General features: G+C 67.4%; 39 protein-coding genes, 2 tRNA genes and 1 pseudogene. 21 read left to right on the top strand and 21 right to left on the bottom strand.

Going from position 1 to position 42,125, the window contains the following annotated elements; translation table 11 throughout:
- Together H7290_RS11850 and H7290_RS11845 are read right to left on the bottom strand one after the other, a co-directional pair.
- A pseudogene (locus H7290_RS11850) lies at positions 1–328 on the bottom strand (phosphoenolpyruvate carboxykinase); the annotation flags it as partial.
- Between the two features lie 235 nt (positions 329–563).
- Positions 564–2,450 (bottom strand): hypothetical protein, encoded by a 1,887-nt coding sequence (locus H7290_RS11845; protein WP_290514221.1) that lies wholly within the window; start codon positions 2,448–2,450, stop codon positions 564–566.
- Positions 2,451–2,593: 143 nt separating this feature from the next.
- On the opposite strand from H7290_RS11845, the gene H7290_RS11840 reads away from it, so the two are divergent.
- Positions 2,594–2,666, top strand: a tRNA-Arg gene (locus H7290_RS11840).
- A gap of 109 nt (positions 2,667–2,775) precedes the next feature.
- Here the strand turns inward: H7290_RS11840 and H7290_RS11835 are convergent.
- Complete coding sequence (locus H7290_RS11835) at positions 2,776–3,279, bottom strand: hypothetical protein (RefSeq protein WP_290514220.1); 504 nt, start codon at positions 3,277–3,279, stop codon at positions 2,776–2,778.
- 44 nt (positions 3,280–3,323) lie between these two features.
- Entirely contained in the window at positions 3,324–5,726 is a 2,403-nt protein-coding gene (locus H7290_RS11830) for an ATP-dependent DNA ligase (RefSeq protein WP_290514219.1), read from the bottom strand.
- A gap of 207 nt (positions 5,727–5,933) precedes the next feature.
- Between H7290_RS11830 and H7290_RS11825 the strand changes: the two genes are divergently transcribed.
- The gene (locus H7290_RS11825) at positions 5,934–6,734 is read left to right on the top strand and encodes a sigma-70 family RNA polymerase sigma factor (RefSeq protein WP_290514218.1); all 801 of its coding nucleotides are present in this window, start codon (positions 5,934–5,936) and stop codon (positions 6,732–6,734) included.
- A gap of 42 nt (positions 6,735–6,776) precedes the next feature.
- On the opposite strand, the gene H7290_RS11820 is transcribed toward H7290_RS11825, so the two are convergent.
- Positions 6,777–7,394, bottom strand: coding sequence for a hypothetical protein (locus H7290_RS11820; protein ID WP_290514217.1), 618 nt, complete (start codon positions 7,392–7,394; stop codon positions 6,777–6,779).
- Positions 7,395–7,485: 91 nt separating this feature from the next.
- On the opposite strand from H7290_RS11820, the gene H7290_RS11815 reads away from it, so the two are divergent.
- The gene (locus H7290_RS11815; RefSeq protein ID WP_290514216.1) at positions 7,486–8,205 is read left to right on the top strand and encodes a GAF and ANTAR domain-containing protein; all 720 of its coding nucleotides are present in this window, start codon (positions 7,486–7,488) and stop codon (positions 8,203–8,205) included.
- Here the strand turns inward: H7290_RS11815 and H7290_RS11810 are convergent.
- Both H7290_RS11810 and H7290_RS11805 read right to left on the bottom strand, forming a co-directional pair.
- Complete coding sequence (locus tag H7290_RS11810) at positions 8,202–9,086, bottom strand: Ku protein (protein ID WP_290514215.1); 885 nt, start codon at positions 9,084–9,086, stop codon at positions 8,202–8,204. The genes H7290_RS11815 and H7290_RS11810 overlap by 4 nt on opposite strands.
- 96 nt (positions 9,087–9,182) lie before the next feature.
- Positions 9,183–9,932 (bottom strand): CatB-related O-acetyltransferase, encoded by a 750-nt coding sequence (locus H7290_RS11805; protein WP_290514214.1) that lies wholly within the window; start codon positions 9,930–9,932, stop codon positions 9,183–9,185.
- An 87-nt stretch (positions 9,933–10,019) separates the two neighbouring features.
- Between H7290_RS11805 and H7290_RS11800 the strand changes: the two genes are divergently transcribed.
- Positions 10,020–10,613, top strand: a complete 594-nt coding sequence (locus H7290_RS11800) for a hypothetical protein (RefSeq protein WP_290514213.1) — start codon at positions 10,020–10,022, stop codon at positions 10,611–10,613.
- A 16-nt stretch (positions 10,614–10,629) separates the two neighbouring features.
- Positions 10,630–11,250, top strand: coding sequence for a Pr6Pr family membrane protein (locus tag H7290_RS11795; protein ID WP_290514212.1), 621 nt, complete (start codon positions 10,630–10,632; stop codon positions 11,248–11,250).
- A gap of 7 nt (positions 11,251–11,257) precedes the next feature.
- Here H7290_RS11795 and H7290_RS11790 read toward each other — a convergent pair whose 3' ends face one another.
- Complete coding sequence (locus H7290_RS11790) at positions 11,258–12,691, bottom strand: NAD-dependent succinate-semialdehyde dehydrogenase (protein WP_290514211.1); 1,434 nt, start codon at positions 12,689–12,691, stop codon at positions 11,258–11,260.
- The gene (gene gabT, locus H7290_RS11785; RefSeq protein WP_290514210.1) at positions 12,688–14,037 is read right to left on the bottom strand and encodes a 4-aminobutyrate--2-oxoglutarate transaminase; all 1,350 of its coding nucleotides are present in this window, start codon (positions 14,035–14,037) and stop codon (positions 12,688–12,690) included. Before gabT ends, H7290_RS11790 begins: the two co-directional genes overlap by 4 nt.
- Before the next feature lie 70 nt (positions 14,038–14,107).
- Between gabT and H7290_RS11780 the strand changes: the two genes are divergently transcribed.
- The gene (locus H7290_RS11780; RefSeq protein ID WP_290514209.1) at positions 14,108–15,001 is read left to right on the top strand and encodes a LysR family transcriptional regulator; all 894 of its coding nucleotides are present in this window, start codon (positions 14,108–14,110) and stop codon (positions 14,999–15,001) included.
- Here the strand turns inward: H7290_RS11780 and H7290_RS11775 are convergent.
- Complete coding sequence (locus tag H7290_RS11775; protein ID WP_290514208.1) at positions 14,971–15,327, bottom strand: DUF3817 domain-containing protein; 357 nt, start codon at positions 15,325–15,327, stop codon at positions 14,971–14,973. The genes H7290_RS11780 and H7290_RS11775 overlap by 31 nt on opposite strands.
- Positions 15,328–15,382: 55 nt before the next feature.
- On the opposite strand from H7290_RS11775, the gene H7290_RS11770 reads away from it, so the two are divergent.
- Positions 15,383–16,027: an amino acid-binding protein gene (locus H7290_RS11770; protein WP_290514207.1), complete on the top strand. Its 645-nt coding sequence runs from the start codon at positions 15,383–15,385 to the stop codon at positions 16,025–16,027.
- A 6-nt stretch (positions 16,028–16,033) separates the two neighbouring features.
- Here H7290_RS11770 and H7290_RS11765 read toward each other — a convergent pair whose 3' ends face one another.
- The gene (locus tag H7290_RS11765) at positions 16,034–16,915 is read right to left on the bottom strand and encodes an SDR family oxidoreductase (RefSeq protein WP_290514206.1); all 882 of its coding nucleotides are present in this window, start codon (positions 16,913–16,915) and stop codon (positions 16,034–16,036) included.
- A 113-nt stretch (positions 16,916–17,028) separates the two neighbouring features.
- Between H7290_RS11765 and H7290_RS11760 the strand changes: the two genes are divergently transcribed.
- A complete protein-coding gene (locus tag H7290_RS11760) occupies positions 17,029–17,934 on the top strand; it encodes a 1,4-dihydroxy-2-naphthoyl-CoA synthase (RefSeq protein ID WP_290514205.1) in 906 nt (301 codons plus the stop codon).
- Positions 17,935–18,026: 92 nt separating this feature from the next.
- Here the strand turns inward: H7290_RS11760 and H7290_RS11755 are convergent, their stop codons facing one another.
- Positions 18,027–18,626 (bottom strand): maleylpyruvate isomerase family mycothiol-dependent enzyme, encoded by a 600-nt coding sequence (locus H7290_RS11755; protein WP_290514204.1) that lies wholly within the window; start codon positions 18,624–18,626, stop codon positions 18,027–18,029.
- A 149-nt stretch (positions 18,627–18,775) separates the two neighbouring features.
- Here H7290_RS11755 and H7290_RS11750 point away from each other — a divergent pair, with 149 nt between their 5' ends.
- Complete coding sequence (locus H7290_RS11750) at positions 18,776–20,392, top strand: Re/Si-specific NAD(P)(+) transhydrogenase subunit alpha (protein WP_290514203.1); 1,617 nt, start codon at positions 18,776–18,778, stop codon at positions 20,390–20,392.
- 5 nt (positions 20,393–20,397) lie between these two features.
- Positions 20,398–21,801, top strand: coding sequence for a Re/Si-specific NAD(P)(+) transhydrogenase subunit beta (pntB, locus tag H7290_RS11745; RefSeq protein ID WP_290514202.1), 1,404 nt, complete (start codon positions 20,398–20,400; stop codon positions 21,799–21,801).
- Positions 21,802–22,027: 226 nt separating this feature from the next.
- On the opposite strand, the gene upp is transcribed toward pntB, so the two are convergent.
- Positions 22,028–22,666 carry a uracil phosphoribosyltransferase gene (gene upp / locus H7290_RS11740; protein ID WP_290514201.1) on the bottom strand — a complete coding sequence of 213 codons (639 nt, stop codon included), beginning with the start codon at positions 22,664–22,666 and terminating at the stop codon, positions 22,028–22,030.
- 90 nt (positions 22,667–22,756) lie between these two features.
- On the opposite strand from upp, the gene H7290_RS11735 reads away from it, so the two are divergent.
- The 5 genes from H7290_RS11735 to H7290_RS11715 all read left to right on the top strand — a co-directional run bounded on the left by H7290_RS11735 (position 22,757) and on the right by H7290_RS11715 (position 26,699).
- The gene (locus H7290_RS11735) at positions 22,757–23,224 is read left to right on the top strand and encodes a tRNA adenosine deaminase-associated protein (RefSeq protein WP_290514200.1); all 468 of its coding nucleotides are present in this window, start codon (positions 22,757–22,759) and stop codon (positions 23,222–23,224) included.
- A complete protein-coding gene (tadA, locus tag H7290_RS11730; RefSeq protein ID WP_290514199.1) occupies positions 23,221–23,670 on the top strand; it encodes a tRNA adenosine(34) deaminase TadA in 450 nt (149 codons plus the stop codon). The genes H7290_RS11735 and tadA overlap by 4 nt, the downstream gene beginning before the upstream one ends.
- A gap of 177 nt (positions 23,671–23,847) precedes the next feature.
- Positions 23,848–24,873, top strand: a complete 1,026-nt coding sequence (locus tag H7290_RS11725; protein ID WP_290514198.1) for an NADPH:quinone reductase — start codon at positions 23,848–23,850, stop codon at positions 24,871–24,873.
- An 87-nt stretch (positions 24,874–24,960) separates the two neighbouring features.
- The gene (locus tag H7290_RS11720; protein WP_290514222.1) at positions 24,961–26,094 is read left to right on the top strand and encodes an LLM class flavin-dependent oxidoreductase; all 1,134 of its coding nucleotides are present in this window, start codon (positions 24,961–24,963) and stop codon (positions 26,092–26,094) included.
- Entirely contained in the window at positions 26,091–26,699 is a 609-nt protein-coding gene (locus H7290_RS11715) for a CE1759 family FMN reductase (RefSeq protein WP_290514197.1), read from the top strand. The genes H7290_RS11720 and H7290_RS11715 overlap by 4 nt, the downstream gene beginning before the upstream one ends.
- Before the next feature lie 13 nt (positions 26,700–26,712).
- On the opposite strand, the gene H7290_RS11710 is transcribed toward H7290_RS11715, so the two are convergent.
- The 8 genes from H7290_RS11710 to H7290_RS11675 are packed head-to-tail and all read right to left on the bottom strand — an operon-like array spanning position 26,713 to position 35,479.
- Complete coding sequence (locus tag H7290_RS11710; RefSeq protein WP_290514196.1) at positions 26,713–27,369, bottom strand: nucleoside/nucleotide kinase family protein; 657 nt, start codon at positions 27,367–27,369, stop codon at positions 26,713–26,715.
- Positions 27,370–27,373: 4 nt separating this feature from the next.
- Positions 27,374–28,489 carry a dipeptidase gene (locus tag H7290_RS11705; protein WP_290514195.1) on the bottom strand — a complete coding sequence of 372 codons (1,116 nt, stop codon included), beginning with the start codon at positions 28,487–28,489 and terminating at the stop codon, positions 27,374–27,376.
- Positions 28,482–29,135: an SIS domain-containing protein gene (locus tag H7290_RS11700; protein WP_290514194.1), complete on the bottom strand. Its 654-nt coding sequence runs from the start codon at positions 29,133–29,135 to the stop codon at positions 28,482–28,484. The genes H7290_RS11705 and H7290_RS11700 overlap by 8 nt, the downstream gene beginning before the upstream one ends.
- Positions 29,132–30,094 (bottom strand): LD-carboxypeptidase, encoded by a 963-nt coding sequence (locus tag H7290_RS11695; RefSeq protein ID WP_290514193.1) that lies wholly within the window; start codon positions 30,092–30,094, stop codon positions 29,132–29,134. Before H7290_RS11695 ends, H7290_RS11700 begins: the two co-directional genes overlap by 4 nt.
- Positions 30,091–31,743 carry an ABC transporter ATP-binding protein gene (locus tag H7290_RS11690; protein ID WP_290514192.1) on the bottom strand — a complete coding sequence of 551 codons (1,653 nt, stop codon included), beginning with the start codon at positions 31,741–31,743 and terminating at the stop codon, positions 30,091–30,093. The genes H7290_RS11695 and H7290_RS11690 overlap by 4 nt, the downstream gene beginning before the upstream one ends.
- Complete coding sequence (locus H7290_RS11685) at positions 31,743–32,639, bottom strand: ABC transporter permease (protein WP_290514191.1); 897 nt, start codon at positions 32,637–32,639, stop codon at positions 31,743–31,745. The genes H7290_RS11690 and H7290_RS11685 overlap by 1 nt, the downstream gene beginning before the upstream one ends.
- Positions 32,636–33,655: an ABC transporter permease gene (locus H7290_RS11680; protein WP_290514190.1), complete on the bottom strand. Its 1,020-nt coding sequence runs from the start codon at positions 33,653–33,655 to the stop codon at positions 32,636–32,638. Before H7290_RS11680 ends, H7290_RS11685 begins: the two co-directional genes overlap by 4 nt.
- A 3-nt stretch (positions 33,656–33,658) precedes the next feature.
- Positions 33,659–35,479, bottom strand: coding sequence for an ABC transporter substrate-binding protein (locus tag H7290_RS11675; RefSeq protein ID WP_290514189.1), 1,821 nt, complete (start codon positions 35,477–35,479; stop codon positions 33,659–33,661).
- 215 nt (positions 35,480–35,694) lie between these two features.
- Between H7290_RS11675 and H7290_RS11670 the strand changes: the two genes are divergently transcribed.
- The 6 genes from H7290_RS11670 to H7290_RS11645 form a co-directional block, all read left to right on the top strand.
- Positions 35,695–37,038: a M20/M25/M40 family metallo-hydrolase gene (locus H7290_RS11670; protein WP_290514188.1), complete on the top strand. Its 1,344-nt coding sequence runs from the start codon at positions 35,695–35,697 to the stop codon at positions 37,036–37,038.
- 3 nt (positions 37,039–37,041) lie between these two features.
- Positions 37,042–37,848, top strand: coding sequence for a serine hydrolase (locus tag H7290_RS11665; RefSeq protein ID WP_290514187.1), 807 nt, complete (start codon positions 37,042–37,044; stop codon positions 37,846–37,848).
- 94 nt (positions 37,849–37,942) lie between these two features.
- Positions 37,943–38,032 (top strand) — tRNA-Ser (locus H7290_RS11660).
- Between the two features lie 929 nt (positions 38,033–38,961).
- Positions 38,962–39,270, top strand: a complete 309-nt coding sequence (locus tag H7290_RS11655; RefSeq protein ID WP_290514186.1) for a cupredoxin domain-containing protein — start codon at positions 38,962–38,964, stop codon at positions 39,268–39,270.
- Between the two features lie 814 nt (positions 39,271–40,084).
- The gene (locus H7290_RS11650) at positions 40,085–40,624 is read left to right on the top strand and encodes a GNAT family N-acetyltransferase (RefSeq protein WP_290514185.1); all 540 of its coding nucleotides are present in this window, start codon (positions 40,085–40,087) and stop codon (positions 40,622–40,624) included.
- Positions 40,625–40,971: 347 nt separating this feature from the next.
- A partial coding sequence (locus tag H7290_RS11645; protein WP_290514184.1) for an aconitase family protein occupies positions 40,972–42,125 on the top strand: 1,154 nt, incomplete at its 3' end.

Here is a 42,125-nt window from a genome sequence, read left to right as displayed (position 1 = left end):
TGAGCTCTTTCATCTCCGACGGCTCCATCCAGTTGTTCGTCGGGCCGCTGTCGGCCTCGTCGACACTGCAGATGAAGGTGCGGTCCTCGACCCGGGCGACGTCGCTGGGGTCGGACGCGCACCAGAACGAGTTGGGCTTCTTCTGCTCGTCGAGGCGCACGAAGGTGCCGGACGCGACGAGGTCGTCGGTCAGGGAGACCCACTCCTCGGGCGTGCCCTCGACCCAGTGGATTCGAGCTGGTTTCGTGAGGGCGGCTACCTCGTCGACCCAGGCCTGGAGGTTGGCGTGGGACGTTCGGTAGGTGGAGCTGACGGTCTCAGAGGTCATGTGTGAACTTTTCCTTCTCGCGCATCGCGGCCAAGCGCAAACTGGCTCGCACTCCCTGGGCGGTGGCACCCCGGGTAGCTGATGTGTGATGTTCCGCCACCGACGGGCGATGGCGATTGGAGCGACTTTACGCTCAACTACCCCTTCATGGGTACGCCAACCGGGTGAACATAGTCACACCTTTGTCGGGAGGACTTGCCCACGTGGTCACACTCCCTCCCGACCCGCGATGTCTCTACCTGATGTAGGCGAGTCTCAGCAGGAAGCTGCCGGAGGTGACTGCTGGCGTCGCGGTGGTGCGATTCCACACGTGCGGTCCGGAGCCCGAGAAGAAGGACTGCGAGCTCCGCACGCTGTCGTTGCGCGGCTGCGACTTCAGCACTGCGATCACCTGGGACACCGTGAGCGGGGTGGTGTCGTAGAACCCCTCCCCGTCCCCCTCGCTCGGCGAGATCGTGAAGTCCGCCTCACCGCCGCTGGAGCTCTCGAGTCCTCCGTCGAAGCTCACCTGACCGGTTCCGACTGCGCCGGTCGCCACGCGAATGTCGGCGCGCTTCAGCACCGGAGTGGCTACCGATCCGACTGTTGGTGTCAGGTGGACCTGGACCCGGAACGGCTTGCCCTTCCTGGCGGTGACCTTGGAGTTGATCTTCGCCTTGACCCACTGACCGTTCTTGCGGATGTCGACCTGCGAGATGCGCAGCCCCTTGTAGTCCGGGCGCAACGTGGAGCTGATCGTCACGGAGTTGATGGTGACCTTCCGGTCCGATCCGAGCTGCAGGAACTCCACGTCGCTGGCCACGTCGAATGGTGCCTGATCCGCGAAGAACGAGTCGGTCGAGATCAGCTGCGTCCGGGAGTACGTCGCCGGAGCGCCGCCCTGCGGCGTGTAGCCGATCTTCCACGTCATGAGAGCCTCGCCGCCCGCGCTGTACTGATCGAGGTCCGCGATGACGTCGTTGACGACCTGGTTGCCGACGGCAGTACCGAGTGCCGCTGGCACGGACACGTGGGTGGTGGCCGACGACGTGGTCGCACCGACGGTCGTCCGGGAGGTGACCCTCGTCGTCGCCGGGAACTGGCCGATGACGCCCATGACGCCGCTGAGTCGATCCTGCGTGATCTGCCCGACCGGGGTCATGTCGATGTTGGCGATCTTGTACGAGCCGGAGGCGCTGTCCTCCTGGATCTGGACGGCTTTGGCGGCGTGGAACGTCTCGGTGGAGGAGCCGCTGAAGTCGTCAGGGTGGCCAAAGGCGAACACCTTCTCGCCGTTGTCACCGCAGATCGCGGTGATGGTGCCGACGGATCCCATGGTCACATCGCCGTAGGACCACGCCGTGGCGATGTTTCCGCCGGGAACGATGGCCTCGGCCGCGTCGAGAGGCGCGGCTGCCTTTGCCGCAGTCGCGAATCTCACCTCCTTGCCTCCGGTCTTCTTGGCAAGAGTGCGGGACTTGGCGGCCATCGCGGTCGCGGTCGCAGCAGCTCGACGGGAGCCCACCGAGACGCGAGGCAGGGTCAGCGGGTGGATCGTGGAGTAGTCAGCCGCGCTGTCGGACGGAGTGGTGCTGGCCTTTGCCAATGACGAGCGCATCGAGGTTGGTACCTCGGCGCTGGTGGCCTGCGTGGTGACGGCCGACGGCTTGTCGACGTTGATGATGTCGGCCGCGGGCGTGACACCGGCAAGGTTGCTCGGCGCGCCGCTGAAGCCGTACGAGACCGAGCCGATCAGGTTGTCGTCGTTGTCATAGACCGGCGATCCGGACATGCCAGCCCAGATACCGGCGTCGACGCTGCCGTCGGGCTTCGTGACACGGCTGCCGGTCATGCGGAACAGCAGGATGTCCTTGCCGCGTCCTGCGCCGCCCACGAGCGTGTCGACGTAGGTGCCGGCGAAGGCCTCCGGGGTGATGCCGTGCGTCGTCGTGCGGCCATGGACCACCTGCCCGAAGTCGCTGTCGTCAAACCCGCCCGTCCAGATCGGCGTACCCGCGCACAGTGTCGTATTCACATCTCCCGGGGCGGCGTGCGCGACGCTCGTGGTGCCGGCAACACCCCCGATCGCCAAGGCGATGACTGAGGTGATGCTGGCAGCTGTGCGCAGCGGGCGTGGCGACATGGGGTTCCTCCCCGCTTGGTGACAGGTTGTGGCTTGCTTACAGTAAGGGGCAGGGGAAGATCCGGCGGGCAATCGGCCGAACCGTAGCCGGATTTTTACTCGGCCGTTGCTCGCGCTAGAATCATCGAGGTCCTTCGGGGCGTGCGCCCGTAGCTCAACGGATAGAGCATCTGACTACGGATCAGAAGGTTAGGGGTTCGAATCCCTTCGGGCGCGCAAACAGAAGCCCCTCACCCGCGAAGACGCAGGTGAGGGGCTTTTTTGTTGGTCGCCATCTATTGCCAGATCACGGTTCAGTCACGCGCGTGAGCGAACCGTGGGGGTGTCACGCCTTCGGTGCAGAGTCCGGTGCGTCGAAGCCGTCGGTCGGCGGTACTGACGCCGGTGCCGCTGCCGGTGCCGGTGCCGGTGTCGGCGGAGGTGTCGGTGTCGGCCTGGTCGCCTGCGGGAACGGAGCCGGGGGCGGCGGCGGGGTGCTCGACTTGCCACGCACCGCAGCGAACGCAGCGGCACCGATGCCGGTGATGGCACCGAGGATCGCGACCTTCTTCAGACGCGACCGCTTGGGCTTGACCTTCTCGGGCAGGCGCTCGCTCACCGACTCGGGCAGACGCTCGAAGAGCTCGTCGCGGATCTCGAGCAGCTGGTCCTTGTCGGGCAGCGCCGCGCGCAGCTGATCCTTGTCGGGAATGGCGGCGAGCAGCTGGTCGCGGACGCCGGGCGCGCGATCGGCGACCTGCTTGCTCAGCTCTGCGGTCTGGGTGGTGAGGTCGTCGAGGCGTTCCTCGAGCTGGTTGCGGAGGTTCTTCTTCTTCTTGAAGCTGGGCATGGGGTTCTCCTCGTGATGTGTAGTGGTGCGATGTCGTGCTGCGGTCACTCCAGGACGACCTCCCGTGGAGCATTGTCGGCCCGGATGCCTCGCCAGCTGGGCTGGCGCAGGTGCCCACTCTTGGTCCACTCCGCGAACGACACCTCAGCGACGATGCGGGGGGTGACCCACCGCGCGTCACGGGCGACGTCGCGCGGCACGTCGATGAAGGGGCTCGTCTTGCGGGCAGAGCTCGAGAGGCGGCGCTGGAGGTCATCCAGCGTGCTTTCCCCGAATCCCGTGCCCACCCGTCCAACGTACCGAAGTCCACCATCTATGGGGATGCCGAGCAGCAACGAGCCGATGCGACCGCCGCGAGAGCCCTTGCCCGGACGCCAACCCGCAATGACGACCTCCTGCATCCGGTGGTGCTTGATCTTGGTCCACGACGCCGATCGTTTGCCACCGCGGTAGCGACTCTCGCGTCGCTTCGCGAGCACACCTTCGAGGCCGAGCTTCTTGCTCGACCCGACCGCGTTCTGCAGCGAGCCGTCGAACGCCTTCGGTACTTGGACGACGCCGCCATTGACGCCGAGGTCGAGCAGCGCCGCACGGCGTTCGTCGTAGGTGTCGTTGAGCCGTGAGTCGCCGTCAGCCCGCAGGAGGTCGAACACCATGAACGCGACAGGTGCGTGCCGGCGAGCAGCGTCGACCTCGGCTGCCTTCGTCAGGCCCATGCGACCCTGCAGCAACCCGAAGTCGGGTGCTCCGGCGGCGTTGAGCGCCACGATCTCGCCATCGAGCACGGTGTCGGTGAGGTTGAGGCTGGCCAATGCTTCGACGACCTCCGGATAGCCGGGGGTGACGTCGTGACCGTTGCGGGTGAACAGGCCGACGTCCACGTCTTCCACGACGGCGATGGCACGGATGCCGTCCCACTTCATCTCGAAGGCCCAGTCGTCCTGGTCGTCGATGTCTGCCTCCGAGCCGAGGCGAGCGAGCATCGGAGTCACGAATCCACTCTTCATCGACCGGGGTCTGGTCGATTTGGGTCGTTTCGGGCTTGAGGCAGGCTTGTCGGCCGGGGCCATCAGGTGGATCAGCCAGTTCTTGCCGGTCTTGATGAGGGCGTACCTCCGCGGCCCGTCAAGGCCGCCGCCCGGACGACCGGTGAGGGTCACGATGACCTCGCCCGGCCGCCACTTCTCGAGGTCGTACGTCCCGGAGTCCCAGATCGTGACCTTGCCGCCGCCGTACTGGCCCTTGGTGATCGTGCCCTCGAAGGTGCCGTAGTCCAGCGGATGGTCCTCGGTCTGCACGGCAAGGTGGTTGGTCGTCGGGCTCGTGGGGACGCCCTTGGGCAGCGCCCACGACACGAGCACACCATCGTTCTCGAGCCGGAAGTCCCAGTGCAGGCTGCTGGCGTGGTGCTCCTGGATGACGAAGGTCCGGCCCTGTCCGTCTCCGACGTCGGGCGACCCGTTCGGTACGGGCTCCGGCGTCCTGCCCGCGTCACGCATCGATCGATACCTGGTCAGCTTGTCGGTCGTGGCCGTTGCCGCCGCCGTGGCCGTCGCCGTGCCCAGTGCGGCCAGGGGGTCCTTGCGGCGGACCATGCGCGAGATGACCTCGTCCATCGTGAGGTGGTGCAGGTCGGTGTCATTGAGTTCGCGCCACGTGCGCGGCACGGCGACCCGTGGCACGGCCGTGCCGCGGAGCGAGTAGGGCGCGATGGTGGTCTTGTTGCCATTGTTCTGGCTCCAGTCGACCAGGACCTTGCCTCCCCGGATGCTCTTCTTCATCGAGCTCACGACGAGGTCAGGCAGCTCTGACTCCAAGGCGCGGGCCAGCTCCTTGGCGAAGCCGTTGACGTAGTCGGAGTCGTGCGTGCCGTCCAGGCCGGCATAGAGGTGGATGCCCTTGCTGCCGCTGGTCACCGGATGGGTCTCGAGGCCCAGCTCCCGCAGGAGATTCTTCGCGTGCTTGGCGACGGCGACGCACTCGGGAAGGCCGACGCCGGGGCCCGGGTCGAGGTCGAGCACCAGGCGGTCGGGATGCTGCCGCTCACCCTGGCGATTGACCCGCCACTGGGGCACGTGGAGCTCGAGCGCGGCGACCTGCCCGGCCCAGGCAAGTGCCGCAGCATCGTCGAACACGGGGTAGGTGTTGGCGTGGTCCGAGTGGTCGATCTCGACGCGCCTGATCCAGCTCGGTGCAGAGTCCGGGAGGTTCTTCTCGAAGAAGACGTTGCCCGGCCTGCCGGCGTCGCCCACCCCGTCGACCCATCGCTTCCGCGTGACGATGCGATCCCGCACGTGGGGGATGAGGTGGGGGGCGATCTGCACGTAGTACGCGATGACGTCGGCCTTGGTGGTGTGCGACTCGGGGTACAAGACCTTGTCGGGGTTTGTGAGGCGTAGTCGGTGGCCTCCGACCGACACGGTCTGGATCTCTTGCGTGCGGGCCATGGGACGTCCTCTCGCCGCTGGTCTTACCCGGGTACGGCCGGACGAAACATGCGGGAGGCGCTCCGGGCAGTCCGCACGACGCGATCAGGCTCGGGCCGTTGGTCCTCAATCGTGAGTTGGGGTTGCGGTGGGAATTGAACCCATGCCAAAATACTGAAGCCGGTTGAGCAGTAGCCGCGCACGGATCGAGACCCGAAGAAGGTCATCGTGAACAGCGCTACTGCATTCTCCGCTCCTGCTACCGGCCGCCAGGCCGCTCGTCATGAAGACGACGACACGCACGAACTGATCGAAGCCGCTGGCCGGGCCAGTGGCGTCGAACAGACCATGCTCGAGGAAGAAGTGGTCCGCCGTCACCTGGGCCTCGCACGCAACCTCGCTTCCCGCTACGCCGGGCGAGGCGCTGAGCGCGACGACCTGATCCAGGTCGCCAGCTTCGCCCTTGTCAAGGCCATCCGAGGGTTCCGGCATGACCGCGGCGAGTTCGTTCCGTTCGCGACCGTGACGATCCTCGGCGAGATCAAGAAGTACTTTCGGGACCAGTGCTGGGGCGTCCGCCCCCCGCGACGCATCCAGCAGCTTCAGGCTGACATTTCCAAGGCCACGGAGCGGTTCCTGCAGACCGACTCCCGTCCGCCCGAGGTGGCGGACATCGCGGCCGAGCTCGGCGCGGACATCGTGGACGTGCGGGAGGCGATGGCGGCACGCGGCTGCTTCTCGCCCTCGTCGCTCGACCAACCGGTGCGTGACGGTGGGCAGCCCCTCGGCGAGACCATCGCCTTCGACGAGTCGGCTTTTGCCTTCATCGAGGAGTGGGCCACGGTGGGGCCGCTCTGCAGCGCACTCGACGACGAGGAGCGGCTGTTGCTGCGCCTGCGATTCGTGGAGGACAAGACGCAGCAGGAGATTGCCCTCATCGTCGGGGTGAGCCAGATGCAGGTGTCGCGCCGTTTGGCCCGGCTGCTCGAGCAGCTGCGGTCGAGGGCGATGCTGACAGAGGCCGCGTAGTCACGCGGATCTCATTCGGTTCTACCCCGAGCACGTCTCGATTCAGCGCAAAGTCGAGCCAGTCTCGGGGTAGAACGTCTGCGAGGCGAACGCCGGCCGGCGGGGCGACCTCGCGCGGAGCGCCAGACGGTCGGCAATGGTGCTTGCGAGGTCGTGTGCGGGCGGCACAAGCTCGGGCGGCATGGGTGCGGTGACGTCGGACAGGGTGACCTGCAGGGCAGGGTGCCAGATCAGCGACACGTCGTGGGTGGCGCCGCAGCGCCGGCACTCGTCGCTCGTGCGGGCTGAGGAATCGGCGTCGGGTGGAACCTCGCACACGGCGACGACACGCGAGGAGGCTCCTGCGCCGTTGATCAGCCCGTCGAAGGCCGACCTGCCCGCGGGGGTGTCGAGGCGGATGATGGCGTGGGTCGAGGAGGCAAGCCACCCGCTCGGCACGGTCACCGAGTGGGTGCTGCACCCACGGCGACCCAGCTCGTCGACCAAGGCCACGTCAAGCGGGTCACTCTCGCCGAAGAGCGTGACGGTGGTCCCGGACAGGTTGAGATCGGTGATGATGAGGTTCCCTTCTGCGAACCGGGAGTCATCTGGCGCGATCCCCGGGTGAAGGCCTAAAATGGCTTCTGTCGTTGACTTGGTCCGCGACGTACCCAGCGCCATGGCCGCCAAACCAATGACCCCATCGACCCTGTATTTTTGAGGCGTGTCGTGGTTTTCCTGACTCGCCACTCGATCACTAAGGAGCGCACCAGTGGACAGCTCGACGTTCTTCTCTCAGATGGCGCTCGACCTCCACGAAGAGCCGACGACCGAGGCCACGATCGAGCGGATCACCGAGTACGCCAAGATCGCAACCCATTGCGATGATGCTGGCGTCATGCTTGTGCACGCGCGCAACCAGATCGAGACCGCCGCAGCCACGTCACAGCGGGTGGGTGAGTCGCACAACCTGCAGATCATCCACGACCAGGGCCCGTGCCTCGACGCCATCGAGGGACAGCCCATCTACACCTCGGGTGACGTCGACGCCGATTCCCGATGGGACAAGTGGGGGCCGGCCGTCTTCGAGCTCGGAGTCCGAAGTGTGCTGAGCCTGCGTCTCGAGACGTTGTCTCGACGCTACGGATCGCTCAACCTCTATGCCGACAGGGCCAACGCCTTCGACGAGGATGACCTCGCCGTCGCCACGATCTTTGTGCGGCACGCCACGATCGCGCTGGCCAATGCGCACAACGAAGAGGGCCTGCAGAAGGCCGTCGACGCTCGCAAGCTGATCGGTCAGGCGCAAGGCATCCTGATGGAACGGTTCAAGATCGACGCCGACCGGGCGTTCGAGTTCTTGCGCCGTCAGTCGCAGGATCACAACATCAAGCTGCGCCTCGTCGCCGAGTGGGTCGTCGAGCACCGCAACTCTCCCGATGCCACCTTCGTCACCAGCGTGCCCGACCTCACCCAGGTGGCCGCCAACTAGCTGGCGGCCTTGCGGCTCGGCTTCTTGGCAGCCTTCTTCCTGGCTGCTGGCTTCTTCGCCGAGGCCTTCTTGACGGCAGCTGTCGTGGTGGATGCCGCCGACTTCTTGCTGTCGATGCTGCGCCGGAGCGCTTCCATCAAGTCGACCACCTCAGCATCCTCCCCGCTGTCCTGCTCGCCGAAGGTCGCCTCGGTGTCGAGCGACGCGCCGTCCTTGAGCTTGGCCTCGACGAGCTGACGGAGCTGGTCCTGGTAGTCGTCAGTGAAGGCACTGCTGTCGAAGTCGGCAGCGAGGGAGTCGACGAGCTGAGCAGCCATGTCGCGCTCCTTGGGAGTGATGCGCGGCGTGGTGTCGAGAATGTCGAAGGCCGGCTTGCGTACCTCGTCGTCCCAGAGCAGCGTCTGCAGGAGCAGCACGTCGCCGCGGACCCGTAGTGCCGCGAGGCGAGTCTTCTGCCGGAGCGCGAACCGCACGATCGCGGTGCGGTCCGAGTCCTCGAGCGCGCGGCGCAACAGGGTGTACTGCTTGAGCGCCTTCTCCTCGGGCTCGAGGTAGTAGCTGCGGTCGAGCCGCAACACGTCGACCTGGTCGGCCGGTACGAACTCGACGACCTCGATCTCGTGATTGCGCTCGGCCGGCAGCGAGTCGAGGTCTTCCTCGGTGAGGACGACGGTGTTCTGCCCATCGTCATACGCCTTGTCGATGTCGCCGTAATCGACGATCTTGCCGCAGATCTCGCAGCGCCGTTGGTAGCGGATCCGACCGCCGTCCTTGGCGTGCACCTGATGCAACGACACGTCGTGGCTCTCGGTGGCGCTGTAGACCTTCACCGGCACGCTGACCAGCCCAAAACTGATGGCACCCTTCCAGATGGATCGCATGCACCAAGTGAATCGTGACCGGTGCTGACCCGCCACCCAGACCACCGGAGATCTGCAGGTTTCCGTTCGGTGAACGGGACTCTCCACCTCCGAGGCCTACCGGCGCAGAAGCCTTCTCCATCGTCGGGTTGGGCTTTCGCTCTTGGTCGGGGTTTGTCGGGATACTTCTACGTCGCCCGGGTCGTAGGGTTCCAGGCCGGCATCGATGCGCGGCCTCAGCTCGGCTACTGCGGTGGCGGGGTCGTCGTACGTGATGCCGGTGAGCTGGTTGGGGGAGAATCGCCACCACCGCTGAACGAGCAGCTCGTCGCGCAGATCGTCGGCCACGCGCGGACGGATGACCTTGGCCGGGATGCCCCCGGCTATCGCGTAGGGCGGGATGTCCTTCGTCACGACCGCATTGGCGGCAACGATGGCACCGTCGCCAATCGTCACGCCGCGCAGCACGACGACGTTGGCACCGATCCAGACGTCGTTGCCGATCGTGGCGACGTCACCCGCGACGCTTCGGAACGACTGGCGCCCTCCGGCCTCCGGGTCGATGACGTCGCCGGCGTCGGCGGACGGGTGCCAGCCCCACGTGGAGCGCCTGTACTGGAAGGCCGAGATGCTGAGCCACGTCGTGGGGTGGCCGGTGGCGCCGAGGAGGCTGCCCGGCCCGACCTCGCAGTAACGACCGATGGTGGCGGCCTGCATCTCGACCTCGCGACCGAACTCGGTGAACGCACCGATGTGCGTGTCGGCACGGATCACGAACGGCCCGAGAAAGCGCACAGGGGGTTCGACGAAAAGCCGTGAGCCGCCGATGCGCTGGACATGTTGCCCACCGCGGACGTGCTGGTCCATGCGTGCTCCCTCGCGTCGTGCCGCTGTGCGGCTCCCAGTCAGGCTATCGAGTCGTTCGCGCGACCGGTGCGCTGACAGGATGACGGCATGACCGACACGACACAACGCTTCACACTGCGCCAGAAGATCACCCTGATGGTCAACCGCTACGAGTTGCGAGCTCTCGGGCCTGACGGCGTCGAGGGGCCGCTCATCGCGCTGGCCCAACAGAAGCGGATGGCCTTCAAGGAGGAGGTCACGTTCTACGCGGACGAGGCGCGCACGCAGCCGGTCTTCGGGTTCAAGGCGCGCACGCGGATGGATCTTGCGGCGACCTACGACGTCACCGATGCGCAGGGTGCGCCCATCGGGGAGTTCCGCAAGGATTTCGCCAAGTCGCTGATGCGCTCGACGTGGCACCTCAGCACCCCCGCGGGGATCGCGGCGGTCGGGCAGGAGCGCAGCCAGGGAGTGGCGATCGCCCGACGGATCATCAGCATGGTCGGGGAGATCCCGATCCCGCTCCGGTTCCACTTCGACTTCACGACCCCGGCCGGTGAGATCGTCCTGTCGTCGGAACGTCAGCGCTCGATCCGCGACCGGTACGAGCTCACGCTACCGACGCTCAAGGACGGCACCGCCTTGGACTGGCGGGTCGGTGCGGCGATGGCCGTGGCGCTCGATGCGCTGCAGGCGCGATGACGGTTATCGTCGACTCGTGACCCGACTATGGCATGGCCTGATTGCCGCCCTGGCGGTATTCGCTCTCGTCGGCCAAGGGGTGCTGACCATCGACCGCGACCGGTCATTCGCCAACTACGTCAGCTACTTCACGATCGAGTCGAACGTGCTCGTGCTGGCCGCCGCCGTGCTGATCGCCCTGCGACCAGATCGCGGTGGCACGGCTTTTGGCATCCTGCGCCTCGGCAGCCTCACGGCGATCACCATCACCGGCATCGTCTACGCAACGGTGCTCGCGGGGAATGCCAGCTTCAGCGGCATCGAATGGTGGTTCGACAAGATCTTCCACTACGTCGTGCCGGCCATGTCGGTCATCGGCTTCCTTGCCTTCAGGCCGCGCACCCGGCTCGACCGCAGCGCCCTGTGGTTCCTCGCCTTCCCCATCACCTGGCTGATCTACACCCTCGTGCGGGCCGTCGTCGTCGAGCCGGTCTACGCAGTGACGACCACGACGAATGCGCCGGTTCCGTACGACTTCCTCGACGCCGCCGAGCATGGGGCAGTCTTCGTGACGTTTGCCTGCGTCATCATCACGGTGGCCATGCTCGGCCTCGCGACGGTCTATCTCCGACTCAGCCGACCGACCGCTGACCTCTAGGTGCGGATCAGGCGGGCCAGTCGATGCTGAGGTACTGCGTCTCGGTGAACTCCTCGAGCCCGGCGCGCGCGCCCTCGCGCCCAAGGCCGCTCTGCTTGGTGCCACCGAACGGGGCAGAGGGGTCAGAGACCAGCCCGCGGTTGATACCGATCATGCCCGCGTCGATGCCCTCCCCGATGCGCATTGCCCGCTGCAGCTCACCGGCGAAGACGTAGGCAGCCAGACCGAGCTCGGAGCAGTTGACGAGTCGGAGCATCTCGGTCTCGTCGTCCCACGTGATGATGGGCGCCACGGGCCCGAAGATCTCGCGGCTGACGATGTCGGCACCGGCGGGCACGTCGGCGAGGACCGTGGGCGGGTAGTAGTAACCCTTGCTGTCCGGCGTCGGCGACTGGTGGGCGATGCGGGCACCCGCGGCGACGGCGGACGCGACCAGTGCCGCGACCCCGTCCACAGCCTTCGCAGAGATCAGCGGCCCGACGTCGCAGCCCTCGCTCGCGGGTCCGACCTTCAGCTGCTCGACCGCCGCGCCGAGCTTCGCGGTGAACTCGTCCACCACCTCCGCGTGGACGTACAGACGGTTGGCGGCAGTGCACGCCTGACCCCCACCGCGGAACTTCGCCACCATCGTGCCGGCGACGGCCGCGTCGATGTCGGCATCGTCGGTCACGATGAGCGGCGCGTTGCCGCCGAGCTCCATGGAGGCGTTGACGATGCGGTCGGCGGCCTGCTTGAGAATTATCCGCCCGACGCCCGTCGAGCCGGTGAACGAGATCTTGCGCACCCTCGAGTCGGCGAGCCAGGCCGTGACGACGCCAGCGGCATCGGTGGTCGGGACAACGTTGACCACACCGTCGGGCACTCCGGCCTCGACCAGCAGGCGGGTCACGGCGAGTGCGGTGAGCGGAGTCTCCGACGCCGGCTTCAGCACCACGGTGCACCCTGCTGCGAGCGCGGGAGCGATCTTGCGGGTGGCCATCGCGGCAGGGAAGTTCCACGGTGTGACAAGAGCCGCGACACCCACCGGGCGGTGCGTCACCACGGTGCGGGTGCCACCGGCAGGTGACACCCCGTAGTCGCCGCCGGCCCGGACCGTCTCCTCGGCGAACCAGCGGAAGAACTCAGCCGCGTAGGTGACCTCGCCGCGGGCATCGGACAGTGACTTGCCATTCTCGGCACAGATGAGTGAGGCGAGCTCCTCGGTGTCGCGGACCATGAGCTCAAACATTCGGCGCAGCATCTCCGACCGTTGGCGTGGCGGAAGCAGGCGCCAGGCCGGCAGCGCGTCGGCCGCCGCGTGGACGGCGGAGATGGCATCGGCCGCAGTCCCGTCCGAAACCTGAGCGAGGACGGTGCGGTCCGCGGGGTTCTCGACGTCGAACTCGCCACCGGAGGCCGCCAGCCATCGACCTCCGATGAAGAGGTCGTGCGCGGCGGTCACGCCCGGGTGCCGGTCAACGCGGTCGCGACGACGTCGAGGCCTTCGGTGAGCAGGGCGTCGCTGATGGACAGCGGGGGTAGGAAGCGGAGCACATTGCCGTACGTCCCGCAGGTCAGGACGATCACCCCGGCCTGGTGTGCGGCCGTTGCCACCGCCTTGGCGAGGTCGGCGTCGGGCTCGTCGGTCCCGCTCCTGACCAGCTCGACGGCGATCATGGCGCCCCGGCCGCGAACGTCGCCGATCCGGTCATCGTCGGCCTGCATCCGGTGCAGCGTGTCGAGCATCAGCCCGCCGATCTCCCGGGCGCGTTCAACCAGGCCGTCAGTCTCGATGGTCTCGATCGTGGCGAGGGCGGCCGCGCAGGCGATCGGGTTGCCGCCGTAGGTGCCGCCGAGGCCACTGATGTGGGCGGCGTCCATCATCTCGGCGCGACCCGTCACTGCGCTGAGCGGCAGACCGCCGGCGATGCCCTTGGCCGTGACGATGAGGTCGGGCACGACGCCCTCGTGGTGGCACGCGAACATCGCGCCGGTGCGGGCGAACCCGGTCTGCACCTCGTCGGCGATGAAGACAACGCCATTGGCGGTGCACCAGGCTGCGATCGCGGGCAGGAAGCCGTCGGCCGGCACGATGAACCCGCCCTCGCCCTGGATGGGCTCGATCACGACGGCAGCGAGGTTGCCGGCACCCACCTGCTTCTCGATCACATTGATCGCGCGGTGCGCTGCCAGCTCGCCATCGACGGCACCTTCCTTGGAGAACGCCGCGTCACGGTACGGGTAGGACATCGGTGCGCGATAGACCTCGGGGGCGAACGGACCGAAGCCGCTCTTGTAGGGCATCGACTTCGCAGTCATCGCCATCGTGAGGTTGGTGCGGCCGTGATACGCGTGGTCGAAGGTCACCACGGCCTGCTTCTTCGTCCAGGCGCGAGCGACCTTGATGGCGTTCTCGACGGCCTCGGCGCCGGAGTTGAACAGCGCAGACCGCTTGTCGTGGTCGCCAGGAGTGAGCCGGTTCAGTGCCTCGGCAACAGCGACGTAGCCCTCGTAGGGAGTGACCATGAAGCAGGTGTGGGTGAACGCCTCGACCTGCTCACGCACGGCATCGACAACCCGCGGTGCGCTGTTGCCCACGGTGGTCACGGCGATGCCCGACCCGAGGTCGATCAGTGAGTTGCCGTCGACGTCCTTCACGATGCCACCGCCCGCCTCGACCGCGAACACCGGCAGCGTGGTGCCGACACCCTGCGCGACGGCAGCGAGCTTGCGGGCCATCAGCTCAATCGAACGGGGTCCGGGAATGGCGGTGGCGAGGTGGCGGCGTTGCTCGAGTGAGGCTGACATGAGTCCATTGTCGCGATACAGGGCTATGCCGTCCAATACTCAGAACTCATCGAGACTATGCTCATGCAGCATGGAGCTGCGCACCCTTGGTTACTTTGTCGCCGTCGCCGATGCCGGGTCGGTGAGTGCGGCCGCCGACGTTGTCCACGTGACCCAGCCGGCCATCTCACGACAGCTTCGTCAGCTCGAGCGCGAGCTGGGAGTCGACCTCTTCGTTCGGAGGTCCGGTCGCCTCGGCCTGAGCGCTGCGGGCCGCCAGTTCCTGCCCCACGCGCGCGACGTCATGAGCCGGGCCCAGGGAGCGCGCGACGCAGCCAGGTCGTACGCGGCCGGGCGACTCGAACGACTCGCGATCGTCGCACCGACGACGACGTTGACCGACGTGATCGCCCCGTTCCTCGCGACGCTCGGTCCCGACGACCCGATGCCGACGGTCGTCGAGTCAGACCCCCGCGAGGCATACGACGCCTTGCGGCACGGCGCAGATCTCGCGATCGTCACGGAGCCACCGCGAGAACCCCTCGCGAGCACACCGATCGCCGTGCTGCCGGTGTGGGCCTACGTCCGGGCCGATCACCCGTGGCACAACGACGAGACAGTGCCGCTGAAAGACCTGGCAGGGGAGACGATCCTGGCGCTCGCCCCGACAACCAGGCCTCGACAGATCTTGGACACGGCGCTGGAGCGGGCCGGGGTGGTGGCGGAACACGTCGTCGACTGCAGCAACCCGCAGGTGGCGCAGGCACTCGCGGCGGCGGGCCGAGGCGTCGCTGTGGTGTCGGACGATCCACGGTTCGGGTTGCACCCGCTCCAGATCATCGACCGCGACGGCCCCTTGCGCATCGGCCTGTTCGCCGCATGGGAGCCGCACCATCACGCCGCGGCGACGCTGGCCGAGTTCGCCACGCGGCTGCGGACCTTCTGCATCGAGCGCTACGGCTTGGAGGTCGCGCCGGAGGAGTGAGCACGGGGTGACTCGAGCAGGCCGCGGGCATCGGCACCCCGCTCGAACAGGACGCTGCAGAACGGCGGGATGCTCGACGCCAGCGCCACGAGGGTGACCTTGCGGCTCCAGCCGAACGCGCGCCGGGACACGAAGCACATGACGACGAACACGACGAAGACGACACCGTGGATCATCCCGGCCACGGGCACGCCGCCCTCCCGCAGACCGAACGGCTCGGACTTGGTGGCGTACTTGCAGAACATGGCGCTCAGGAGGAGGGCCCACGACAGGGCCTCGGCGATGGCAACGGCGCGAAAGGCAGTGCGGGTGGCAGTGGGATTCACATCACCACGCTACCCGCGTAACCCCGCGGCAACGTGGGCCGGAGAGAATGGTCACATGGCCTTCCTGCTGCGCGTCGAGCTTCCTGACGTGCCCGGCTCCCTTGGCGCACTCGCCACCGCACTCGGTGGGGCGGGCGCCGACATCGAGGCGATCGAGATCGTCGAGCGCCGGGCTGATGGCATCGTCGTCGACGACGTGCTGCTCGAGCTGCCGCCGCACGTCATGCCCGACGCGCTCATCACGGCCTGCCACCAGCTGGACGGGGTCAAGGTCGACTGGATATCCCGCTACAACGCGGGAGCCAACCTGAGAATGGATCTCGAGGCGGTCGAACAGTTCACCGAGGATCCCAAGCGCGCCATCGAGCAGCTTGTCGAGGTCATCCCGTCCACGTTCCGCACCGACTGGGCGATGGCCCTGCATCGGGTCGATGGTGAGGCCGTGGTCATCTCCAGGTCATCGACGGCACCCGAGCTGGTGGCGGTCGCCTCGGACTGGCTCGGTATCCGCAAGGCCAAGGTGCTGCGGGAGGTGCCTGAATGGGACTCGACCGTGCTGGCAGCCAGCCCCGCCCGCGACCGCCACGGCGATGGGCTCGTGGTGGTCGTCGGGCGTCACGGAGGACCGGAGTTCCTTGCCTCCGAGCTCGCGCGGCTCGGTCACATGGTGTCGCTGGCTGCGTCGGTCCAGACCGTCTGACAGTGCTCAGTCGGCGGGCTTGGTCTCCGGCACGTGCGAGTGGTGGAAGCGCCCGAGGGCGTCAACCTCCTTCTCCATCTGTGGGACCGACTTTCCGGCGATGCGCTTCATGACGGGCCACACGAGCGGTGAGTTCGTCAGCGCCTTCGTCCAGTTGGAGATGACGACACCCTTCGGCACGTAGACCCGGCTCTTGCGCTTGGCGAAGCCTCGCAGAATCAGCTCCACGCAGTCCTCGACGCTCGTCGTGCCGTTGGCGGGGTAGGGCAGCTTCTTGCGGATGGCCCGGAATGACGGCAGGTCGTGCTCGGCGTTGCGCACGATGTCGGTGTCGACCCACGACGGGTGGCAGATGCCCACAGCGACCCCCAGGTGGGCGACCTCCTGCTTGTAGGCCAGACCGAGCGACTCGGCGCCGGCCTTGCTCGCGTTGTACGACGCGAGGCCCGCGAGCGGTGTGAACGAGGCGAGCGAGGCGACCACGAGCGCGTACCCCTTGGACGCCACGAGGTGCGGGGTGGCGTACTTGAGCGTGCGGAAGACGCCGTTGATGTTGATGTCGACGACACGTTCGAAGGCGGAGTCGTCGATCTGGCGCACCGTGCCGTACGACGCGATGCCGGCGTTGGCCAGGACGAAGTCGATGCGGCCGAAGTGCTCGGCGGCGGCGTTGATCGCGGTGGCCAGGGCCTGCCCGTCACGGACGTCGGCCTCCCACCAGGCGGCTGAGTCTCCGATGTCTGCGGAGACGGCGGCGAGGAGCTCGGGCTCCAGCCCTACGAGGGCGACCTTGCCGCCCCGCTCGACGAATCCGCGTGCGACGCCCTCGCCGATGCCGCGCGCGCCTCCGGTGATCAGCGCAACCTTGCCGTGGAATGTGTCAACCATGGCTTCAACATACCGTCGGTATCTGAAAAAAGCCATCGAGATCACCCTGACGGTGTTCGGCGGTCATGGCTGACCACACCGACGGTGGGGCGCTCTCGCGATACCCTCGCGCCATGACCGTCTCCGAGACCTTTGACCCGTCTGCCTGGCAGGAGGTTGACGGCTTCGATGGCCTCAATGACCTGACGTACCACCGTTCAGTCGAGCACGGCACGGTCCGCATCGCGTTCGACCGGCCCGAGGTGCGCAACGCCTTTCGGCCGCAGACCGTCGATGAGCTGTTGAACGTCCTTGAGCATGCGCGCACCTCGTCCGACGTCGGTTGTGTGCTGCTCACCGGCAACGGGCCCTCGCCGAAGGACGGTGGCTGGGCCTTCTGCTCCGGAGGAGACCAACGTATTCGCGGCAAGGCCGGCTACCAGTACGCGGAGGGCACCACCGCGGAGTCGGTCGACCCGGCGAAGCTGGCCCGTCTGCACATCCTGGAGTGCCAGCGGCTGATCCGGTTCATGCCGAAGATCGTCATCGCCGTCGTGCCCGGCTGGGCTGCCGGCGGTGGCCACAGCCTGCACGTCGTTGCCGACCTCACCCTCGCGTCGGCCGAGCACGCGAGGTTCAAGCAGACCGATGCCGACGTAGGCTCGTTCGACGGCGGCTTCGGCTCGGCCTACCTCGCCCGTCAGGTGGGCCAGAAGTTCGCCCGCGAGATCTTCATGCTCGGCGATGAGTACACCGCCGACGACGGCCACCGCATGGGCATGGTCAACAAGGTCGTGCCGCATGCCGACCTCGAGCGGGTCGCGCTCGAGTGGGGTGCCAAGATCAACGCGAAGTCGCCGACGGCCCAGCGAATGCTCAAGTACTCGTTCAACATGATCGACGACGGACTGGTCGGGCAGCAGGTGCTTCTCGGCGAGACAACCCGCCTGGCCTACATGACCGACGAGGCACAAGAGGGTCGCGACGCCTTCCTGGAGAAGCGTGCGCCCGACTTCTCTCCCTACCCCTGGTACTACTGATCTGGCCCCACGTACTACTCATCTGGCGCAGTCCAGTGCCGGCTCGACCCCCAGCTCTTCGCCGCGTGCGTGCCGATGCCTGGGAGGTCCGTCTACTCCTCCCGGACTGTCACCGCCGCCATCGACTGTCGGCCGTAGACCCAGCAGATGAGTTCTGAGGGCGCGCCGCTGACGATGACCCCGGGACTGCCGCGACCGGACGAGGCCCGGCGACCGTCGGGGTGCTCCAGGACCAGGCCGGCCGGTAGTCGCCTGCGAAGGATCCGAGCCACGGTGCGGGTTCGTTGCCAGAGCGCTTCCTGCAGCTCATCGTCGGGAGCCGGCTGAAGAACACCATGAGGGCGAGCCACATCCTGGGTGTGGACGTAGTACTCGCCGAGCGCGTGGCGGTGGTCCTCCCAGCGATCGAGGGGCATGCAGGCAATCGATCCTGGCTCGGAGCGGAGATGGTCGATCAGATCCTCGTAGCTCCACCGGCGACGGATCAGGTCAGCGCGCTGTCTCGTGAGCGGGGTCAGCACGGGCAGGAGCATGCCTGCCCAAGCCAGCGGCTCGCGTTTGATGGACCACAGATGAAGCGCAAGATCGTGCGCGGACCAGCCTGCGCACAGTGTCGCCGCGCCCGGATCCACCGCGGCCAGCGCATCGCAGCAGCGTGAGAGCTGGCGGTCTCTGATGTCGGCGGTGCTCACCCCTCGATCGTGGCAGCCGCCATGGTGCGGGTGCCCGCGGGCGTGGGGTGCGCGTCACCTGAGGGGTTTCCGTCGTCGAACGACCGAAGGATGAGACGCGGGTCTCACGGGCTGGTCGTCACTGGTGACGAACAGATAACGTTCGGCGAATGACCACCGTCGGAGATCACGAGTCGAGTTCCTCCGACGTCGCCACGGCCGTCGCCGTCATCGGCGTCGTCGCTGAGTCCAGTGCGGGTGAGACGCGCGTCGCGGCCACACCCGAGACTGTCGGCAAGCTGATCGGGCTCGGCTACGCCGTGTCGGTCGAGTCCGGGGCAGGTCAGAAGGCGAGCTTCACCGACGACGCCTACGTCGAGTCCGGAGCCACGATCGGTTCGACCGCCGACGTGTGGCACAGCGACATCGTCTTCAAGGTCAACGCACCGTCGATCGCGGAGATCGACCTTCTCGCCGACGGTGCGACCCTCATCGGCCTCATCAGCCCCGGGCTGAACCCCGATCTGGTCGAGGCTCTCGCGCAGCGTCCGATCACGGTGCTGGCGATGGATGCCGTCCCGCGTATCTCCCGCGCACAGTCGCTCGACGTGCTGTCGTCGATGGCCAACATCGCCGGCTACCGCGCCGTCGTCGAGGCGGCGCACGCGTTCGGCCGCTTCTTCACCGGCCAGATCACGGCGGCAGGCAAGGTGCCGCCGGCCACGGTGCTCGTGGCCGGAGTGGGCGTGGCAGGGCTTGCCGCGATCGGTACGGCCAACAGCCTGGGCGCGATCGTGCGCGCCACCGACCCGCGGGCGGAGGTGGCCGACCAGGTGGCCTCGATCGGCGGGGTGTACCTCCCGGTCGACGTCGAGACCGAGCAGAGCACGGACGGCTACGCCAAGGCGACGACCGACGCGTACAACGAGCGGGCCGCCGAGATCTACTCCGAGCAGGCCGCCGAGGTCGACATCATCATCACGACGGCGCTGATCCCCGGCCGCCCGGCCCCCCGGCTCATCACGGAGGCAGACGTCGCGAGCATGAAGCCCGGAAGCGTCATCGTCGACATGGCGGCGGCGCAGGGCGGAAACGTCGCCGGGTCGAAGCCGGGTGAAGTGGTCGTGACCAGCAACGGCGTGACGATCATCGGGTACACCGACCTCGCCGGACGCCTGCCCACACAGGCCTCGCAGCTCTACGGAACCAACCTCGTCAACCTGATGAAGCTGCTCACCCCCGGCAAGGACGGCCACGTGGTGCTCGACTTCGAGGACGTCGTGCAGCGCACCGTCACGGTCGTGCGCGATGGTGAGAAGACCTGGCCTCCGCCAGCCGTGCCGGTGTCGGCGCAGCCCAAGGCGGCAGCCGCCCCACCGCCCCTGGAGCCGCCGGCGCCGAAGCAACCCACATCTCCGGCAGTGAAGCTCGCGGCGCTCGGCGTCGGCGTCCTCGCCCTGTTCCTGATCAACGCCTTCGCGCCCGAGCCTCTGCCCGAGCACTTCACGGTGCTGCTCCTCGCCGTCGTGATCGGCTACTACGTCATCGGCAAGGTGCATCACGCGCTCCACACCCCGCTGATGTCAGTCACGAACGCCATCAGCGGCATCATCGTGGTGGGCGCGATGGTGCAGATCGTGCAGGACGACACCACCATCAGGGTGCTGTCGTTCGCAGCAATCCTGCTCGCCAGCATCAACGTCTTCGGTGGCTTCGCCGTGACCCGACGCATGCTCAGCATGTTCTCCAAAGACTCAGTCTCACAAGACACAGTCTCGAAAGGCTGAGCACCATGGATTCCCAGAGCATCGCCACCGCTGCGTACATCGTCGCGGCACTGCTGTTCATCCTGTCCCTCGCCGGACTGTCCAAGCACGAGACCGCCAGCCAGGGCGTCCTCTACGGCATCACCGGCATGGTCATCGCGCTGCTGGCGACGTTCGGCGTCGTTGCCGACGTGGCTGACTCGACGTCGATCGTGCTGCTGCTGATCGCCGTGGCGATCGGCGCGGCGATCGGGCTGTGGCGTGCCCGCGTCGTCGAGATGACCGGCATGCCCGAGCTCATCGCGCTGCTGCACAGCTTCGTTGGTCTGGCCGCGGTGCTGGTCGGCTGGAACGGCTACTACGAGGTCGAGGGGCACGCCGGGCAGACCGAGTTCACGGGCTCGCTCCTGAACATCCACCACGCTGAGGTCTTCATCGGCATCTTCATCGGTGCAGTGACGTTCACCGGCTCGATCGTGGCCTTCCTCAAGCTCTCGGCGCGGATCAAGTCGAGCCCGCTGATGCTGCCCGGCAAGAACCTGATCAACCTCGGCGCGCTGGCCGCCTTCGGCGTGCTGACGGTGTTCTTCGTGATCACGCCGAGCCTTGGACTGCTCATCGCGGTCACGGTCGTCGCGCTGGCGCTGGGCTGGCACCTCGTGGCATCGATCGGGGGCGGAGACATGCCCGTCGTGGTGTCGATGCTCAACAGCTACAGCGGCTGGGCCGCAGCGGCATCAGGCTTCCTGCTCGACAACGATGCGCTGATCGTCACGGGCGCGCTGGTCGGCTCGTCGGGTGCCTACCTGTCGTACATCATGTGTCAGGCCATGAACCGATCGTTCATCTCGGTCATCGCCGGTGGCTTCGGTGCGGTGGCGTCCACCGCCGACGACACCGACTACGGCGACCACCGCGAGACCACCGCCGCAGACACCGCCGAGCTCCTCAAGAACGCCACCAGCGTCATCATCACGCCCGGCTACGGCATGGCTGTCGCGCAGGCGCAATACCCCGTGGCCGAGCTCGTGCGCAAGCTCCGTGCGCTCGACGTCGAGGTGCGCTTCGGCATCCACCCCGTTGCCGGCCGGCTCCCCGGCCACATGAACGTGCTGCTCGCCGAGGCCAAGGTCCCGTACGACATCGTGCTCGAGATGGACGAGGTCAACGACGACTTCGCCGAGACGTCGGTGGTGCTCGTGATCGGCGCCAACGACACCGTCAACCCTGCTGCGGCGGAGGACCCGACCAGCCCCATCGCCGGCATGCCGGTGCTGCACGTTTGGGAGGCCCATGACGTCATCGTCTTCAAGCGGTCGATGGCCCCGGGTTACGCCGGCGTGCAGAACCCGCTGTTCTTCCGCGACAACACCCAGATGCTGTTCGGCGATGCCAAGGACAAGGTCGAGGAGATCATCCGCTCGCTGTGACCGCGTTGACGCCATGTCGTCAACGCCGTTGGTGCTTCGCTATCGTGTGCACCAAGAGGGAAGCCCGTTCGACATTGGAGAACCGTCGTGGACAAGCCCGAGTACGACCGACCCGATGATGATGAGAACAGCGGGAGCAGGGCACTGATCTTTCTCATGCTCGGACTCGTGGTCGTTGGCATCTTCTACTTCGGTTATTTCCGCTGACCCCTGGCGCAACGTCTCGTCAGACGACGCCGTACAGCCGGTCGCCCGCATCGCCGAGCCCGGGCACGATGTAGCCCAGCTCGTTGAGCCTGTCGTCGAGCCCGGCCGTCACGAGGTTGACCGGGACGTCGACACCCAGCAGCTCCTTCTCCATGCGGGCGATGCCCTCGGGCGCGGCGAGCAAGGTGATGGCCGTGATGTGGTCGGCTCCTCGGGTCACGAGGAAGTCGATCGCCGCGGCGAGAGTCCCGCCCGTGGCGAGCATTGGGTCGAGGACGTAGCACTGCCGGCCCGTGAGGTCGTCGGGAAGACGCTCGGCGTAGGTGACCGCCTCGAAGGTCTTTTCGTTGCGCACCATGCCGAGGAAGCCGACCTCGGCGGTGGGGAGCAGCCGCTGCATGCCCTCGAGCATGCCGAGGCCGGCGCGCAGAATCGGGACGACGAGTGGTCGCGGGACTGAGAGACGCACGCCCCTGGCCTCCGCGACCGGGGTCGTGATGTCGACCGGCACGACGCGCACGTCGCGGGTGGCCTCGTACGCGAGCAGCGTGACGAGCTCGTCGGCGAGACGCCTGAAGGTAGGTGAGTCGGTGCGTCTGTCGCGGAGCAGTGTCAGCTTGTGCGAGATCAGCGGGTGGTCGGCGACGTGTACCTGCATGCCACGAGACTAGCGGTGGACCAACGGCGTCTGTCACCATCGCTGTGGGGGTTGGCCCGTACAAGACACAAAGCCGACAGGAGGCGCGTCGTGGCCGAAGACGATGTCGATTTCGCTGTGGCCGCCTACCGCGAAGAGGGCGAGTGGCAGGTTGTCGAGCTGCACCCCGGTCTGGGCGAGGACGTCGAGGATCTCAGCCAGGCACTGGCGCGGTTCCCCTCCGACGTCGGCGTGCTCGGGCTGGTGTCGATGAACGACGACTTCTTCGTCATCCTGCGGCGCTCCGGCTCCCTGGTGCGCGCCATGCTGTCGGACATCACCGCCGTACCCGACTGGCCCCTGGCCGGTGGGATCGCCGACCTCCTCGACCTTCCCGACCTCGATGACGGGGACGACGCGCAGCCGGCCGGCGACCTCGGCATCCTCAGCGACCTCGGCATGCCGGCACTCGACCTCAGCATCCTGTGTGACGACGACGAGCTCTACCCCGAGGACGTCCTGCGCGACGTCGCCGCCCGCCTCGGTTTCGGCGACGAGCTCGAGGCCATCATCGGGTGACGCACGAATACCTCATGCAGGAGGCGTTGCTGCTTGCCCGATTGGCCCTCGACGACGGCGACGTACCGGTGGGGGCCGTGGTCGTCGACCCTGACGGTGCGGTGATCGGTCGCGGGCGCAACACCCGCGAGCGCGACGGCGACCCGACGGGCCATGCCGAGATCGTCGCGATCCGCGAGGCCGCGCTGGTCAGGGGTGAGTGGCGGCTGGAGGGCTGCACCCTCGTGGTCACCCTCGAGCCCTGCACGATGTGCGCGGGAGCCATCGTCGCGTCGCGGATCGAGCGGCTGGTGTTCGGTGCGTTCGACGACAAGGCCGGCGCGGTCGGCTCGTTGTGGGACGTCGTGCGCGACCGCCGGCTCAACCACCGGCCCGAGGTCGTCAGCGGGGTCCTGGCAGACGAATCGGCGTCGTTGTTGCGCGACTTCTTCGCCGGGCACCGATGACCGTCACGGTCGACGAGATCGAGGTGCCGGAGCGCCTCGAGCTGCCGTCGGCCGCCGACTTCCTGGGTGACGTCGCCGTCCTTCCGGCGGTCTGCTGACGGGGGCGCATCGGTACGGTGGTGCTCGCCGTCAACGAGGCGGCCGGAACATCTGAACGCGAGGTGTGTTGCACCAGTCATGAGAGCCGCCACCTACACCCGCACGGGTGACCCGTCAGTCCTGACCATCGTCGACCGTGACGTTCCCGAGCCGGATGCCGGCGAGGTCCGTGTGCGCGTGGTGGTGTCCGGGGTCAATCCGACCGACTGGAAGACCCGCGCGGGTGCGACGGGGCAGGACATGGCCTTTCCCGAGATGGTGCCCAACCAGGATGGGTCGGGCGTCGTCGACGCGATCGGCCCGGAGGTCGATGGGCTGGCTGTCGGCGACCGGGTCTGGATCTACCTCGCCGCCCACCAGCGACCGACTGGCACAGCACAAGAGCTGACGGTCGTGCCGGCGTCGCGGGTCGTGCTGTTGCCCGACAACGTCTCGTTCGAGATCGGTGCCTCGCTCGGGGTTCCGGCGATGACGGCGCACCGTGCACTGACGGTCCACGAGGACGGACCCGCACGGCTTGGTCCCGGGACGCTCGCGGGTCGGACGGTCTTGGTTGCCGGCGGGGCGGGGGCTGTGGGCCACGCGGCCATCCAGCTCGCGCGGTGGTCCGGCGCCACGGTCGTCACGACGATCAGCAGCCCGGCGAAGGCGGCACTCGCGACCGCGGCTGGCGCCCACCACACGGTCGACTACACGCGGCCCGACCCGGCCGGAGCGATCCGGGCTGTCGCGCCTGACGGGGTGGACATGGTGGTGGAGGTCGCCCCCGCGGCGAATGCCGAGCTCAACCAGGCAGTTCTGGCCAACCACGGAAGCATCGCGGTCTATGCCAACGACGGCGGAAGCCACATGACGCTCGACGTTCGGGCGCACTTCGCTCTGAATGCGCGCTACCAGTTCCTGCTCCTCTACACGGTGGGTGACGCCGCGTTGACCGCCGGTGTCGAGGACGTCACAGCCGCCCTGCGCGACGGTGTCCTGCCGGTGGGTGAGGAGGCAGGTCTGCCGCTCGTGCGCTTCCCGCTCAAGGAGACTGCGGCGGCGCATGCCGCGGTCGAGGGTGGTGTCGTGGGCAAGGTGCTGATCGACGTCACAGGTGTCTGAGTGGCGGCGGAAATAGATGGTGTGGGAAACTAGTTGAATAGTTAATAAGTGAGTCTCGAGCGTGGCGAAGGAGCAGATGTGACCAGCATGCAGTTCGGCGTCTTCAGCGTCGGTGACCTCACGGTCGACCCGACAGACGGCTCGACACCCACCGAGCACGAGCGGCTCAAGGCCATGGTGACGATCGCCAAGAAGGTCGAGGAGGTGGGGCTCGACGTGTTCGCGATCGGCGAGCACCACAACACCGGCTTCGTACCGCCATCGGTGTCGACGTTCCATGCGTTCGTGGCCGCCCAGACCGAGCGCATCATCTTGTCGACCTCGGTCGCGCACATCACGACGAACGACCCGGTCAAGATGGCCGAGGACTTCGCCACGCTCCAGCACCTGTCCGACGGTCGCACGGATCTCGTGCTCGGCCGCGGCAACACCGCCCCGGTCTACCCATGGTTCGGCAAGGACCCCTCCAAGGGCGTCGAGCTGACGGTCGAGAACTACCACCTCCTGCGACGGCTCTGGGACGAGGACGTCGTTGACTGGGAGGGCCAGTTCCGCACGCCGTTGCAAGGGTTCACAGCGACGCCGCGCCCGCTCGATGGCGTCGCGCCCTTCGTGTGGCACGGCTCGATCCGCACACCCGAGGTGGCCGAGATCGCCGCGTTCTACGGCGACGGCTACTTCGCCAACAACATCTTCTGGCCCAAGGAGCACTACATCCGGCTGATCAACTTCTACCGGCAGCGCTACGCCCACCACGGGCACGGTGCACCGGAGCAGGCGATCGTCGGGCTCGGTGGCCACATCTTCATGCGCAAGAACAGCCAGGACGCCATCAACGAGTTCCGTCCCTACTTCGACAATGCGCCGGTCTACGGTCACGGACCGTCGCTCGAGGACTTCGCCGACCAGACGCCACTCACGGTCGGCAGCCCGCAGGAAGTCATCGAGAAGACGCTGACGTTCGCCGACTTCTTCGGTGACTACCAACGCCAGATGTTCCTCATCGACCACGCGGGACTGCCCCTCAAGGTCGTCCTCGAACAGCTCGACCTGCTGGGTGAGATCGTGCCGACGCTGCGCGCGGAGTTCGACGCTCGCCGGCCCGCGAACGTGCCGGACGCTCCGACCCACGCACGCCGCGTCGCGGCTCGGGATGCCGCCGAGGTCGAGGGCGTTCGCTCCACTGACAACCTCACGCCGACAGAAGCGAGCACCACGTGACCAGGATCGTCGCGATCTCCGCCGGACTCAGCGACCCGTCGTCGACCCGCATGCTCGCCGACCGTCTGACCGAATCGGTCCGGCGTCAGTTCGGCGATGCGTCCGTCGAGCTCGTCACGCTGCGAGAGCTGGCCCACGACATCACCGATGCGACGCTGACCGGCTTCGCCGCGCCGCGTCTACAGGACGTCATCGACAAGGTCGTCGCCGCTGACGGGCTCATCGTGGTCGCGCCGATCTACAAGGCCTCTTTCCCGGGACTCTTCAAGTCGTTCATCGACGTCCTCGAGGCTGACGCACTGATCGGCAAGCCCGTGCTCCTCGCCGCCACCGGTGGCACGGCCCGTCACTCACTGGCGATCGACCACTCGCTGCGGCCGCTCTTCGCCTACCTGCAGGCGTTGGTCGTTCCGACCGGGGTGTTCGCCTCGTCCCACGACTGGGGCACCGATGGCGCCAACGCGCTGGGCCAGCGCATCGACCGCGCGGCCGGTGAGCTCGTCAGCCTGCTCAAGGGCGCCGGCACCGGACGCGCACGCGATGAAGAGTTCGACCTGTTCAGCGACACGTTCCTCTCGGCATCCAGCCCTCCGCGCAACCCTTGAGGGACGACGAGCTCTAGAACCTCGCGGCCTCGATCACGAGGTCAGCGAGGTCGCGTCGCGCAGTGATGCGTGGCGCATTGGCCTCGTCGACGCGCGCAACCCATTCCCGGGCCGCGGGTTCAGCCTTGCCGAACTCGACGTGCCTGCGGACGAGTCGGCGGCGTCGCTCGTCATCGGGTAGGTCGACGAACCACACCTCATCGAGGGCCGATCGCACGGACGGCCACGGGTCCTGCTCGTCGAGGAGGTAGTTGCCCTCGGTGACCACGAGGCGATCGCCTGCCCGGATGGTGATGGACCCGGCAAGCGGCTGTTCGAGCGTCCGGTCGAAGTCTGGCGCGAGGACGTCGTGGTCGACATCCGATCGCAGCCGGAGCAGCAGCGCGAGATAGCCGTCCACGTCGAACGTCTCGATGGCTCCCTTGCGTGAGCGCAGCCCACGCTGGTCGAGGGCGACGTCGGCCAGGTGGAACCCGTCCATCGGCACGTGCGCGACGGCCACACCGTCGGCCCGCAGGCGGGCCACCAGCGCGGACGCGAGGGTGGACTTGCCGGCGCCTGGCGGTCCGGTGATGCCGAGCACCGATCGCCGACGAGTTCCGATCAAACCCTGCGCCCTGATCAGACCCTGCGCTCGATGTGCGAAGTCATCGAGAAGAGCCGGGTCCATGCGCTCAGGCTCCCTCACGGGGGATGCTCCGGTCCGCAGCGGTGGCGTCGAGCACGCGCAGGACGTTGTCGCCCATGAGCCGGGCCAGATCGGTACCGGACCAGCCGCGCTCGGCCAACCGCTGCAACAGCACGGCATGCCCGGTGACGTCACCCATGCCCGCGGGGAAGACCTCGACGCCGTCGTAGTCGCTGCCCAGACCGATGTGGTCGACGCCGACCACCTCGCGGGCGTGCTCCACGTGGGCAACCACGTCCTCGACCGTGGTCGGCGGCGCCGGGGTGGTGCGGTCGCTGGTCGACCAGTCGGCAGACTGCTGGTTCACGAAGTACGGGACGTACGCGATCATGACGACTCCGCCATTGTCCGGCAGCCGCCGCAGGACGTCGTCGGGCACGTTGCGTGGATGGTCGGTGACGGCGCGGCAGGAGGAGTGGCTGAAGATCACCGGCGCGGACGTGACGTCGAGGGCGTCGTGCATCGTGCTCGCGGCGACGTGCGACAGGTCGACCAGCATGCCCACCCGGTTCATCTCGGCGACCACCTCGCGCCCGAACGCTGTGAGCCCCCCGTGCTCGGGCTCGTCGGTCGCGGAGTCGGCCCACGGGGTGTTGTCGTTGTGGGTAAGCGTCATGTAGCGAACGCCGAGACGGGCGAAGTCGCGAAGCACGGCCAGCGAGCCGTCGATGCTGTGGCCGCCCTCCGCGCCGAGAAGGGAGGCGATACGTCCGCCGTCCCACGCCCGCCGGACGTCATCACCGCTCCAGGCGAAGGCGAATGTCTCGGGGTAGCGCGCGATCATCCGATGGACGAAGTCGATCTGCTCCAGCGTGTAGGTGACGGCATCAGCGCCGCGCTGGTCGCACGGCGCGTAGACCGACCAGAACTGCGCCCCGACGCCGCCGCGGCGCAGACGGGGGATGTCGGTCTGGTAGACGCCGCGCATGTCGCCGTCGATGCCCTCGACCGAGTAGGCGCTGGAGTCGCGGGCCTCCCAGGCGAGGTCGTTGTGACCGTCGATCAGCGGCGCCAGGCCCAGCGCCTCGACGGCGGCCGGATGGGTCACGTCGGCGCGTTGCTGTGGTGCGGACCGGTGTCCGGCGGCGACATTGTCAGTCACGGTAGAGCCCCAGTTCTGATGCGAGCCGCTGGCGCTCGGCGAATCGGCGGTTGGCGCCCTTGGCGCTGGCACTCGACAACGTGCCCAGAAGGTCGATGACCATCGCGACCACAGCCGGCGACACCGCGGGGGTCTCGGGGTGCATGCTCAGGTCATCGCTGACGCGCGCGAGCCCGGCAACGGTGACCGGCCCGATGACGATGGCCTCCGACGCGTGCCTGACGAGGGGGTTGTCGGCCGAGTCGGTGATCACCACGAGGGAGCCGCCTGCCTCCGCGAACGGCAAGGCGGTGTCGATCGTGTAGCCGCGGTAGCGACTCAAGGAGATGACGATCATGACGTCGCTGGCGCGCACGTCGGAGAGGATGTCGAGCGGTCGCACGATCGTGCCGTCGACCAACGTCACCTGGGCCAGCGAGTTGCTCAGCTTGGCAGCGAGCAGCGACGCATAGGTGAACGAGGTGGCGGCACCCAGCACGAATCGTCGGCGGGCGCCGGTGATGCGCGCGGCGGCGGCCTCGACCATCGGGTCGTCGATCGCCCACGCCAGACCGGCGTCGAACTCCTGACGGTTGGCCTCGACCAGCCGGGACTTGAGGATGCGGGCCGAGCGTGGTGCTCGACGGACATCGGGACGCGTGGTCATCGGTGCTGCCTTCCTGGCGACGGGAGCGTAGGTGTCCGAGAGTCCGGACCAGACGCGAGCTGAAGGGTTGGCGTGTGTCCGGCCGACAGGACTCCCGGCACGCCGAGAGGGATGCTGTGCGCCCCGGGACCGTGACCGAAGCCGAGCGCGCCGACGATGGGTATGCCGAGCGGGCCGAGCACCTCCAGGCACAGGGCATGGATCTCCTCCACGGGGGAGCACTCGGCCCAGCTGCCGAGGGCAACGCCGGTGACACCGTCGAACCATCCCGATCGCAGCAGCGTCTGGAGGTAGCCGTCGATGCGGTAGGTCGACTCGGTGTAGTCCTCGAGCAGCGCGATGCAGCCCCCGTTCATGGAGCCACTGGTCTCTGGTCGCGGGCGGCGGCGGGCACCCGTCGTCGAGGCGAGCAGCGACAGGTTTCCGCCGATCAGCTGGCCCTCGGCGTGACCCGGCACCAGCGTGGTCGCGTCGATGGACGACCACTGGCGGACCGAGGTGGGGTCGAGCACGGCGGTACGCAACGCGTCGCAAGCCAGCTCGTCGTCCATGACATCCGTGGCCAGCATGGGTGTGAACCATGTCGGCACGCCGAGCTGCTCGCGAAGCCACTCGTGCAGCGAGGTGATGTCGGAGCTGCCGTACAGGGGCTTGGGTTCGGCATTCGCCATGGCATCGACCTCGAGCAGGTCGAGGATGCGGACGGTGCCGTAGCCGCCGCGGATGCAGAAGATGCCCGCGATGTCGGGGTCGCACCAGGCCTGCTGCACGTCGTTCGCCCGTACCCGGTCGGTACCGGACAGGTAGCTCGCGCGGGCGGAGGTATCCGTTGCACTGGGAAAGGTGACGGGCGTGAGCCCCCATGAGGAGACGAGGCCGACCGCGGTGGCCAGTCGCTCGGCGGGTGACGGTGAGGCGGGCGCCACGAGCGCGACCCGATCGCCCGGTCCGATGCTCATCGGACCCCGAGCTTGGACGGGACGACCTTGAGCAGCGACCTGGTGTAGTCGTGCTGCGGGTCGAGCAGGACCTGTTCCACCGGACCATCCTCGACGATGCGTCCCTGGTGCATGACGACGACCCGGTCGGCGATGTTCCAGGCGAGGCCGAGGTCGTGAGTGATGACGAGCGCCCCCAGACCGAGGTCGCGACGCAGCTGCAGCAGCAGGGTGAGGATCTCGCCGCGCACCGACGCGTCGAGGCTGGCGACGGGCTCGTCCGCCACGAGGTACGTCGGATCGAGGGCCAGCGCTCCGGCGATGACGACGCGCTGCCGCTGACCTCCGGAGAGCTCCTGGGGGATGGCGCTGAAGAAACGCTCGGGCGGGGTCAGCTCGGCTCGCGTCATGGCCCGGACCACCCGCTCGTGCTCGTCGCTGCCTTCGCCGTCCCCGCCGCCGAGGCGGTGGATGCGGATGCCTTCGGCCACTGCCTCGTAGACGGTGTGCTTGGGGTTGAGCGAGGCGCTCGGGTCCTGGAGCACGTACTGGACCTGGCGACGGTAGGCCTTGAGCCCGGCCCGTCGGCGCGGCATCGGTCGCCCTTCGTGCAGCACCTCGCCGCTCGTGGGTGCCTGCAGCCCCAGGATCGTGCGGGCGAGCGTCGTCTTGCCTGAGCCTGACTGGCCCACCAGCGCGACGATCTCGCCCGAGCCGCAGGTCAGGTTGACGTGGTCGACGGCGCGCACCTTCTGGCCGCGCGAACGGAAGTCGACCGTGAGGTCGCGCACCTCCAGCACGGTGTGGGCCGGTGCAGTGTGGCCCGCCCCGGCCTCACCGCTGGCAACGAGCCGCGAAGCCGGATCGCCGATCACCGGGAAGGCAGCGGCGAGCTCACGGGTGTGCTCGTGCACGGGCCCGGTGAGGATCTGTCGAGCGTCGCCCTGCACGACGATGCGGCCATCCTTCATGACGACGATGCGTTCGCACACGGCGGCCAGCACTGCGAGGTCGTGGCTGATCATCACCAGGGTCAGGCCACGATCGCGCACGAGGTTGCGCAGGACATCGAGCACCTGCGCCTGCACGATGACGTCGAGCGCCGTCGTCGGCTCGTCCGCGATGATCACCTCAGGGTCACAGGCCAGCGCCATCGCGATCATGATGCGTTGACGTTGCCCGCCCGACAGCTCGTGTGGGTAGGCCTTTCCCTTGGCGGGTGAGAGGTCGACGAGGGCCAGCAGCTCGTCGACCCGGCGCAGGCGTGCTGTGGAGTCGGGGAACTCGCTCGTGCGGTGCAGCTCGAGTGCCTCGGCGACCTGGTGGCGTACCTGACGAACCGGGTTGAGCGAGTGCATTGCGCCTTGGAAGACAATCGCGGCCTCGGTCCATCGGACGGCTCGTAGGTGGCCCCACGTCATGTCGGCGACGTCCTCGCCGAGCAGGAGCACTCGGCCCTCGATGTGGGCCGAGGTGGGCAGGAGGCGGAGCACCGACATCGCGAGCGTTGACTTGCCGCACCCCGACTCGCCCGCCAGCCCGACGGTGCCGCCGCGCTCGATCTCGAGGCTGACGCCGTCGACGGCAACGATGCCCCCGGCATAGGTGACGCGTACGTCGTCCCACACCAGTGCTGGCACTGCCTTGCGGGGCACGGCCTTGACGGTCATCAGCGGTCCCGCAGCGTCGGGTTGAGCACGGACTCGAGGGCACGGCCAACGAGCGTGAAGGACAGCACGACGATGACGATCGCGATGCCGGGGGAGAGCACGAACCACCAGTAGCCGGCGGTCGCTGCCCCGGTGTCGAGCGCGGTCTTGAGCATCGTTCCCCACGAGAACGTGGTGGGGTCGCCGAGCCCGAGGAAGGCCAACGTCGACTCCGCAATGATGGCGGCGCCGACGGCCAGGGTGGTGTTGGCCATGACGAGCGGCATCACGGCCGGGAAGACGTGCCTGCGGATGATGTGGGCGTCGCCGGCCCCCAGCGCCCTGGACCTCTCGATGTAGGGCCGGGTCTCGATCGTGAGGGTCTGCGCGCGCACGATGCGCGCCGTCGCGGCCCAGCTGGTGACACCGATCGCGATGATGATCGTCGTCAGGCCTCGTGACAGCACCGTCGAGAGCACGATCGCGAGGATCAGGCTCGGCACGACGAGGAAGAAGTCGATGATTCGCAGCAGGGCGGCGCGGGTCACCCCGGTGAAGTGACCGGCCGCCATCCCCATCGTGGTGCCGATGATCATCGACACCGCCGTGGCGGCGAAGCCGACCGTCAGCGATGCGCGTGACCCCCACAGCAGCAACCCCAGGACGTCCCTGCCCGACGGGTCGGTGCCGAGCCAGTGACCGCCACTGGGCGACTCGTTCGACTTCGCGGTGACCAGGGTGACGTCGAGACGTTCGAGGGGCATGATCAGCGGCGCCAGCATCGCGAGCGCGATGATGACCAGGAGCAGCGCCGCTCCCACCATGGCCGACGGGTGCGAGGTGATCTCGCGGCCAACCTCGGCTGCGCGCGCCCGCCGACGGGTTCTCACCGCGGCCCGACCGGCTCGCGTGGTCATGCGGACTTCAATCGCGGGTCGAGCACGCGATAGACCAGGTCGGCGACGAAGTTCATCACGATGACGACGGCGGAGAAGACCACGAAGGTTCCTTGCAGGAGTGGGAGGACGGGAGCGCTGAGCCCCTTGTACGTCAGGTAGCCCAGGCCCGGCCATGAGAACACCGTCTCGACCGTCACGGCCCCGCCGATCAGCAAACCGATCGTGAGGAAGATCAGTGTCACGGTGGGCAGCAGCGCGTTCGGGACGGCGTGACGGGTGCGGACGAGGTCTTCGCGCAGGCCCTTCGCGCGCGCTGTCGTGAGGTAGTCGGCCGACATCTCCTCAAGCACCGATGCGCGCATGACCATGAGGTATTGCGCGTAGACCACCGCGACCATCGTGGTCACCGGGAGCACCAGGTGCCATGCCACGTCGAGCGCGTATGCGAATCCGGTGTCGTGGGAGGCGGCGGTGCTCATGCCGCCCGTGGGGAACCAGTGCAGGCCCCCACCGAAGACCAGCAGGAGGATGAGACCGAGCCAGAACGTCGGCACCGACCAGAACATCAGGGCCAGCCCGGTGTTGATCTTGTCGAACCAGCTGCCTCGTCGCCAGGCCGCCTTCTGGCCCAGCCACAGGCCGAGGACGACCGAGATGAGGGCAGCCGTTCCGGTGAGGAGGAGCGTGGGGCCGAGGTGCTCCATGATCAGGTCGGAGACGGGCCGGCGGTAGACGTACGACGAGCCGAGGTCACCGGTGAAGAGATCTCGGACGAAGTGTCCGAACTGCACGATCAGCGGCTGGTCCAGGCCCATCTGGCTGCGCAGACGCTCCACCTCGCCGGGATCGACCTGACGACCCCGCGTCATGTTGATCGCCGGATCGGCTGGCAGGACGCGGAAGGCGAAGAACCCGAGCACCACCACGAGCGCGAGGCTGATGAGCGCGCCGCCGGTCTTGAGCGCGAGATACCGGGGCAACGAGGACCCCTTCGAGTCCTCGCTGACCGCGGGGACCGTCTCGATGACGGTCACGTCTCACTCCCTGTCTTCACCGGTGCTGCGCCGACGCGATGCGAGGATGGCGCCTGCGGCCGCAGCGATGACCACGATCGCACCGAGCGGAACGACCCAGCCGGGCAGGCCACCGTCGTCGGCCGTCGAGCTGCTGGCTGAAGCAGGCTTGGCGCCGTAGAGGCCCCAGTAGCCGTTCTGATTCAGGATCACGCCGTCCTTCTCGGGCTGCCTGGTGAACCCGACGAAATGGTCGCTGCGGTAGGCCTCGAGCGGCTTGACGTACCAGATCGGGTTGCTCACGTAGCCCTCGTAGATGACGCTGAAGGCCTGCTTGACGAGGTCGGCCCGCTTGTCCGCGTCGAGCTCGGCGTGCTGGGCCTTGAACAGCGCGTCGAGCTCCGCAGAGCACCAGTTGTTCTCGCTGGTGCTGCCCGAGCCGTCGGCGTTCGGCCGAGAGGCGCACGTGTTCATCGACAGCTGGTTGTCAGGGTCGGGGCCGAGGCTCCAGCCGGTGAAGTACAGGTCGTACTTGCCGAGCGTCGAGTCTTCGTTGACCTTGTCAGGCGTGACCATCGAGGTGTCGAGCCCGATGCCGATGTCCTTGAACCAGCTCGTCATGAAGTCCGCCATCTGCGCGTGTGCCGGCTCGGTGTTGCGACCCATCAGCCTGAACATCATCGGCTTGCCGCTCTTGTCCTCGCGGATGCCGTCCGACCCCTTCGCGTACCCGGCGTCGTCGAGCACCTTGTTGGCGCCGTCGATGTCGAACGGGAGCGCCTTGTAGCCGTCGGCGAACCCGAAGTACTGCTTGTACGTGCTGGGCATCTCGGTCTCGCCGACCGTCCCCAGGCCCTGCAGCACCCGGTCGACCAACGTCTTCTTGTCGACCGCCATGAAGATCGCCTTGCGGACCGCGGGATCCCGCAGCGCGGGGTTGCCGTCGCCAAGCTTCTTGCCGTTGATGTCGATGGCGCCGGTGTTGATTGCCAGCGACTGGAATCGGCGGCCGACCCCGCTGTTCCGGGTGATGTTCGTGGCGCTCTTCAACGAGTCGTACTGGGCGGGGGTCAAGCCGTCGACGAGGTCGACCTCGCCCGACTTGAGTCCCTGGACCGCGGCATCGGTGTTCTTGTAGGTGACGTAGGTGATGCCCGCGACCTTGGGCTTGCCGCGCCAGAAGCGCGGGTTGGCCTTGAGCTCGACCGACTGGCCGGTCTTGTACGACGTGATGGTGAACGGCCCGGACCCGACGACGTCCTTGTCGGCCGCGAACGTCGTCGCGTCCTGCTTGCTCCAGATGTGCTGCGGGACGATCGGGATCTCCTGGCCGGGGTTGGAGGCCTGGGCCTCCTTCAGCGCGATGACCACGGTCTGCGGGTCTGAGGCGCTGACGCCCGCGATGTTGGCGACGAGGCCGCCGTTGGCCGCCTGGAGCGCGGAGGTCTTCATGATCGAGGTGTACGTGTAGACCACATCGTCCGCAGTGACGGGCTCGCCGTCCGACCACTGGCGGTCGGTGGGGATGTTGTAGGTCCACGTCTTGCCGTCGGCGCTGGTCTTCCACGTGGCGGCCAGCCCAGCGACCGGCTCGCTGCCCTTGCCGTAACCGACCAGTGCTTCGTACTGGTAGCGGTTGATGCCCGTGCTGGCGAGCAGGATGGCCGTGAAGGGGTTGAAGGTGTCGACGTCGGCGACGAGGGCGACCTTGATCGGCTCCTTCGTGGAGTCGTTGGCGGCGTGGGCTGGTGCTGTGGCCACGAGCATCCCGGAGAGAGTGAGCAGGGCGGCCGTCATGACGCCCGTGAGTGGGCGCCAGAGGCGTACGCGAGTCGTGTCGATCATGGGTCCCCGATCTTGGTGATGCACGTGCACCGGGTATCCCCGACACTCTGCGCACTGTTCAGCAGCACATGCCCGATGTCAATGATTTGCTAGAGATACGTAACACAACCGTCACGTGCAGGGGCCTCGCAGGCCCCGACTCTGGACGAGACTGGTGAACGTGAGGCACAGTGTCTGCGAGATGTGTTCCGCAAACCTGCGCTCATCCGGACCGTATGAATGAGGAGCCCGTCGTGGTGGAACGCCCCAACGTCGTCTCCGTGCTGCAGACCCTCCTGCGCTTCGACACCACCAACAGGGCGCCCGGCGACGCTGAGGGAGAGCTACCGGCGGCGCAGTGGATATACAGCCAGCTGGCCGATGCGGGCTACCAACCACGGCTGCTCGCCCGTGAGGATGCTCCCCACCGGGCCAACGTGGTCGTGCGGGTGAGCGGCGCCGACCCTTCGTTGGAGGGCCTGCTGGTGCACGCTCATCTCGACGTCGTGCCGGCCGAGCCCGAGCAGTGGAGCTTCGATCCGTTCGGTGGAGACGTCGTCGACGGCTGTGTCCGCGGACGTGGTGCGACGGACATGAAAGACATGTGTGCGATGACACTGACGGTGCTGCTCGACTGGGCGGCGACTGGTGAAGGTCCACGGCGTGATGTCGTTGTCGCCTTCGTCGCCGACGAGGAGACCGATGGTGCCTTCGGCGCGCGCTGGCTCGTCGGGGCGCGCCCCGAGCTGTTCGCCGGCGTCACCGTGGGCATCGGTGAGTCCGGTGGCGTGGTGGAGGAACACATCAGTGCGGCCGGCGAGCCCGTGCGGCTCGCCCGCATCGCGGCCGGCGAGCGCGGCACCATGCACCTGCGGCTCACCGCGACGGGCAGCTCCGGTCACGGCTCGCGTCCCGTTGAAGGCGGTGCCGTGCTCGCGCTCATCGACGCGCTGCAGCGCATCGGGCACCACGCGTGGCCCCTGCACATGTCGGCCTTGGTCAGGGCGCAGCTCGAGCAGACCGCCGCCGCCCTGGGACTCAAGGCCGACCTGACCACCGACGACGGTGTGCTGCACACGATCGCCGAGCTGGGAGATGCTGCCGATGCCGCCGCGTTCACGATCCGGGCATCGACGACCCCCACCGTGGTGCGCGCGGGCTACAAGGTCAACGTCATTCCCGGACTGGCCGAGGCCGAGATCGACGTCCGCTGCCCGCCGGGCTTCGAGGAGGAGTTGTGTGCCGCTCTGCCAGCGCTGGTCGGCGATGACGTTGCGTTCGAGCACACGGTGCGGGAGCCTCCGGTCCAGGCGCCCGTCGACAATGCGTGGTTCGAGGCGATGGCAGCGTCGATCCGGCACGCGGACCCACGGACCGTGGTGGTGCCGGGATGCCTGGGTGGGGGCACGGATGCCAAGGCGTTCAGCTCTCTCGGCATCGCGTGCTACGGATTCGCCCCTGCGACTGTCGACCCCGAGGGTCGTCGCCGGTCGGGCATCCACGGCATCGACGAGCGCGTGCCGGTGGCGTCGCTCGAGGGCGGTCTGCAGATCCTGGCCCATTTTCTCGAGACGGTCTGAGCCGTGCGCCTCCCCGTGTTGTCGGCCGACGTCGAGTGGTCGATCTGCCTGCGCGATGCCGCGACGGCGGAGGTGCTGGTGGCCCTCGAGCCGGACCGCGTGCTGCGCACCGCAAGCATCGGCAAGCTCTTCCTTCTCATCGAGACGGCCAGGCAGGCCGAGGACGGTGAGCTCGATCTCGAAGAAGAGCTGACCCGCACCGCCCCCGATCTCGTCGCGGACTCCGGCCTCTGGCCCCTCATGCGGCGCGATGCATTCACCATCGACGATCTCTGCTGGCTGGTGGGTGGATTCAGCGACAACCTCGCCACCAACGTCCTCATCCGGCGCATCGGCATCGACGCGATGACCGCGACGTCCACCTCGCTCGGCTTCACCCGCTCTGCGTTGCTCGGCCCGGTGCGTGACGAGCGCGGACCCGACGACCCGTGGACGCTGTCGGCGGGATGCGCCAGCGAGCTCTCCGACCTGATGGCGCGTCTGCACCAGCGTGACATCGTCTCCGCCGAGGCCAGCGCACGTGTGCTGCGATGGGTCGCCGCCAACGCCGACCTGTCGATGGTGGCGGCCGCGTTCGGCCTCGACCCGCTGGCCCATGCCGAGCCCGACCGGGGCGTGACCCTGGTGAACAAGACCGGGACAATCTCGACCGTGCGGGCCGATGTCGGCTTCGTGTCCGGCCCGGCCGCCGAGGTCGCCTACGCGGTCATCGCGAGCTGGCCCGACGAAACGCCTGACGACCCACGCGACCGCGTCCTCGCCCAGATGGCCGCGATCGGCGCCGCGATCCGCATCCACATCGGCGCGTGACCCCCGCGCTGGACGAGAAGATCTGCGTTTGACCGCCCATACGTGGTCAAACCCACATTCTTGCGCCCCGCGGCGGTCCGGTAAGGTCTTCCGCGGTGGCGTGTCCGAGCGGCCGAAGGTGCATCACTCGAAATGATGTGTAGGTTCATCCCTACCGTGGGTTCAAATCCCACCGCCACCGCCAATGCCAAACAGCCTCTGAACTGCGAAGATGCAGTGTCAGGGGCTGTTTTGGTTCCAGGTCGTGCCAGATACGTGCCAGATGGGTCACGTTCAACGCGCTTGCTTGGCACGATCCCGATAATCGGTTCCTGCTCGCCGAAGGCGTTGATCTGCCGTTTCGGGAGTTTTCGCGCCTGTCCGACCATCACCGACGACGGTGATTCAGCGATGCGGATGGTCGTTGGTCCCAGGGCCAGGGCATACCTGCCGGGTTTCCCGGCTTTGACGATCATCATGGCGACTGGCCGCTGTTCGGCCTCTGCTGGGTTGTCCATACCGGTGTCAGCCTGCTCCCTCCCGCGCCGGTCATTTGCTCAGGGTAAGCGCCGCTTTGGTCTCAGATCCCGATCCGTTTGGAAGCAGGGGGTTAGGGGTTCGAGTCCCCTACGCTCCACTCGATGAAACCGCAGCTCAGCCTACGGTTTCTTCTCTTTTTCGGGCTATCCCCCTGCTAACTTTTGTCGGCCCGTGGGGGACTGGTAGGGGAAGACTGACGGCCATGAGCAGCATGCGTGCCGACGGTTGGAAGGCTTGAAGTGTGAGTCGGAACGGCCCTGGGAGAGAAGGTTGTGCGGCCAGCGACAGTCGCCCTCGGCGGCGGCCCCTCACCGGTCCGCACCGCCAACGAAGTCCTGAACCGGGCCGCCGTACTGCGGGTAACCGCCACCAACCTGGCCCTCCTGCTCTGCCTGATGCCGGTGCCAGCCGCCGTCCGCGTGGTGTCCTCGGTCGTCGTGCTCGGCTCGCTGGGCGCCTTCCTGCCGCTCCTCGTGCTAGCCCTGCGCGCCTCACGGGCCGGTGCGCAGCGGCAAACGCGAAGCCGTACCCCCGAACGGGATCCAGGCAGGGTCCCTGCGCAGGCAAGCCCTGGGTGGGCTAGCGATCGCCCTGGTGGCGGCGGGCGTCGGGGTCGGGCTCGACCAGGCCAGCCTGGCGGCGTTCACCGACGAGCCGGTTGCCGCCAGTGCCGTCGCCACCGGCCACACCACCCTGGTGAAGGTCCGTGCCTACGACATGCGCTTCCACCCGGACTCAGTCGAGGTCCCGGCCGGAGACCGGCTCGTGATCGAGGTGAGCAACACCGATACCCAGGACGTACACGACCTGGTGCTCGACGACGGCACCGACACCGGGCGCCTTTCCCCCGGCGACACCGCCCGACTCGACCTGGGCGTGGTGGGCCGCGACGTCGCCGGGTGATGCTCCGTGGTGGGGCACCGACGGATGGGGATGACGTTCTCGGTCGTGGCCGTCGTGGCCGTCGTGGCCGTCGGGGCGGTCCCCGGGCAGCCCCGACGCGTCGCCAGCACCTGCGGACGGGGCTATGCATGCGACGCGAGTCAGCCGGCGGGAGCCAGAGCCTCGCACTAGGCCCCAGCCAGGGTGGGTTTGTCGAGCTCACCTTCACCGAGCCAGGCCACTACCCCTTCATTTCGCACCCCATGGTCGATGCCGAGCGCGGGGCACACGGGACGTTCGTGGTCACGAGATAGCCGAGGCCTGCGGTGACTACCGCGGTCTGGCTTCGTCTGAGATCTGGCCCGTCGGCTCGAACCGAGGGCCGTAGCTCGCGCTGAGCGTCCGTGGACGCGCGAACTATGCCTCTCGACCGCCCGGACAGCCTGTGACGACCTGACGCACGCCGCCTCTCCAGGCGGGGAACCCGATCCCGAAGATAAAGCCGATGTTGGCGTCCGCATCGGAGTGATGACCCCCTAGCTGAGCCACTTCTCCGTCTCGAGCGCCTGGATGAACGAAAGCAGTCACGCCGGTCCTCGAACAGCGTCTCGGGAAGGGTGCCGCCACTGATGAAATCGGTACACAACTCCCGGCCAAAGCACCGCGCATTGCCGGGCGACGTACTCGTAGAATCTCCCCTCCGCCTGCTTGCCTTGGCGGGCGTGAGTGTCCAGCAGAGATCGGGTGACCGGTACTGAAGCAACGGGCCTGGTGGGCGGCGACTTCACCAGGCCAATCGTGCTGGCCAATTCCTGTGGGTGTGCAACCCTCGACCATGACTTACATCAAGGTCCGCCTCCTGGTCGAGGACGAATGGCAGCTCTACCGCGACGTCCGGTTGGCGGCGCTGCGCGATGCTCCGGAAGCGTTCATCGCCCGTTTCGAGGACGAGGCGTCCTATGACGACGACTTCTGGCGCGACCGGATGAGCCACGCAACCCGCATCGTGGCTGAGTACGGGAACGAGCCAGTCGGTCTGGTCTGTCTTGGACTGCACAACGAGGATCCCCAGACCGGTGAGGTGTTCGGGCTGTGGACCGCTCCGAGCGTGCGTGGTCAAAACGTGGCGCGCGATCTTGTTGCAGTCGCACGCCAGAAGGCGGCCGAGGATGACCACAGGCTGCTTTACTTCTGGGTGGTCTCTGACAACGCCTCCGCGGTCGGCTTCGCGGGCGGCTTCGGCTTCCGCCCGACGTCGGAGCGTCGGCCCGTGCGAGTTGCTGACGGTGAGGCCGAGAAGGACGCGGACGAGGTCGCCATGGTGCTGCCCCTCTCGGCGGACCCGACCCGCACGCCGAACCCTTACCCGGAGTGATCGCCCCGCCCAGCATGGCTGTGGCTTTCGGCATGAAGACAGCCATCGGGTAGACCGCCTGGCAAACCAGTAGTCGCTCGAACTGCGACCACGAATGGGCAATGAAGGGACTGCCCATGCTCAGGTTGACACCGAGCCACCCGACTAGGGCCCAACAACGGGAGATCTAGTCGGAGTGCACGCAGCCAACAGACGAATGCTCCCGCTCCGTAGGCGGATCCGGGACAGAGTCGGCGCTGACAATCTGTCCTCAACAGACCGACATCTGAAAGCCTGAAGCGGCGCGTCATTCACCTTCCTCCACGTAGGCCACGATCGCGACCGAAGGGGCTAGTTTGGAGGGAGCTGTGGGACTCTTCGCCGGGTGGCCGCGGCCCGCGAATCTTCCCGGCGACATTCGAGCAAGGAAACTCACCGTGGCACACAACGTAGCTCAGAAGCTCATCGCCTCTCACCTGCTGAGCGGAGAGATGACACCTGGGTCAGAAATCGGTCTGCGCATCGATCAGACTCTCACCCAGGACGCGACGGGAACGCTCGTCATGCTCGAGTTGGAGGCGCTCGGGCTTGATCGCGCTCGCACCGAAGTGTCCGTGCAATATGTCGACCACAACCTCTTGCAGTCCGACAGCAAGAATGCAGAGGACCACGACTTCCTCCGTTCGGCGTGTCAACGGTTCGGCCTGTGGTTTTCCAAGGCCGGAAATGGTGTTTCGCACCCGACGCACATGCAGCGGTTCGGCATCCCGGGCAAGACGATGGTCGGCTCGGACAGCCATACGCCTGCGGTGGGTTCGCTCGGCATGCTGGCCATCGGTGTGGGGGGTATCGAGGTCGCACTTGCGATCGCCGGCGAGCCGCTCTACATCAAAATGCCCAAAATCTGGGGCGTGAAGCTCACCGGCCAGTTGCCTGCGTGGACGAGCGCGAAGGACGTCATCCTCGAGATGCTGCGTCGACATGGCGTCAAGGGCGGGGTCAATCGAATCGTCGAATATTACGGACCGGGACTGGCGACGCTCACCGCGATGGACCGGCATGTGATCGCCAATATGGGCGCCGAACTGGGGGCTACAACCACGGTGTTCCCCGCAGACGATCAGGTGCGCTCGTTTCTGCGTGCAGAGCAGCGTGAGGACGATTACACCGAGTTGCTCGCCGACGAGGATGCCGGCTACGACGTCGACGAGGAGATTGACCTCTCCACCATCGTGCCGCTCATCGCGCTGCCCAGTTCGCCGGGAAGCGTCGTGCCCGTGCGGGAGGTCGCCGGTCGACTGGTCGGGCAGGTCGTGATCGGGTCATCGGCGAATCCGGGGTTGCGGGACTTCGCGATCGTCGCCGCCATCGTGAAGGGGCGCCAGACGCACGCGGGCGTGTCCTTCGACGTCAACCCGAGCTCCCGGCAGATTCTGCAGGACATGACCCGGATGGGTGCGACTCTCGACTTGATCGGGGCCGGTGCCAGGCTGCACCAATCGGGCTGTATGGGCTGCATCGG

Source organism: Aeromicrobium sp. (assembly GCF_014378035.1).
Taxonomy (GTDB): Bacteria; Actinomycetota; Actinomycetes; order Propionibacteriales; family Nocardioidaceae; genus Aeromicrobium.
The sequence above is the reverse complement of the archived record's forward strand: the minus strand, read 5'-3'. Positions and strand labels throughout refer to the sequence as shown.

Bases quoted from the DNA above. Each gene is read 5' to 3' on its own strand.
- H7290_RS11845 (WP_290514221.1), bottom strand. From the start codon at position 2,450: ATGTCGCCACGCCCGCTGCGCACAGCTGCCAGCATCACCTCAGTCATC.
- H7290_RS11835 (WP_290514220.1), bottom strand. From the start codon at position 3,279: ATGCCCAGCTTCAAGAAGAAGAAGAACCTCCGCAACCAGCTCGAGGAA.
- H7290_RS11830 (WP_290514219.1), bottom strand. From the start codon at position 5,726: ATGGCCCGCACGCAAGAGATCCAGACCGTGTCGGTCGGAGGCCACCGA.
- H7290_RS11820 (WP_290514217.1), bottom strand. From the start codon at position 7,394: ATGGCGCTGGGTACGTCGCGGACCAAGTCAACGACAGAAGCCATTTTA.
- H7290_RS11810 (WP_290514215.1), bottom strand. From the start codon at position 9,086: ATGCGATCCATCTGGAAGGGTGCCATCAGTTTTGGGCTGGTCAGCGTG.
- H7290_RS11805 (WP_290514214.1), bottom strand. From the start codon at position 9,932: ATGGACCAGCACGTCCGCGGTGGGCAACATGTCCAGCGCATCGGCGGC.
- H7290_RS11800 (WP_290514213.1), top strand. From the start codon at position 10,020: ATGACCGACACGACACAACGCTTCACACTGCGCCAGAAGATCACCCTG.
- gabT (WP_290514210.1), bottom strand. From the start codon at position 14,037: ATGTCAGCCTCACTCGAGCAACGCCGCCACCTCGCCACCGCCATTCCC.
- H7290_RS11780 (WP_290514209.1), top strand. From the start codon at position 14,108: ATGGAGCTGCGCACCCTTGGTTACTTTGTCGCCGTCGCCGATGCCGGG.
- H7290_RS11770 (WP_290514207.1), top strand. From the start codon at position 15,383: ATGGCCTTCCTGCTGCGCGTCGAGCTTCCTGACGTGCCCGGCTCCCTT.
- H7290_RS11765 (WP_290514206.1), bottom strand. From the start codon at position 16,915: ATGGTTGACACATTCCACGGCAAGGTTGCGCTGATCACCGGAGGCGCG.
- H7290_RS11760 (WP_290514205.1), top strand. From the start codon at position 17,029: ATGACCGTCTCCGAGACCTTTGACCCGTCTGCCTGGCAGGAGGTTGAC.
- H7290_RS11750 (WP_290514203.1), top strand. From the start codon at position 18,776: ATGACCACCGTCGGAGATCACGAGTCGAGTTCCTCCGACGTCGCCACG.
- pntB (WP_290514202.1), top strand. From the start codon at position 20,398: ATGGATTCCCAGAGCATCGCCACCGCTGCGTACATCGTCGCGGCACTG.
- upp (WP_290514201.1), bottom strand. From the start codon at position 22,666: ATGCAGGTACACGTCGCCGACCACCCGCTGATCTCGCACAAGCTGACA.
- H7290_RS11725 (WP_290514198.1), top strand. From the start codon at position 23,848: ATGAGAGCCGCCACCTACACCCGCACGGGTGACCCGTCAGTCCTGACC.
- H7290_RS11720 (WP_290514222.1), top strand. From the start codon at position 24,961: ATGCAGTTCGGCGTCTTCAGCGTCGGTGACCTCACGGTCGACCCGACA.
- H7290_RS11710 (WP_290514196.1), bottom strand. From the start codon at position 27,369: ATGGACCCGGCTCTTCTCGATGACTTCGCACATCGAGCGCAGGGTCTG.
- H7290_RS11700 (WP_290514194.1), bottom strand. From the start codon at position 29,135: ATGACCACGCGTCCCGATGTCCGTCGAGCACCACGCTCGGCCCGCATC.
- H7290_RS11695 (WP_290514193.1), bottom strand. From the start codon at position 30,094: ATGAGCATCGGACCGGGCGATCGGGTCGCGCTCGTGGCGCCCGCCTCA.
- H7290_RS11690 (WP_290514192.1), bottom strand. From the start codon at position 31,743: ATGACCGTCAAGGCCGTGCCCCGCAAGGCAGTGCCAGCACTGGTGTGG.
- H7290_RS11685 (WP_290514191.1), bottom strand. From the start codon at position 32,639: ATGACCACGCGAGCCGGTCGGGCCGCGGTGAGAACCCGTCGGCGGGCG.
- H7290_RS11675 (WP_290514189.1), bottom strand. From the start codon at position 35,479: ATGATCGACACGACTCGCGTACGCCTCTGGCGCCCACTCACGGGCGTC.
- H7290_RS11670 (WP_290514188.1), top strand. From the start codon at position 35,695: ATGAATGAGGAGCCCGTCGTGGTGGAACGCCCCAACGTCGTCTCCGTG.
- H7290_RS11650 (WP_290514185.1), top strand. From the start codon at position 40,085: ATGACTTACATCAAGGTCCGCCTCCTGGTCGAGGACGAATGGCAGCTC.